General features: G+C 65.0%; 49 protein-coding genes, 1 tRNA gene and 1 pseudogene (2 of these 51 cut by a window edge). 30 read left to right on the top strand and 21 right to left on the bottom strand.

The features are described 5' to 3' along the window. Positions 1-1,594 carry the 3' portion of a polyribonucleotide nucleotidyltransferase gene (pnp, locus tag CIT37_RS00255; RefSeq protein ID WP_038970619.1) on the top strand. Its footprint begins 563 nt before the window's first position, so 1,594 of the gene's 2,157 nt are visible here — the last part of the coding sequence; the start codon falls outside the window, past its left edge; its stop codon occupies positions 1,592-1,594. 110 nt (positions 1,595-1,704) lie between these two features. Here pnp and katG read toward each other — a convergent pair whose 3' ends face one another. Beyond that, positions 1,705-3,870, bottom strand: a complete 2,166-nt coding sequence (gene katG, locus CIT37_RS00260) for a catalase/peroxidase HPI (RefSeq protein WP_038949447.1) — start codon at positions 3,868-3,870, stop codon at positions 1,705-1,707. 114 nt (positions 3,871-3,984) lie between these two features. Here katG and CIT37_RS00265 point away from each other — a divergent pair, with 114 nt between their 5' ends. The 6 genes from CIT37_RS00265 to CIT37_RS00290 all read left to right on the top strand — a co-directional run bounded on the left by CIT37_RS00265 (position 3,985) and on the right by CIT37_RS00290 (position 9,241). After that, the gene (locus CIT37_RS00265) at positions 3,985-4,911 is read left to right on the top strand and encodes a hydrogen peroxide-inducible genes activator (RefSeq protein WP_038949448.1); all 927 of its coding nucleotides are present in this window, start codon (positions 3,985-3,987) and stop codon (positions 4,909-4,911) included. A 7-nt stretch (positions 4,912-4,918) separates the two neighbouring features. Then, entirely contained in the window at positions 4,919-5,383 is a 465-nt protein-coding gene (locus CIT37_RS00270; protein WP_095425332.1) for a GNAT family N-acetyltransferase, read from the top strand. 82 nt (positions 5,384-5,465) lie between these two features. Beyond that, positions 5,466-6,308, top strand: a complete 843-nt coding sequence (locus CIT37_RS00275) for a hypothetical protein (protein ID WP_244611345.1) — start codon at positions 5,466-5,468, stop codon at positions 6,306-6,308. 69 nt (positions 6,309-6,377) lie between these two features. After that, complete coding sequence (locus CIT37_RS00280) at positions 6,378-7,244, top strand: hypothetical protein (RefSeq protein WP_095425333.1); 867 nt, start codon at positions 6,378-6,380, stop codon at positions 7,242-7,244. A gap of 115 nt (positions 7,245-7,359) precedes the next feature. Next, entirely contained in the window at positions 7,360-7,956 is a 597-nt protein-coding gene (locus CIT37_RS00285) for a glutathione S-transferase family protein (protein ID WP_028139499.1), read from the top strand. Between the two features lie 313 nt (positions 7,957-8,269). Next, complete coding sequence (locus tag CIT37_RS00290) at positions 8,270-9,241, top strand: IS110 family RNA-guided transposase (RefSeq protein WP_049801720.1); 972 nt, start codon at positions 8,270-8,272, stop codon at positions 9,239-9,241. Positions 9,242-9,467: 226 nt separating this feature from the next. Here the strand turns inward: CIT37_RS00290 and fabI are convergent, their stop codons facing one another. The 3 genes from fabI to fabA all read right to left on the bottom strand — a co-directional run bounded on the left by fabI (position 9,468) and on the right by fabA (position 12,179). Then, positions 9,468-10,268: an enoyl-ACP reductase FabI gene (fabI, locus tag CIT37_RS00295; protein ID WP_028139498.1), complete on the bottom strand. Its 801-nt coding sequence runs from the start codon at positions 10,266-10,268 to the stop codon at positions 9,468-9,470. A gap of 126 nt (positions 10,269-10,394) precedes the next feature. Beyond that, entirely contained in the window at positions 10,395-11,618 is a 1,224-nt protein-coding gene (gene fabB, locus CIT37_RS00300; protein ID WP_038949452.1) for a beta-ketoacyl-ACP synthase I, read from the bottom strand. Between the two features lie 39 nt (positions 11,619-11,657). Beyond that, positions 11,658-12,179 carry a bifunctional 3-hydroxydecanoyl-ACP dehydratase/trans-2-decenoyl-ACP isomerase gene (gene fabA / locus CIT37_RS00305; protein WP_018323402.1) on the bottom strand — a complete coding sequence of 174 codons (522 nt, stop codon included), beginning with the start codon at positions 12,177-12,179 and terminating at the stop codon, positions 11,658-11,660. A gap of 353 nt (positions 12,180-12,532) precedes the next feature. On the opposite strand from fabA, the gene irrA reads away from it, so the two are divergent. Together irrA and CIT37_RS00315 are read left to right on the top strand one after the other, a co-directional pair. Then, positions 12,533-13,024, top strand: coding sequence for an iron response transcriptional regulator IrrA (gene irrA / locus CIT37_RS00310; protein ID WP_014490952.1), 492 nt, complete (start codon positions 12,533-12,535; stop codon positions 13,022-13,024). Positions 13,025-13,348: 324 nt separating this feature from the next. Then, on the top strand, positions 13,349-14,638 hold the full coding sequence (locus CIT37_RS00315) for an IS4 family transposase (protein ID WP_038951373.1): 1,290 nt from the start codon (positions 13,349-13,351) through the stop codon (positions 14,636-14,638). A gap of 25 nt (positions 14,639-14,663) precedes the next feature. On the opposite strand, the gene CIT37_RS00320 is transcribed toward CIT37_RS00315, so the two are convergent. After that, complete coding sequence (locus tag CIT37_RS00320; RefSeq protein ID WP_018323403.1) at positions 14,664-15,194, bottom strand: SH3 domain-containing protein; 531 nt, start codon at positions 15,192-15,194, stop codon at positions 14,664-14,666. Between the two features lie 326 nt (positions 15,195-15,520). On the opposite strand from CIT37_RS00320, the gene CIT37_RS00325 reads away from it, so the two are divergent. Next, a complete protein-coding gene (locus tag CIT37_RS00325; protein ID WP_018323404.1) occupies positions 15,521-16,522 on the top strand; it encodes a 2-hydroxyacid dehydrogenase in 1,002 nt (333 codons plus the stop codon). Positions 16,523-16,538: 16 nt separating this feature from the next. Here the strand turns inward: CIT37_RS00325 and CIT37_RS00330 are convergent, their stop codons facing one another. Then, on the bottom strand, positions 16,539-17,342 hold the full coding sequence (locus tag CIT37_RS00330) for a HesA/MoeB/ThiF family protein (RefSeq protein WP_038949454.1): 804 nt from the start codon (positions 17,340-17,342) through the stop codon (positions 16,539-16,541). A gap of 248 nt (positions 17,343-17,590) precedes the next feature. Here CIT37_RS00330 and CIT37_RS00335 point away from each other — a divergent pair, with 248 nt between their 5' ends. Next, positions 17,591-18,949, top strand: coding sequence for a peptidoglycan-binding protein (locus tag CIT37_RS00335; protein ID WP_161966300.1), 1,359 nt, complete (start codon positions 17,591-17,593; stop codon positions 18,947-18,949). Between the two features lie 382 nt (positions 18,950-19,331). Continuing rightward, positions 19,332-20,075: a nucleotide-binding protein gene (locus tag CIT37_RS00340; protein WP_028139493.1), complete on the top strand. Its 744-nt coding sequence runs from the start codon at positions 19,332-19,334 to the stop codon at positions 20,073-20,075. A gap of 247 nt (positions 20,076-20,322) precedes the next feature. Here the strand turns inward: CIT37_RS00340 and CIT37_RS00345 are convergent, their stop codons facing one another. Continuing rightward, positions 20,323-20,889 carry a GNAT family N-acetyltransferase gene (locus tag CIT37_RS00345; RefSeq protein WP_038970610.1) on the bottom strand — a complete coding sequence of 189 codons (567 nt, stop codon included), beginning with the start codon at positions 20,887-20,889 and terminating at the stop codon, positions 20,323-20,325. A gap of 6 nt (positions 20,890-20,895) precedes the next feature. Continuing rightward, a complete protein-coding gene (mutM, locus tag CIT37_RS00350; protein WP_028139491.1) occupies positions 20,896-21,795 on the bottom strand; it encodes a bifunctional DNA-formamidopyrimidine glycosylase/DNA-(apurinic or apyrimidinic site) lyase in 900 nt (299 codons plus the stop codon). 81 nt (positions 21,796-21,876) lie between these two features. Between mutM and ubiE the strand changes: the two genes are divergently transcribed. The 12 genes from ubiE (at position 21,877) to CIT37_RS00410 (ending at position 40,159) form a co-directional block, all read left to right on the top strand. After that, positions 21,877-22,638 carry a bifunctional demethylmenaquinone methyltransferase/2-methoxy-6-polyprenyl-1,4-benzoquinol methylase UbiE gene (ubiE, locus tag CIT37_RS00355; RefSeq protein WP_095424893.1) on the top strand — a complete coding sequence of 254 codons (762 nt, stop codon included), beginning with the start codon at positions 21,877-21,879 and terminating at the stop codon, positions 22,636-22,638. Next, the gene (gene ubiB / locus CIT37_RS00360; protein WP_028139489.1) at positions 22,635-24,209 is read left to right on the top strand and encodes a 2-polyprenylphenol 6-hydroxylase; all 1,575 of its coding nucleotides are present in this window, start codon (positions 22,635-22,637) and stop codon (positions 24,207-24,209) included. The genes ubiE and ubiB overlap by 4 nt, the downstream gene beginning before the upstream one ends. Before the next feature lie 71 nt (positions 24,210-24,280). After that, positions 24,281-25,732: a bifunctional phosphopantothenoylcysteine decarboxylase/phosphopantothenate--cysteine ligase CoaBC gene (gene coaBC, locus CIT37_RS00365; protein WP_095424898.1), complete on the top strand. Its 1,452-nt coding sequence runs from the start codon at positions 24,281-24,283 to the stop codon at positions 25,730-25,732. After that, complete coding sequence (gene dut / locus CIT37_RS00370; RefSeq protein WP_095424892.1) at positions 25,729-26,187, top strand: dUTP diphosphatase; 459 nt, start codon at positions 25,729-25,731, stop codon at positions 26,185-26,187. Before coaBC ends, dut begins: the two co-directional genes overlap by 4 nt. 294 nt (positions 26,188-26,481) lie before the next feature. Then, the gene (locus CIT37_RS00375; RefSeq protein ID WP_018323415.1) at positions 26,482-28,986 is read left to right on the top strand and encodes a sensor histidine kinase; all 2,505 of its coding nucleotides are present in this window, start codon (positions 26,482-26,484) and stop codon (positions 28,984-28,986) included. Then, positions 28,983-30,509 carry a tRNA (adenosine(37)-N6)-threonylcarbamoyltransferase complex ATPase subunit type 1 TsaE gene (gene tsaE, locus CIT37_RS00380; protein WP_095424891.1) on the top strand — a complete coding sequence of 509 codons (1,527 nt, stop codon included), beginning with the start codon at positions 28,983-28,985 and terminating at the stop codon, positions 30,507-30,509. Before CIT37_RS00375 ends, tsaE begins: the two co-directional genes overlap by 4 nt. A gap of 86 nt (positions 30,510-30,595) precedes the next feature. After that, on the top strand, positions 30,596-30,913 hold the full coding sequence (locus CIT37_RS00385) for a PilZ domain-containing protein (RefSeq protein WP_095424890.1): 318 nt from the start codon (positions 30,596-30,598) through the stop codon (positions 30,911-30,913). A 118-nt stretch (positions 30,914-31,031) separates the two neighbouring features. Further along, complete coding sequence (locus tag CIT37_RS00390) at positions 31,032-31,754, top strand: nucleotidyltransferase family protein (protein WP_095424889.1); 723 nt, start codon at positions 31,032-31,034, stop codon at positions 31,752-31,754. Between the two features lie 214 nt (positions 31,755-31,968). After that, positions 31,969-35,115 (top strand): double-strand break repair protein AddB, encoded by a 3,147-nt coding sequence (addB, locus tag CIT37_RS00395; RefSeq protein WP_095424888.1) that lies wholly within the window; start codon positions 31,969-31,971, stop codon positions 35,113-35,115. After that, complete coding sequence (addA, locus tag CIT37_RS00400; protein ID WP_161966301.1) at positions 35,109-38,618, top strand: double-strand break repair helicase AddA; 3,510 nt, start codon at positions 35,109-35,111, stop codon at positions 38,616-38,618. Before addB ends, addA begins: the two co-directional genes overlap by 7 nt. A 67-nt stretch (positions 38,619-38,685) precedes the next feature. Next, the gene (trxA, locus tag CIT37_RS00405) at positions 38,686-39,006 is read left to right on the top strand and encodes a thioredoxin (protein ID WP_007598398.1); all 321 of its coding nucleotides are present in this window, start codon (positions 38,686-38,688) and stop codon (positions 39,004-39,006) included. A 145-nt stretch (positions 39,007-39,151) separates the two neighbouring features. Then, a complete protein-coding gene (locus CIT37_RS00410; RefSeq protein WP_095424886.1) occupies positions 39,152-40,159 on the top strand; it encodes an ATP-dependent DNA ligase in 1,008 nt (335 codons plus the stop codon). A 100-nt stretch (positions 40,160-40,259) separates the two neighbouring features. On the opposite strand, the gene CIT37_RS00415 is transcribed toward CIT37_RS00410, so the two are convergent. The 12 genes from CIT37_RS00415 to aroA form a co-directional block, all read right to left on the bottom strand. Further along, positions 40,260-41,000, bottom strand: coding sequence for a metallophosphoesterase family protein (locus CIT37_RS00415; RefSeq protein ID WP_161966518.1), 741 nt, complete (start codon positions 40,998-41,000; stop codon positions 40,260-40,262). 139 nt (positions 41,001-41,139) lie between these two features. Beyond that, positions 41,140-42,483 (bottom strand): bifunctional folylpolyglutamate synthase/dihydrofolate synthase, encoded by a 1,344-nt coding sequence (locus CIT37_RS00420; protein ID WP_095424884.1) that lies wholly within the window; start codon positions 42,481-42,483, stop codon positions 41,140-41,142. Further along, positions 42,480-43,421: an acetyl-CoA carboxylase, carboxyltransferase subunit beta gene (accD, locus tag CIT37_RS00425; RefSeq protein WP_038950995.1), complete on the bottom strand. Its 942-nt coding sequence runs from the start codon at positions 43,419-43,421 to the stop codon at positions 42,480-42,482. The genes CIT37_RS00420 and accD overlap by 4 nt, the downstream gene beginning before the upstream one ends. A gap of 119 nt (positions 43,422-43,540) precedes the next feature. Further along, positions 43,541-44,377, bottom strand: coding sequence for a tryptophan synthase subunit alpha (gene trpA, locus CIT37_RS00430; protein ID WP_028139478.1), 837 nt, complete (start codon positions 44,375-44,377; stop codon positions 43,541-43,543). Next, the gene (trpB, locus tag CIT37_RS00435; protein ID WP_038950994.1) at positions 44,374-45,588 is read right to left on the bottom strand and encodes a tryptophan synthase subunit beta; all 1,215 of its coding nucleotides are present in this window, start codon (positions 45,586-45,588) and stop codon (positions 44,374-44,376) included. The genes trpA and trpB overlap by 4 nt, the downstream gene beginning before the upstream one ends. Continuing rightward, entirely contained in the window at positions 45,585-46,256 is a 672-nt protein-coding gene (locus CIT37_RS00440; RefSeq protein WP_095424883.1) for a phosphoribosylanthranilate isomerase, read from the bottom strand. Before CIT37_RS00440 ends, trpB begins: the two co-directional genes overlap by 4 nt. 65 nt (positions 46,257-46,321) lie before the next feature. Then, a complete protein-coding gene (locus CIT37_RS00445; protein WP_038950992.1) occupies positions 46,322-46,714 on the bottom strand; it encodes a lipopolysaccharide assembly protein LapA domain-containing protein in 393 nt (130 codons plus the stop codon). A 74-nt stretch (positions 46,715-46,788) separates the two neighbouring features. After that, on the bottom strand, positions 46,789-47,094 hold the full coding sequence (locus tag CIT37_RS00450) for an integration host factor subunit beta (RefSeq protein WP_007598410.1): 306 nt from the start codon (positions 47,092-47,094) through the stop codon (positions 46,789-46,791). A gap of 171 nt (positions 47,095-47,265) precedes the next feature. Then, entirely contained in the window at positions 47,266-48,246 is a 981-nt protein-coding gene (sppA, locus tag CIT37_RS00455) for a signal peptide peptidase SppA (protein ID WP_028139474.1), read from the bottom strand. A 362-nt stretch (positions 48,247-48,608) separates the two neighbouring features. Then, positions 48,609-50,315, bottom strand: coding sequence for a 30S ribosomal protein S1 (gene rpsA / locus CIT37_RS00460; protein ID WP_028139473.1), 1,707 nt, complete (start codon positions 50,313-50,315; stop codon positions 48,609-48,611). 267 nt (positions 50,316-50,582) lie between these two features. Next, complete coding sequence (gene cmk / locus CIT37_RS00465) at positions 50,583-51,221, bottom strand: (d)CMP kinase (protein WP_028139472.1); 639 nt, start codon at positions 51,219-51,221, stop codon at positions 50,583-50,585. Continuing rightward, entirely contained in the window at positions 51,218-52,555 is a 1,338-nt protein-coding gene (gene aroA / locus CIT37_RS00470; RefSeq protein WP_095424882.1) for a 3-phosphoshikimate 1-carboxyvinyltransferase, read from the bottom strand. The genes cmk and aroA overlap by 4 nt, the downstream gene beginning before the upstream one ends. 160 nt (positions 52,556-52,715) lie before the next feature. On the opposite strand from aroA, the gene CIT37_RS00475 reads away from it, so the two are divergent. From CIT37_RS00475 to CIT37_RS00485, 3 genes are all read left to right on the top strand, one after another. After that, positions 52,716-53,123 (top strand): TIGR02300 family protein, encoded by a 408-nt coding sequence (locus CIT37_RS00475; protein ID WP_018323433.1) that lies wholly within the window; start codon positions 52,716-52,718, stop codon positions 53,121-53,123. A 91-nt stretch (positions 53,124-53,214) separates the two neighbouring features. Beyond that, positions 53,215-53,290 (top strand) — tRNA-Ala (locus CIT37_RS00480). 207 nt (positions 53,291-53,497) lie between these two features. After that, a complete protein-coding gene (locus CIT37_RS00485; protein WP_018645072.1) occupies positions 53,498-53,734 on the top strand; it encodes a GIY-YIG nuclease family protein in 237 nt (78 codons plus the stop codon). Between the two features lie 18 nt (positions 53,735-53,752). Here CIT37_RS00485 and CIT37_RS00490 read toward each other — a convergent pair whose 3' ends face one another. Then, entirely contained in the window at positions 53,753-54,211 is a 459-nt protein-coding gene (locus tag CIT37_RS00490) for a MarR family winged helix-turn-helix transcriptional regulator (RefSeq protein ID WP_028139469.1), read from the bottom strand. A 155-nt stretch (positions 54,212-54,366) separates the two neighbouring features. Between CIT37_RS00490 and CIT37_RS00495 the strand changes: the two genes are divergently transcribed. The 3 genes and pseudogenes from CIT37_RS00495 to ugpB all read left to right on the top strand — a co-directional run. Further along, positions 54,367-54,792, top strand: coding sequence for an organic hydroperoxide resistance protein (locus CIT37_RS00495; RefSeq protein WP_018323436.1), 426 nt, complete (start codon positions 54,367-54,369; stop codon positions 54,790-54,792). A 230-nt stretch (positions 54,793-55,022) separates the two neighbouring features. Beyond that, positions 55,023-56,221: pseudogene (locus CIT37_RS00500) on the top strand (CaiB/BaiF CoA transferase family protein). A gap of 217 nt (positions 56,222-56,438) precedes the next feature. Next, positions 56,439-57,671: the 5' portion of a sn-glycerol-3-phosphate ABC transporter substrate-binding protein UgpB gene (ugpB, locus tag CIT37_RS00505; protein WP_028139467.1), read on the top strand. 84 nt of this gene lie beyond the right edge of the window; 1,233 of the gene's 1,317 nt are visible here — the first part of the coding sequence; the start codon lies at positions 56,439-56,441; its stop codon lies beyond the right edge, outside the window.

Consider the following 57,671-nt stretch of genomic DNA (forward strand, 5'->3'; position numbering starts at 1 on the left):
GGTCGAATCGGAAGCCAAGGAGCTGAACGAAGACATCATGCTCGGCGCGGTGATGTTCGGTCACCGCCACTTCCAGCCGGTGATCAACGCGATCATCGAGCTCGCCGAGAAGGCTGCGAAGGAGCCGCGCGAAGTCACCGTGATCGACAATTCGGCGCTCGAGAAGGAAATGCTCGGCCTCGTCGAGCAGGAGCTGCGCGCCGCCTACGCCATTCCGGTCAAGCAGGATCGCTACGCCGCGGTCGGCAAGGTCAAGGAAAAGGTGATCGCCCACTACTTCCCGGAAGGGCAGGAGCCGAAATACGACAAGCTGCGCATCGCCGGCGTGTTCAAGGAGCTCGAAGCCAAGATCGTTCGCTGGAACATCCTCGACACCGGCAAGCGCATCGACGGCCGCGACAGCAAGACCGTCCGCAACATCGTCGCCGAAGTCGGCGTGCTGCCCCGCGCCCACGGCTCGGCGCTGTTCACCCGCGGCGAGACCCAGGCGATGGTCGTGACCACGCTCGGCACCGGCGAGGACGAGCAGTACATCGACGCGCTGTCGGGAACGTACAAAGAGACGTTCCTGCTGCACTACAACTTCCCTCCCTACTCGGTCGGTGAGACCGGCCGCCTCGGCGGCACCAAGCGTCGCGAGATCGGCCACGGCAAGCTGGCCTGGCGCGCGATCCACCCGGTCTTGCCGCCACATCACGAATTCCCCTACACCACGCGCGTGGTGTCGGAGATCACCGAGTCGAACGGCTCGTCCTCAATGGCTTCGGTCTGCGGCGCTTCGCTGGCGCTGATGGATGCCGGCGTGCCGTTGAAGCGGCCGACCGCGGGCATCGCGATGGGCCTGATCCTCGAAGACAAGCGCTTTGCGGTTCTCTCGGACATCCTCGGTGACGAGGACCATCTCGGCGACATGGACTTCAAGGTCGCCGGTACCGAGCAGGGCATCACCTCGCTCCAGATGGACATCAAGATCGAGGGCATCACCGAAGAGATCATGAAGGTCGCGCTCGCCCAAGCCAAGGATGGACGTATCCACATCCTCGGCGAGATGGCCAAGGCGCTCACCAACGCCCGTGCCGAGCTCGGCGAATACGCGCCGCGCATCGAGACCTTCAAGATCGCCACCGACAAGATCCGCGAAGTGATCGGCACCGGCGGCAAGGTGATCCGCGAGATCGTCGAGAAGACCGGCGCCAAGGTCAATATCGAGGACGACGGCACCGTGAAGGTCGCCTCCAGCGACGGCGAGGCCATGAAGGCCGCGATCAAGTGGATCAAGTCGATCGCCTCCGATCCGGAAGTCGGCCAGATCTATGACGGCACCGTCGTCAAGGTGATGGAGTTCGGCGCCTTCGTAAACTTCTTCGGCTCCAAGGACGGCCTCGTCCACATCAGCCAGCTCGCCTCGGCGCGCGTGCAGAAGACCTCCGACGTCGTCAAGGAAGGCGACAAGGTCAAGGTCAAGCTGCTCGGCTTCGACGACCGCGGCAAGACCCGCCTGTCGATGAAGGTGGTCGATCAGACCACCGGCGAAGACCTCGAAGGCAAGGGCGGCGAGGGCGAGAAGGCCCCGCGCGAAGCCGCCGGCGAGTAAGCGCTCGGCAACATCAGAAACACGAAGGGCGGCCGAAAGGCCGCCCTTTTTGTTTGTGTCCGCCCCGGGGTGACTTGCACCTCTCCCGCAAGCAGGAGAGGTGCAGCGACTTACGCCGCGATGTCGTAACGGTCGAGGTTCATCACCTTGGTCCAGGCCTTGGCGAAGTCCTTCACGAACTTCTCCTTGGCGTCCGAGGTGGCATAGACCTCGGCGTAGGCGCGGAGCTGCGAGTGCGCGCCGAAGATCAGATCGACGCGCGTGCCGGTCCACTTGACCGCATTGGTCTTGCGGTCGCGCCCCTCGTAGGTGCCGTCGGCCGCCGGCGTCCATTGCGTGCTCATGTCGAGCAGGTTGACGAAGAAGTCGTTGGTCAGCGTTCCCACCTTGGAGGTGAAGACGCCGTTCTTCGAATTGCCCGCGTTGGCACCGAGCACGCGCAGGCCGCCGAGGAGCGCCGTCATCTCGGGCCCGGTTAGCCGCAGAAGCTGCGCGCGGTCGACAAGCGCCTCTTCCTGCTGCATGAACTGATGCCGCTTGCCGATGAAGTTGCGGAAGCCATCGGCCCGCGGCTCCAGCGGAGCGAAGGACTCCGCATCGGTCTGCTCCTGCGAGGCGTCCATCCGGCCCGGCGTGAAGCCGACCTTGACGTCGACGCCGGCATCCTTGGCGGCCTTCTCGACCGCGGCAGAACCGCCGAGCACGATGAGGTCCGCGAGCGAGACCTTCTTCGCGCCTGAAGACGCGTTGAAGTCCTTCTGGATCGCTTCGAGCTTGCCCAGAACCTTGGAGAGCTGAGCCGGCTGGTTCACCTCCCAATCCTTCTGCGGGGCAAGACGGATGCGCGCGCCGTTGGCGCCGCCGCGCTTGTCGGAGCCGCGGAACGTCGAGGCGGACGCCCAGGCGGTCGAGACCAGCTCGGAGACCGACAGACCCGAGGCCAGGATCTTGCTCTTCAGCGCCGCGATGTCCTGCTCGCTGGCCAGCTCGTGATTCACGGCCGGAATCGGATCCTGCCAGATCAGCGTCTCCTTCGGCACCAGCGGGCCGAGATAACGCTGAATCGGACCCATGTCGCGATGGGTGAGCTTGAACCAGGCGCGGGCAAAGGCGTCCGCGAACTGAGCCGGGTTCTCCAGGAAGCGACGCGAGATCTTCTCGTAGGCCGGGTCGAAACGCAGCGAGAGGTCGGTGGTCAGCATGGTCGGCCGATGCTTCTTCGACTTGTCGAAGGCATCGGGAATGATCGCGTCGGCGCCCTTGGCGGTCCACTGGTTCGCACCGCCCGGGCTCTTCGTAAGCTCCCACTCGTAGTTGAACAGGTTCTCGAAGAAGTTGTTGCTCCACTTGGTCGGCGTCGCCGTCCAGGTCACTTCGAGACCGCTGGTGATGGAATCACCGGCGAGGCCCGAAGCGTGCTTGCTCTTCCAGCCGAGGCCTTGATCCTCGAGCGCGCCCGCTTCCGGCTCCGGACCGACCAGCGACGGATCGCCGGCGCCGTGTGTCTTGCCGAAGGAGTGGCCGCCGGCGATCAGCGCGACGGTCTCTTCGTCGTTCATCGCCATGCGGGCGAAGGTCTCGCGGATGTCCTTGGCCGCGGCAACCGGGTCCGGCTTGCCGTTCGGGCCTTCCGGATTGACGTAGATGAGGCCCATCTGCACCGCGCCGAGCGGCTCGGCGAGCTGGCGTTCGCCGCTGTAGCGCTCATCACCCAGCCACGTGCCTTCGGGACCCCAATAGAGCTCTTCCGGCTCCCAGACGTCGGCGCGGCCGCCGGCGAAGCCGAAGGTCTTGAAGCCCATCGATTCCAGCGCGACGTTGCCGGCGAGAACCATCAGGTCGGCCCAGGAGAGCTTGCGGCCGTATTTCTGCTTGATCGGCCACAGCAGCCGGCGCGCCTTGTCGAGGTTGGCGTTGTCGGGCCAGCTGTTGAGTGGTGCGAAACGCTGCTGGCCGGCTCCGGCGCCGCCACGGCCGTCGGTGATGCGGTAGGTGCCCGCGCTGTGCCAGGCCATACGGATCATGAGACCGCCATAGTGACCGAAGTCGGCGGGCCACCACTCCTGCGAGTCCGTCATCAGCGCGGTCAGGTCCTTGACGACCGCGTTAAGGTCGAGCGTCTTGAATTCCTTGGCATAGTCGAATTCGTCGCCCATCGGATCGGACAGGCCGGAATTCTTGTGCAGCATCTCGATGCTGAGCTGAGTTGGCCACCAATCGCGGTTCGCTGGCACGCGTTTTCCACCCGAAAACGGGCACTTCGAAGTGTCGTCCATGAATACCTCCTCTGGTGGCGTCGAACTCGCGCCTTTGACCAGGTAGAACCACTCTAAGCGTCGCGTCCTATCAGGTAAAGTTGACTTTAATGATCGCTGCGATAGGATTTTCTGATGATAAACCTGACGCTGCGCCAGCTCCGGTATTTCGACGCCCTGGCGCGTCACGGCCATTTCGGCCGCGCGGCTGAGTCCTGCTCCATCTCGCAACCGGCCTTGTCGATGCAGATCAAGGAGTTGGAGGAGACGCTCGGCGGCCTGCTGCTGGAGCGCAGCGCCCGGCAGGTGGCGCTGACCCGGTTCGGCGAGGAGCTCGCGCAACGCGTTCGCGACATTTTGCGCTCGGTCGATGAGCTCGGCGATTTCGCCCGCGCCTCGCAGGATCGCTTCGCCGGTCGCCTGCGCATCGGCATGATCCCGACGATCGCGCCGTATCTGCTGCCCACCATCACCAAGAATCTCACGCGCATGCATCCGGAGCTCGACATCCGCGTGCGCGAGACCATGACGCCGCGATTGATCCAGGAGCTGGTGGAAGGGCGGCTCGACACCGCCATCGTGGCCCTGCCGGTGTCCGAGCCTTCGCTCACCGAGGTCGCACTGTTCGAGGAGAAATTCCTGCTGGTCCGGCCGAGCGCGGATGAGGGGACCCCGGCGCCGTCGCGCGAGATGATGCGCGAGATGCGGCTGTTGCTGCTCGAAGAGGGACACTGCTTCCGCGATCAGGCGCTGTCGTTTTGCAACATGCAGTCGGCGCCGCCGCGCGAGATGCTGGATGCCAATTCGCTGTCGACGCTGGTCCAGATGGTCAGCGCCGGCATCGGGGTCACGCTGATCCCGGAGATGGCCGTGCCGGTGGAGACGCGATCGGCGTCGGTCTCGCTCGCGCGCTTCCTCGATCCGCAGCCATCCCGCACCATCGGCATGGTCTGGCGCAAGACCAGCCCGTTGGCGCGGCAGCTGCTGCAAATCTCCGAAGTGGTGTGCCTGTCGGCCGGCAAGGTGCGCGCACGCCCATCTGCGCGCAGCCAGCGGGCCTGAGGCTCCAATGTCGCACCCGATCATCCGTTCCGCCCGCGCCGACGAATACGACGAGGTCGGCCGCGTCTGGATGGAGAGCTGGGTCTCGACCGGCCTCGGCGAGGCCAGCGACTTTCTGCTCGCCAATCTCCGCGCGCGCATCCGACGCGAGATCGAGAACGGCTGGAGCCTGTTCGTCGCCGATGATCGCGGCACCATCGCCGCCATGCTGGCGCTGCATGTGCCAAAACTCTATCTCGACATGCTGTTCGTCGCGCCCGACTATCAGGGTCAATCGCTCGGGCGAAAGCTGCTCGCCTTCACGCGCACGCAAATGCCCGACGAGATGCACCTGCGCTGCGTGCGCGAGAACGAAAAAGCCTGGCGCTGGTACGAGCGCGAAGGTTTCGTGTTCGAGAAGCAAGAGATCGAGCCAGCGAACGGGTTCATGATGAAATATTACCGGTGGAAGCGGCAGCGACCAACCGGATAGACCACGACCTCCGGGTGCAGCTTGCGGTTGTCACCGTCCTAATCTAGGGTGGCGTGATCGATATTCTCCCGCTGCTGATGCCATGGAATCCATGATTCGATTTGCTGCTTCCGCGATCGTTTTGCTGTCTTCTCTAGCTCTGGCAGCAGCTCAAACTCCTCCTGCAACCACCGCGCCACCCACGCCTCCCTCAAAGCCGACCGTCAAGAAAGCGGCGACGAAGCCGAAAGCTGCGGCAGTCAAACCAGCCGAGCAGATGAACAGCGGTCCGTGCCGTCTCGGCGTAATCTCGGTAATCGGCGAGCATTACTCCGTACAGAAGTTCGGCGTGACAATCTTCGAGGCGGAAGCAAAGGAGGTCCCGATCGACTGGGGCCTCGATGATCTCGTTTTCGCGCGCGTGCGGGCGGCAACGAACAACGATTCCTCGATACGCAGGATCGCTTATCCCAAGGGCGCCTTCGATCCCTTCTATCATGCGAAGGCGATCTTCATCCCGGACCCCAAAGAGACTCTGCCGGTGATCGTGAAGGGGTTCACCGGGAATGCGAATTGCGATCGCTATCTCGTCGCAACCACTTTCAAGACGAAGCTGCCGAACTCAAACATGACGCTGAACGGGATCGGCACCTACAACCAGGGGCTCGGCAGCTTGATTCGGCACTCACACCTTTTCGCCAATGTTGCGATCACGCTGATTGACGGCCGCAGCTACGAACAGATCAAGCGCCCCCTTACGGATATCGGCGCGAATCTCGCCACAAGCATGCGTCTGTTTGAAGACCCGATCACGAAGCTCGACAATTCACTGTTCCCAGATCCGCCCGAGACAGCTTCGACCAACGCGGCGTTGCGCGAGAGAACGCGTGCGCTCGTCGTAGAAAGGCTCGACCGGAACCTCCCCGGCTATCTAAAGGAAGAGTAAGCGCCTTTGTCGACACGACGCGCCAAAGGATCAAGTTTGGCTGCGCCTGCGAACACAGTCGCATTCAGCATGATCGCCCGGCTGCTCGTCATTACGCTCATCCTGTGGTGTTTTTCAACTCAGGCGCCGGCACAAGCCCAATGGGAGACGGCACAACCAACCGTCAAACAAGCCAATGGCAAGCTGACCACGCGGCGTGAAGCGACGGGCAAGCCCGCTCCCGTGGCCGGCGGCTCGTGCGACTTCGGTGTCGTCATCACCACCGGCGATGAGTTCACCGTGCAGACGACCGGCCTGACCATATTTCAGAACAAGAAGACGGTGGTCCCGATCCCAGGCTGGGGACTGAGCGATCTGATCTTCGCGCGGACTCGCGCCGCGATCCCTGCCGGCGCGTCCGTTCTTCCGGCGAAATTTCCTCCCCACGATGAGTCAAAGGACACGTTGAAAGATAGGTTGGTCCGCGATCCCAACGCGGAGCTGGCCGGATACATGCGCGAGGCCGTGAAAGGAACGAATTGCCGGCACTACATCCAGATCCTCAATGCAATCAGTCCGATCGGGTCATCAAGCTATACGGTCCGCGGCTTCGGCATCCTCAACCAGGATGTGGTGCTCGGGCGTCGCATCTTTCTCCACGCCCTGGCGTTTATCCGTATCTTTGACGGGCGCGCCTTTGCCATCGTCAGACAGAGCTCTGCGCTGATCAACCTGGATCATTCGCTGGCGGTGCAGAGGTTTTTGGGCAAGCTCGTCGGCGGCCCTTATCGCGAGTTGCCCGCAGAATCGTTTCCAACGCGCCCTGAAGATGCCGCCGACAATCCCGCACTGCGCGACGGCGTGCGCGCCATGCTGGCGGAAAGCCTCGACAAGACGTTGCCGCTTTTGCTTGGACGTCGACCAGCAGCACGCCAAAGCGACACTGAACAACGTTGACCCACATGTCGTTTACGCTGGTTGGCATCGACCCAGGCGTAGTGCGTTGCGGATACGCGGCAAACGCGGCATGAATTGCACGCTGCTAGCCTTCCGCCGATGAAAGGTTCCCGCCATGATCAAGCTCTATTGGTCGCCCCGCTCGCGCTCGTTCACGACGCTCTGGCTGATGGAAGAGAGCGGCCTGCCCTATGAGCGCGTGCTGACCGACATCTCGACCGGCGCGCAAAAGGCGCCGGATTTCCTCAGGGTCAATCCGATGGGGAAAGTGCCGGCGCTCAGCGACGGCGATGCAGCCCTTGGCGAGGCCGCGGCCATTTGCGCCTACATCGCCGACCGCTACCCCGAGACGAAGCTCGCACCCGCCGTGACCGACCCGCGCCGCGCGCGCTATCTGCAATGGCTGTTCTTCTCCCCGGGCTGCATCGAACCTGCCATCATCCAGATCTTCACCAAGATCGAGATCCCGACCTCGACCGCGGCCTGGGGCAGCGCGACGCAGGTGTTCGACGTTCTGGACGCTGCGCTCGCCGAGGGGCCGTGGATTCTCGGCGAAGAATTTTCGGCCGCCGACGTCACGATCGGCTCGGGCCTGAATTTCGCGGTGCGCCTGTTCAAGATGGTGCCGTCGCGCCCCGCGTTCGATGCCTATCTCGCACGCTGCATGGCACGTCCCGCTTTCCAGCGCGCGGAGAAGATCGCCGCGGGTTAGACGAACTCTCGTAGGGTGGGCAAAGCGAAGCGTGCCCACGTCATGTATCTATTGCGATCACGCAGAGATGGTGGGCACGTCGCTTGCGCTCCTTTGCCCACCCTTGTATTAGCGCGCCGGATTAGAATGGCCTGGTTCCGTGAGGAATGGCCCAGCCCGGGTGGCCGCCCGAGCTGGGCCGCCGATCGATCGGATCGATGCCCACCGAAGCCTTGAGGGCTGCGTTTTGTAGCAAGATCGCGGTCGGCACTTCATCGGGACCCGCATGGTTGAACGAACTTCAGGTTCGCATCACAAGGGAGGGTCGAGGAAGATGGCCAAACGTAACACGATCTGTGCTGGAATCGATACCAGCAAAGATAAGCTCGACGTGGCGCTCGATGGCAGTTCGGAGGAGCTGCAGGTCAAGAACACGGCGGAAGGCCACCAGGAGCTGGTGGAGTGGCTGAAGCGCCACAAGGTCAAGCGGGTTGGGATCGAGGCAAGCGGTGGTTACGAGCAGGCGGCGGTCGCCGAACTGCGACGCCAGCGGTTTGTCGTCATCGTGTTTCAGCCGATCCAGGTCCGCGCCTATGCCACGTTCCATTTGCAACGGGCCAAGAACGACAAAATGGATGCCGCATTGATTGCGGCCTGCACCGCCGCGGTCAAGAAGATCCATCCCGCTCCAGACCCCCGGCTGCAGCCTTTTGCCGTGCATCTGACGATGATCGACCAGATCAAGGAGGACATCGCAAAGCTCAAGAATCGGCTGGAGAGCTGCCCTGACGAACGTATCCAGAAGTTCTGGAAGGAGCAGATCGCTCTGTTGGCCAAGCACAGACGAGCCGAGTTCAAGGCCCTGGTGGCAGCGATCCGCAAGCATCGCGATCTCGCCGCACGGCTCGATCTGATCTACAGCGTTGGCGGCAGCGGCTTGCCGACCGCGGTTGCCATCTTGATCAGGATGCCCGAGATCGGTCAGATCACCCGCGAGCAAGCCGCAGCCCTCACCGGGCTTGCGCCGTACGATGACGACAGCGGCAAGCATGTCGGCGCCCGCAGGATTGACGGCGGACGCCAGCGCTTGCGTCAGGCGCTCTACACCGCAGCTCTTCCGGCATCCTTCCGCTGGAATCCGCAGCTCATGGCCCTGTACAGCCGGCTGATCGCCGCCGGCAAGGGCCACAAGCGCGCGCTGGTCGCCTGTGCCAGGAAGCTGATCGTCATCATCAACGCCGTCGTCGCCCGCGGAACACCGTGGGTCGCCGAACCGCCCAGAACCGCGAGTGTGTCCGTCACCTGATCTCGTTTCTTTGTTCGATCAGGCGACCGTTTCTTCGTCCCGACCTGCCGTCAAGACGACGCCGCGCGCCGCGGCCGTCAAGGATGGCCGTCGCGCTCGTCTCACCTCACGTCGACTGCCGCCAGGCCACGCCTTGACGGCCGCAAGCACGGCGTCATGCTCGCGGAAATCGGGCGTGCTTTAATGGTTGCTACGGCGTCGTCATATCAGGCTACTCGCGGACGCCTCAGTCGGGCGTCTTCAAATCGTCAGGCCTCGGCATCAGGACGATGTTGTAGCCGGAATCGACATAGTGGATCTCGCCGGTCACGCCGCCGGAGAGATCCGACAGCAGATACAGCGCCGAGCCGCCGAGCTCGTCGAGCGTGACGCCGCGGCGAAGCGGCGAATGCTTCTGCATGAAGGCGAACATCGCGCGCGCCTCGCCGATGCCGGAGCCGGCGAGCGTCCGGATGGGGCCCGCCGAGATCGCGTTGACGCGGATGCCGCGCGGTCCGAAATCGGAGGCGAGATAGCGCACGGAGGCTTCCAGCGCCGCCTTGGCCACGCCCATCACGTTGTAGTTCGGCATCGCGCGCTCGGAGGCGCCGAAGGTCAGCGTGATCATGCTGCCGCCCTCCGTCATCAGTTCGGCGGCGCGCTTCGCCACTTCCGTGAACGAGAAGCACGAGATCACCATGGTGCGTGAAAAGTTCTCGCGGCTGGTGTCGGCGTAGCGGCCCTTCAGCTCGTTCTTGTCGGCAAAGCCGATGGCGTGGATGACGAAATCGAGCTTGCCCCATTTTTCACGGAGCACATCGAAGGTCGCATCGACGCTGGCGATGTCCTCGACGTCGCACGGCAGCACCAGATCGACGCCGAGCTGCTCCGCCAGCGGCTTGACGCGCTTGCCGAGGGCCTCGCCCTGGAAGGTGAAGGCAAGCTCGGCGCCGTGGGCATGCAGCGTCTTCGCCATGCCCCAGGCGATCGAATGATCATTGGCGATGCCCATGATCAAACCGCGCTTACCTTTCATCAGACCTTCCATCTCGCGATTACCTTCCGCTTAGGTCATGCTCGGGCTTCCACGCCCTTCCAAACCTAGTCCCAATACGTGGATGGCCGGGACAAGCCCGGCCATGACGAGAAAATCAACAGTACGCCAACAACGACGTCACGCATCCAACCGGCTGAACACCAGCGTGGCGTTGGTGCCGCCGAAGCCGAAGGAGTTCGACAGCACGGTGCCGATCTTGACGTTGTCGATGCGCTTGCGCACGATCGGCATGTCGGCGAAGACAGGGTCGAGCTCCTGGATATGCGCGCTCTCGCAGATGAAGCCGTTATTCATCATCAGCAGCGAGTAGATCGCCTCCTGCACGCCGGTGGCGCCCAGCGAGTGGCCGGTCAGCGCCTTGGTCGCCGAGATCGGCGGGCACTTCTCTCCACTTCCGAACACGCGGCGGAGCGCGTCGATCTCCGGCGGATCGCCGGCCGGGGTCGAGGTCGCGTGCGGATTGATGTAGTCGACCTTGGTCTTCACCGTCGACATCGCCATGCGCATGCAGCGCTCGGCGCCTTCGCCTGAAGGTGCGACCATATCGTAGCCGTCCGAGGTCGCGCCGTAGCCGACGATCTCGCCGTAGATGCGGGCGCCGCGCGCCTTGGCATGTTCGAGCTCTTCCAGCACCAGCACGCCGGCGCCGCCGGCGATGACGAAGCCGTCGCGGTTGACGTCGTAGGGACGCGAGGCCGTGGCCGGCGTGTCGTTGTATTTCGAGGACATCGCGCCCATGGCGTCGAACAGCACGGAGAGCGACCAGTCCAGTTCCTCGCAGCCGCCGGCGAAGATGACGTCCTGCTTGCCGATCTGGATCGTCTCATAGGCGTTGCCGACGCAATGGTTCGACGTCGCGCAGGCCGAGGAGATCGAATAGTTCACGCCCTTGATCTTGAACCAGGTCGCAAGCGTCGCGGAGGCCGTGGACGACATCGCCTTCGGCACTGCGAAAGGTCCGACGCGCTTCGGTCCCTTGGTGCGGGTGATGTCGGCGGATTCGACGATGGTACGGGCGGACGGGCCGCCGGAGCCCATGATGATGCCGGTGCGAATGTTGGAGACTTCGTCAGGCGACAGACCGGAATCCTGGATCGCCTGCTCCATCGCGACGTGATTCCACGCCGCGCCCTGGCCGAGGAAACGCATCGCGCGGCGGTCGACCACCGTGGCAGGATCGAGCGTCGGCGCGCCCTGTACCTGCGAACGGAAGCCGAGCTCGGCATATTTCTCAGCCCGCGAAATGCCCGACTTCGCCTCGTGAAGGCTCGCAAGCACTTCCTGGGTGTTGTTTCCGATCGACGAGACGATGCCCATCCCGGTGACCACAACCCGCCTCATGACAGCCTCGCCTCAATCGTTGTTGTCTTGGTGATGCGCTCAGCCCAGGCTCGTGCCCTGCTTGAACAGGCCGACCTTCAAGTCCTTGGCGCGATAAATAATCTGGTCATCGACCGAAAGCCACCCGTCGGCGATACCGAGCACCAGCTTTGAACGCATCACGCGTTTGATATCGACGTTGTACACAACCTTGCGCGCCTCGGGCAGCACCTGGCCGCTGAACTTCAGCTCGTTCAGGCCAAGCGCGCGACCACGACCTTCGCCCCCGGTCCAGCCCAGGTAAAAGCCGACCATTTGCCACAGCGCGTCGAGGCCGAGGCAGCCGGGCATCACCGGATCGTTCTTGAAGTGGCAGCCGAAGAACCAGAGGTCGGGCTTCACGTCGAGTTCGGCGCGCACCAGCCCCTTGCCGAACTCGCCGCCATTGTCGTTGATGTCAGTGATGCGGTCGAACATCAGCATCGGCGGCAACGGCAGCTGGGCATTGCCCGGGCCGAACATCTCGCCGCGGCCACAGGCCAGCAGATCTTCATATTCGTAACCGTTGCGCCTGTTCAGCATGCACGAGCCTCTGTTTGAATTCCGATTGAGCGGCGCTTTTTGGCGAAAATGGGCCCCGTCTCGGTCGGAGAGCAACGCCAATTGCCACTGTCAGGCGCTGCGCCCGCATGCCCCGGATGGACTGCGGACCGGGCTTCGATGCCCGGCTGCGCCAAAATCGGCTAAGCGGAACCGCGCGCTCTCTAACACAGGCTATTTCGGGTAGCAAAGCGCATCCATGAAGGTAAAATGACGCGATCCCGCTCCGGTTCCAAGCCTGATTAGAACCCCTCTAGTTGCGAGAAACTTGCATCTGCATCTTTCTGTTCTTATATTGCTGAGAGATATTGTTCACGCGTGCCCGAAATCTGGAAATGAGCGAGAATACTGCGCCCCATCACGACGACGACGTCCACTCCGCGGCCCTGCTGTCCGGCCGCCAGCCGGCTCTCACCGGCTGCCCCTGGCACGACGTCAACGAAATGCTCCAGTCCGCCGGGCTCCGTCCGACGCGTCAGCGCATGGCACTGGGCTGGCTGTTGTTCGGCAAAGGTGCTCGCCACCTCACGGCTGAAATGCTTTATGAGGAAGCCACACTGGCCAAGGTTCCGGTGTCGCTGGCGACCGTGTACAACACGCTGAACCAGCTCACCGATGCCGGCCTGCTCCGCCAAGTCAGCGTCGACGGCACCAAGACCTATTTCGACACCAACGTCACCACCCACCATCACTACTACCTCGAGAACAGCCATGAGCTGGTCGACATCGAGGATCCGCATCTGGCGCTGTCCAAGATGCCGGAGGTGCCGGAGGGTTACGAGATCGCGCGCATCGACATGGTCGTGCGCCTGCGCAAGAAGCGCTGAACCTCACAACTCTATCGTCGTCCCGGCGAACGCCGGGACCCATACCGCGTGATCCCTCAATGAGGCACGCTGGCTGACGCCTTCCAAAACAATTTAACCCTGTGGTTATGGGTCCCGGCGTTCGCCCTAGGGCATGCACATATCTGGTGCGGCGGATTGACTCGGGTTCGCCCTGGGGGTTCCAGAATCGGAGATCTATGTGATTCCTATTGCGGCACTCCATGGTTTGGACGGGGGTGCTGCGATGTTGTCACGGATTGACTGGACGCTGGGCCGGTTCGGGGATCGTCGTCTCGATAAAGGGGGGCGGCGCTCGCTGAACGCATGGTTGCGGGCAAAACTGTCTGCCTTCGGCAGCTCTCCAGGGGGAACCGCGCGCTGGAAGTGCGGTTCAACCGCTTTCTTGGCCATGACAAGGTGACGGTGGATCGGATCATCGAAAGCTGGAGCAATAGCACGGGCCCTGCCGTGGAAGGCCGCCACGTGCTGGCCATCCAGGACACCAGCGAGATCCACTTCAACACCACGCCGCAACGCCGGCGCGGGCTCGGAGAAATCGGCAAAGGCAATAACCACGGCGTGCTGCTGCACCCGCTGCTGGCTGTGGACGCCGACGACGGCAGCTGTCTTGGGCTTTTGAGCGGGCAGATATGGACGCGCGCAGGTCGCCGCACGACCTCGCATGATGATCGGGAATTATCGGACAAGGAATCGCAACGCTGGATATCGACTGCCGTGGCGGCAAGGCCGCTGCTCACCAAGGCCGCGGCGGTGACGGTGCTGGGTGACCGCGAGAGCGATATTTTTGCCCTTTATGCCAGCTCGGCCAAGCAACATTTCCACGTCATCGCGCGCAGCATGCATGATCGCAAGCTTGCCGACCGCAGCAGCCTGTATGAGGCCAGCGATGCCATGGCCGCGGTGGACCAGCGTATGATCCAACTGCCTGCGCGCGCCGCGCGGCCGGCTCGCCTGGCCCACCTCGAACTTCGCTTTGGCGCAATCGAGCTCGCCCGCCCGCAGAATAAGTTCTTGCACCATCTGCCGAAAAGCTTGCCGCTGGCGGTGGTCGATGTGCGCGAGATTAACGCCGAAACCGGCATAGAGCCGCTGCACTGGCGGCTTCTCACCTCTCACGAGGTCACCAGCATCGAGGACGCCTGGCGCATCGTCCAATGGTACAAGCAGCGCTGGATCATCGAGCAGTTCTTCCGCATCCTGAAGACACAAGGCCTCAAGCTCGAAGACAGTCAGATCGGATCCGCCGATCGGCTTCTCAAGCTGGTTGCGATCGCCGCCAAGGCGGCCGTCATCACCATCCAGCTTCTGCAGGCCCGCAATGGTGGTCGCCAGCCCATTCTCGCGGCCTTCGACAACGGCCAAATTGGCGCGCTCACAGCCCTCAACCGGCAACTCGAAGCCGCGAGCAAGCGACTAAAGAACCCACATCCGCCCGATAGTCTCGCTTGGGCCGCCTGGATCATCGGCCGTCTCGGCGGGTGGGATGGCTACCCATCGTCCAAGCCGCCGGGCCCGATCACCTTCAAAAACGGCCTCGAATACTTCAACGCCGTCGCAGCAGGATGGAGCCTCAGAGATATGTGCATGCCCTAGGGCGTTCGCCGGGACGACGGCAGCGTCAATTCACCTGCTCGTCCGAATACACGCCCCAGAGGCGCTCCTGCTGGATCCAGCCGTCAAAACCGTTGCCGGTGACGCGGCACCAGTTTGCAGCGCACTTCTTTACCTGCGTGACGACGCCGGCCTGGAGTCTTGCTGCAACCGCGCTGTCGAGGTCGGCGCGATCGTAGATCGGGGCGAGGTCGTCCTTGTGCTTCATGGTGACGACCGCGGTGCGGCGGCCCGACAGCAACGAGTGATAGACCCAGCCCTCGGCGCCTTCGGAATCGCGCACCCGGCGCCAATTCTCGAACTCGGCGGTGATTTCCACCGGCAGGCCCGAACGGGTGTAGACCCAGGCCACGTCATTGTCCTTGGTCGGGCCGGCGCGGACGTTCACATGATCCGATTTGAGGCTGACATAGCGCGGCACCGGCAGGCCGCTGGCGGTCTGGGGCGTCGTATCCTTGGCCGAATGCGAGGGGCCGACCGAAGCGCTCAACCAGGTGCAAACGAGCGCCATCACCGAACAAAAACGCCCCAACGCCATCAACCCGTCTCCTGTCGAAGACCCGGCCCGAGCCGGGTCCTCACCCCAAATTCCAAAACCTGCCGCGCAACCCCCTGACCCGCCCCACGCGGGTGTTCCCAAGCCTTGACCCGTGGTTCTTGTCTTGGCCCGGCCTTCTGCTAGAGAGGACGGGCACTTGAACAACCAGTTTGCCCCGATTTTTCCGGCCGGAAATATCGGGAGAGCTTGAAGGAAACGCCGGGGACGGACACGGCAAGGGCAGTGTCGAACAACCGGGTTAATGAGACCTCAACGACCGGCCTTTGGCGACAGAGGCGGCTTGCGACGCCTCATGAGAGCAGGACATGTCGGTGAAGAAAAAGCCCCTCGTCGTGGTGACGCGCAAGCTGCCGGATTCGATCGAGACGCGGATGCGCGAATTGTTCGACGCGCGGATCAATCTCGAGGACACGCCGATGTCCGCCGACCAGATCGCGGAAGCCGCACGCACCGCCGACGTGCTGGTTCCGACCGTCACCGACCATATCAGCGCCGACATCATCAACCAGCCCGACTGCAAGCTGCGGCTGATCGCCAATTTCGGCAACGGCGTCGATAATATCGACGTCGAGGCCGCGCATGCTCGCGGCATCACCGTCACCAACACGCCGAAGGTCCTGACCGAGGACACCGCCGACATGACCATGGCGTTGATCCTCGCCGTGCCCAGGCGGATGATCGAAGGCGCCTCGATCCTGACCGAAGGAAAACCCTGGCCGGGCTGGTCGCCGACCTGGATGCTCGGCCACCGCATCGGCGGCAAGCGGCTCGGCATCATCGGCATGGGCCGCATCGGCCAGGCGGTGGCGCGCCGCGCCCGCGCCTTCGGCCTGCAGATCCACTATCACAACCGCCGTCCCGTCGCGCCGAAGATCGCCGAGGAGTTAGGGGCGACCTATTGGGAAAGCCTCGACCAGATGCTGGCGCGGATGGACATCATCTCGGTGAACTGTCCGCACACGCCGGCGACCTATCATTTGCTCTCGGCGCGGCGGCTGAAGCTGATCCGCAAGGACGCCTACATCGTCAACACCGCGCGCGGCGAGGTGACCGACGAGGACACGCTGATCAAGCTGATCGAAGGCGGCGAGATCGGGGGCGCCGGGCTCGACGTCTACGAGCACGAGCCCGCGGTCAACCCGAAGCTGGTGCGGCTTGCCAAGGCCGGCAAGGTGACGCTGTTGCCGCATATGGGCTCGGCCACGATCGAAGGCCGCGTCGAGATGGGCGAGAAGGTGATCATCAACATCCGCACCTTCCTCGACGCCCACAAGCCGCCGGATCGCGTGCTGCCGAGCATGCTCTGAGGTTTCACTGCCACCTCTACTCGCGGTGGATGCTCAAATCGTCGAACACCGGCCCGTCGCCATTGAGCGGGTTGGCCGGATCGCGCTCGTAGCGCAGCGTCTCGAAGCGCATCGCGCGCGCATCGATCATCAGGAGGCGGCCGACCAGGCCGTCGCCGAAACCGACGATCTCGCGGATCGCCTCCATCGCCATCATCGATCCCAGCACGCCCGCCAGCGCACCCATGACGCCGGCTTCCGCGCAGGCCGGAACGGTACCCGGCGGCGGCGCCTCCGGAAACAGGCAGCGATAGGTCGGATTGAATTCGCCCTGCTCGTTGGTCTCGTGCGCGCGGATGGTGGTGAGCGAGCCGTCGAAGGTGCCGAGCGCCGCCGTGATCAGCGGCCGCTTCGCGAAGAAGCAGGCGTCCGAGACCAGATAGCGCGTCGAGAAATTATCGGAGCCGTCGAGCACGAGGTCGTAGTCGCCGATCAGGCTGAGCGCATTGTCGGCATTCAGCCAGGTGGCGTGGCCGACGAAACGTACATGCGGATTGAGCGCCGCAATCCGCTCGGCCGCGCTCTCGACCTTGTGCCGGCCGATATCGGGCGTGGTGTGGATCACCTGGCGCTGCAGGTTGGACAGCGACACCACGTCGTCATCGACCACGCCGAGTGTGCCGATACCGGCGGCGGCCAGATACATCAGCGCCGGCGCGCCGAGCCCGCCGGCACCGACCACCAGCGCGGAGGCCCGCTTCAGCGCGGCCTGGCCCGGGCCGCCGACGTCGCGCAGCACGATATGACGGGCATAGCGTTCGAGTTCGTCCGGGCTCAGCATCGTCGTACGCCTCTCCTACCAAGCCGTCGCTTTCACTCCTCATGGTGAGGAGGCGCAAAGCGCCGTCTCGAACCATGCAGGCCCCGATCTCGCCGCGGCCATCCTTCGAGACGCGGCCTTGAGGCCGCTCCTCAGGATGAGGACCTGAGTACGCGGCTCGACCTTAGGCCTGAACCACTGCTACATTGTTCGCGACCAACGAGATGTGCTTGAATGACATTGCGTTCAATGGGCTGGCTGGATTTGTCATGAGATCGATGCTTGCGGCAACACTGATGTTTGCGTCTGCCACAGGCGCGAACGCCCAGATGACGACGCCGCAGATCCCCGGTACCAAGCCGAAGCCGGTCCAGATCGTGCCGATCCGGCCACCCGCAATGCAGACGCCGTCGGCGACGGCGGATGCGATGGCGCAGGCGGAGCGGCTGTCGCTGCAATCCGACCTCGCCTGGGTCGGCCAATACAACGGCGCCATCACCGGCGACGCCAGCGCGCGGCTGGTCACCGCCATCAAGGAATACCAGAAGGCCAAGGGCGGCAAGCCGACCGGCGTGCTCAATCCGCTGGAGCGCGCCGCGCTGGCCGAGACGGCGCGAAAGAAGCAGGACGGCGTCGGCTGGAAGATCGTGACGGAGCCGACCAGCGGCGCCCGGCTCGGCATCCCCTCGAAACTGGTGCCGCAGCAGGCGAGCGACGCCAACGGCTCGAAATGGACCTCGCCGACTGGAACCGTGCAGGTGCTGCTCAGCCGCCGCAAGGAGGCGAACCCGACCACGGCAAAACTCGCGGAGCTTGAGAAGGAGCCGTCCGGGCGCAAGGTCGATTACACCGTGGTGAAGCCGGATTTCTTCGTGCTGTCGGGTTTGCAGGGCCTGAAGAAATTTTACGTCCGCGGCACCTTTAGAGGCGACGAGGTCCGCACCATGACAATCCTCTACGACCAGGCGACCGAGAACACGGTCGAGCCGGTCGTGATCGCGATGTCGAGCGCGTTCAATGCATTTCCGCCAGGCCCGCAGGCCGGGCCGCCGCCCCGCAAGACCGTCGAGTACGGCACCGGCCTCGTCGTCAGCGACGACGGCGCGATCGTCACCGACCGGCTCGTCACCGACAACTGTCTTGCCATCACGATCGCCGGCTATGGCAGCGCCGATCGCCTCGCCGAGGACAAGGAGCGCGGTCTCGCACTCCTGCATATCTACGGCGCGCGCGGCCTGAAGCCGTTCAGCCTCGCTGGCGGCGCGGCAAGGACGAACGTGGATGTCGTCGGCATCGCCGATCCGCAGAGCCAGGGTGGCGCGGCCGGCGTGTCGAGCATCAAGGCCGCGCTGGCGCCGGTCCCGAGCAGCGATTCCGTGCTGTCCCCACCGCCGGCGGTCGGGGTATCCGGGGGTCCGGCGATCGATGGCGACGGCAAGTTCGCCGGCATTGCGCTGTTGAAGCCGGCGATGGTCGCGGGGCCCGCGACATCGGTGCCGGCGTCACAGGCGGTGATGGTGTCCGCGGAAACGGTGCGCGATTTCCTGAAGGCGAACGAGGTCACAGCGAACGGCACCTCGACGGATGCAAAAGCTGCCGTCGTGCGCGTGATCTGCGTCCGGAAGTAGGTCTAACGCCAACTCTCGTGTCCCGGACGCGGTGCGGCGCGTAGTGCCGCGCCGCTGAGCCGGGACCCATGCTTCCTCAAATTCCGTGCAAGTGGCTTTCTGGGCCCCGGCTCAGCAGCGCATCACTAGCGTGCTGCGCTTTGTCCGGGGCACGAGCTCAACCGAGCCGCGAGCATCATCACACGTACGACTACTGGTCCAGTAATGGTACGGATTAGCTGGCTATCCCTATTCCGCCATCATCGTTGCTGCTGATTCGGACCTCCGCGATCCCCCTTTGGATCGGGCCGGCACGTCCTGAGCTAGAAGGCTCAGCATCGAGATCGATGCACGTTCGCGTGGCGTATTCCTGACCCAAGCATTCCAAAGGATTGATCTTCAAATGCACACGATCGTACTGGCCACCCAAAAGGGTGGCAGCGGCAAGAGCACGCTCGCCATCGGCCTCGCGCTCGCGGCCAAGCAGGCCGGCTTCACCGTCCGCCTGATCGAGACCGACCCGCAGGGCACCCTGTCGAACTGGCAGCGCCGCCGCACCGCCGATGATCTCGTCGTCGAGCCGATCTATCACGCCGCCGACATCGAGCCGCGCCTGAAGATGCTGGCTGACAGCGGCCTGCAGCTTGCGATCGTCGACACCGCCGCCGGCCTCAGCGCCGCGACCACCGCTGCAATCCGCCATTCCGATCTCTGCCTGATCCCGGCCCGCCCGAGCGTCGCCGACATCGAGGCGACCGTCTCGACGCTCAGCGTCGCACGCGCCTGGAAGCGGCCCTACAGCTTCGTGTTGAACCAGACGCCGATCCGCGGCCAGCGCATCGACAACGCCGCCAACACCCTCGCCGAGGAAGCGGCGCTCGATCTTTCTGACGTGCTCGCGCGCCCGCTGATCGTGATGCGCAACGATCACCAGGACTCGCTCGCGAACGGCCGTGCGGTGAGCGAATTCGCGCCGAACGGCAAGTCGGCGGACGAGATCCGCGGCCTCTGGCGCTGGATCGAAACCCGGCTCGAGCTAAGTGCCACGACCAATGTCCAGATCGACCAGGTGATATCGGCTGCGGGCGGCATGCTGCATGTCGCTGCCGAGCTTTCGGCGGACGAGACCACGACACTGGCGTCCTGAGCGGGGCGATCGCTCAGACGGCAGCCGGCCCTTCACCATCCCGAAGGGCCCCAGCGACGAAGCAATCCGGCCACCAGCCCGGCCGGATTGCTTCGCTTCGCGTTTTTTGACCCCCATCCATCCGTCGCGCCCCGGGCAAAAGCGCGAAGCGCGGCTTCGCGCAGGTGTCCCGGGCATCCACGTCTTGGCAACAGGGAAGAAGAACGTAGATGGCCGGGACAAGCCCGACCATGACGTTGGGCATGCATTAGCCTTCAATCGCAGATCTGTTGCCCAACCAGGCCTCCCGCCGCACGATCCATTTCTCGGACTTCGATTGCCCGTCGTGATGGGCGAGCTCGATGAAGCCGACGAATTCCGCGCCGGTCTTCTGCTTGACCCGACGCGAGGCTTCGTTGGTCGCGGCGTTGCAGACGTAGAAATGATCGAGGCCGAGCGTGAGGAAGGCAAAATCGTTCACCGCGGCGATGGCTTCCGTCATCAGTCCGCGCCGCCAGTAAGGCTCCGCCAGCCAGAAGCCGCGATTGCCTTTCGGGCCTTCTGCACGGGGCCGCAGATGAATGTTTCCAATCGCCTCGCCGTCCCCCTCCTTGAGCACCAGAACCCAGAGATGGATGTCGTCGCCGGCTGAGATCTTGTCGAACTGCATCCTGACAAACGTCTCCGCTCCGTCGGCGGGATACGGCCACGGCACGACCATCGAGAGATGCCGGATGATATTCCAATTGTCGAAATGGCGCTGGATCGCCGGCACGTCTGACAGCGCCAGCGGACGCAGGATCAGCCGTTCGGTTTCAAGCTGCGGCGTCGGCATGGATTTCTACTTCTGACATTTCTGACACCAGAAGGTGGACCGGCCATTCTGCGTAAACCGCTTGACCGTGCCACCGCACCCCGGCGTCGTGCATTTCTCGCCTTCGCGGTCGTAGACCTTGAACGAGTGCTGGAAATAGCCGAGCTCGCCCGAGGTCTGGCGATGGTCGCGCAAGGACGAGCCGCCGGCCTTGATGGCGTCGTTCAGCACGGTGTGGATCGCACTTACCAATCGCTTCGCATGATCGGTCGGCTCGCCGCCGCCAACGCCCTTGCGACCCTTGGTCGCGAGCGTCGCCGCGATCCGGCGCGGCGACAGATGCGAGCGATGCAGGGCTTCGCAGACATAGATGTTGCCGAGCCCCGCCACCACGCGCTGGTCGAGCAGCGCGGCCTTCAGGCTGGTGGCCTTGCCTTCGCAGGACCGCGCCAGCATCGCGGCGTCGAATTCGTTGCCGAGCGGCTCGGGGCCGAGGCCGCGCAGCAGCGGCTCCTCGTCGAGTGCGTTACGCGCGATCACTTTCATGTAACCGAAACGGCGCGGGTCGTTGAAGACGATGTCGGCGCCGGAAGACATCCGAAACAGCACGTGGTCGTGCGTGGAGTCCTTACCCCTAGGATAGTGAAACTCGCCGGGAGCTGCCTCGTTGTCCGGCTTGATGACGCGGAACGAGCCCGACATGCCCAGATGCATCAGGAGCACATCGCCGGAGGCGAGATCGGCCAAGAGATATTTTGCACGGCGGCCGAGCCCCGTGACGACCTGCCCCTGAAGCCGGGCCACGAAATCCGGCTGGAACGGAAAGCGCAGGTCCGGCCGGCGGGCCTCCGCCACCAGGATTTTCGCACCCTCCATCACGGGCTGAAGGCCGCGGCGGACGGTCTCGACTTCGGGCAATTCAGGCATGGTCAGGCATTCACCTTATGAGGGCGGTGTGATAGCGCCATTGCGGCGGGCGCGCTATGGTTCGCCCAGTGGAGTAGAGTAATGGATCGGCCGGGCGAAACCACGCATTTTGGCTTCAGGGACGTCCCCCTCGGGGACAAGCAGACGCTGGTGAACGATGTGTTTCACAGCGTGGCATCGCGCTATGATTTGATGAACGATTTGATGTCCGGTGGCCTGCACCGGGTCTGGAAGGACATCATGATCACCGCGCTCGACCCGCCCAGGAGCGACCGGTCGTTCGCCTTGCTCGACGTGGCCGGCGGCACCGGTGACATCTCGTTCCGCGCCGCCAAGGCCGCGGGCCCCGGCTTCCATGCCACCGTCTGCGACATCAACACCGACATGCTGGCGGTGGGCCGCGAGCGCGCCGCGAAGCGCCATCTCGAAACCCGGGTCGATTTCGTCGAAGGCAATGCCGAAGCGCTCGCCTTCGCCGACCGCAGCTTCGACGCATATACGATCGCTTTCGGCATTCGCAACGTGCCCCGGATCGATCTGGCGCTGCGCGAGGCCTATCGCGTGCTGAAGCCCGGCAGCCGCTTTCTGTGCCTGGAATTCTCCACCGTCGAGATGCCCGGGCTCGACCGGATCTACGACCTGTTCTCGTTCAAGGTGATCCCGCCGCTCGGCCGCATGATCACGGGCGACGCCGAGTCGTACCAATATCTCGTCGAGTCCATCCGCAAGTTTCCAAAACCCAACGCCTTCGCCGACATGATCCGCGACGCCGGCTTCGCCCGCGTCAGCTGGCAGACCCTGTCCGGCGGCATCGTCGCACTGCATTCGGGCTGGCGTTTGTGATCTCTGCCTTCACCCACATTGCGCGCCTGATCCGCGCCGCGTTCGTGTTTGCGCGCGAGGGCGTGTTCGGCTCGGTCGATCCGAGCCTGGTGCCGCCGCCGGGACAGCTCGCTCTGAAGCTGGCGCGCCTCGTCGAACGGCGTGGCGTCAAGCACGGCCCGCGGATATCGCGCGCGCTGACGCGGATGGGCCCCGCCTATCTCAAGCTCGGACAATTCCTGGCCACACGCCCCGACGTCGTCGGCGTCATCATGGCGCGCGACCTCGAAAGTCTCCAGGACCGCCTGCCGCCGTTTCCGCAGGACGAAGCCGAAGCCGCGATCGCGACCTCGCTGGAGCGGCCGCTGAAGGACGTGTTTGTGAGCTTCGGCCCTCCCGTCGCGGCGGCCTCGATCGCGCAGGTGCATCGCGGCGAGGTCTTGCACGCCGGCATCCGCAAGTCGGTCGCGGTCAAGGTGCTCAGGCCCAACGTGGCCTCACGCTTCCGCCGCGACCTCTCCGATTTCTTCTTCGTCGCAAACAAAGCCGAGACCTACTCGGCCGAAGCGCGGCGGCTGCGCCTCATCGAGGTCATCAACACCATGTCGCGCTCGGTCGCCATGGAGATGGATCTGCGGCTGGAAGCTGCGGCGCTGTCAGAGATGGCGGAGAACACGCAGGGCGATCCTGATTTCCGCGTGCCGTCCGTGGACTGGGACCGCACCACGCACAACGTGCTGACGATGGAGTGGATCGACGGCATCGCGCTGAACGATCACAAGCGTCTGGCAGAATCGCAGGTCGACCTCCCCGATCTCGGCCGCAAGGTGATCCAGAGCTTCCTGCGGCACGCGCTGCGCGACGGCTTCTTCCACGCCGACATGCATCCGGGCAATCTGTTCCTCGATGACGCGGGACGACTCGTCGCAGTCGATTTCGGCATCATGGGCCGGCTCGGCATGAAGGAGCGGCGTTTTCTCGCGGAAATCCTGCTCGGCTTCATTACTCGCGATTATCGCCGCGTCGCCGAGGTGCATTTCGAGGCGGGCTACGTGCCCGCGCATCACTCGGTCGAGAACTTTGCGCAGGCGATCCGCGCCATCGGCGAGCCGATCCACAACCGCACGGCGGAAGAGATCTCGATGGCGCGGCTCTTGACGCTGCTGCTCGAGGTCACCGGCCTGTTCGACATGACGACGCGGCCCGAGCTGATCCTGCTGCAGAAGACCATGGTGGTGGTCGAGGGCGTGGCGCGCGGCTTCGATCCCAAGCTCGACATCTGGAAGATCGCCGACCCCGTGGTACGCGAATGGATCGAGCGCAATCTCGGACCCATCGGCCGGGTGCAAGGCGCGCTCGCCGGGACCGGAGACATCGCGCGCGTGCTGATGCGCCTGCCGGAGATCGCCGAGCGGTCGGTGAAGGTGCTGGAGCAGCTCGAGACCATGACGCGGGAGGGCATCAGGCTGTCGCCGGAGAGCATCGCCGCGATGGGTCGCAGCGAGGGCCGCAAGAACCGCTGGCGCACCGTCGCGCTCTGGATCATCGCCGCGACCTTCATCGGGATCCTGATCGCCGTCCGGAATCTATGATTGCCAAAAGCTTGATTGCATTGCAATCACGCAAATGATATCATCGCCATCATTCCGTGCTGGAGGGCGTCATGGCAAGCCTGACCATCCGCAAGCTCGACGACGGCGTCAAAACCTATTTGCGGCTGCGCTCGGCCAAGAACCGCAGATCGGTCGAGGAAGAGGTCCGGGTCATCCTGCGGGAGCTGATCGAGGGCCGCGAGGAGCCGCTGACGCCGTTTTCGGCGCCGCCGGCAGCCTCCGTCGTCCCCACCCCTCAGCGCACCGGCGCCGTCCCTGAGGCCAGCGTCACCCTGATCATCGGCGGCGGGATCGCAGCCTATAAATCGCTCGACCTGATCCGAAGGCTGAAGGAGCGCCGCGTCGAGGTCCGCTGTGTCCTGACCAAAGCGGCGCAGCAATTCGTCACGCCGCTGGCGGTCAGCGCCCTCTCCCATGAGCGCGTCTATACCGACCTGTTCGACCCCCAGAGCGAGTTCGACGCCGGCCATATCAGGCTTGCGCGCGACTGCGACCTGATCGTGGTGGCGCCCGCGACCGCCGACTTGATGGCGAAGATGGCCAACGGCCACGCCGACGATCTCGCCAGCGCGATCCTGCTCGCGACCAACCGCAAGGTGCTGCTGGCACCGGCAATGAACCCGCTGATGTGGAACAATGCGGCGACGCGTCGCAACGTCGCGCAGCTGCAGCGCGACGGCGGGGTGCTGATCGGGCCCAATTCCGGCGAGATGGCCGAAGCGGGCGAAGCTGGTGTCGGCCGCATGTCCGAAGCGATCGAGATCGCCGCCGCCGCCGAGCGTCTGCTGCGGCCGCCGGTGCCGCGCCCGCTCGCCGGCAAGCGCGTGTTGATCACCGCAGGTCCCACCCACGAGCCGATCGATCCGGTGCGCTACATCGCCAACCGCTCTTCCGGCAAGCAGGGGTTTGCCATCGCCGCCGCCGCACAGGCCGCCGGTGCCGAGGTCATTTTGGTGAGCGGTCCGGTCGACCTCAGCGATCCCCAGGGCGTGACGGTGAAGCATGTGGAATCGGCGCGGCAGATGCTGGAGCAGGTGCAGGCCGCGCTCCCCGCCGACATCGCGATCTTTGCCGCCGCCGTCGCCGACTGGCGCGTCGCCAACGAAGGCGAGCAGAAGCTGAAGAAGACCGCGGCCGGCATGCCGCCGCTTCAGCTCATCGAGAACCCCGATATCCTCGCCACGATCTCGAAGCTGACCGACAAGCGCCCGCCGCTGGTGATCGGCTTTGCCGCCGAGACCGAGCACCTCATCGACAACGCCAAGTCAAAACTTGCCCGCAAGGGCTGCGACTGGATCGTCGCCAACGACGTCTCGCCCGCCACGGGCGTGATGGGCGGCGACCGCAACACCGTGCATCTGATCAGTCGCAAGAATGGTGAGAAGGACGGCGAGATTGCAGTTGATTCCTGGCCGGTGATGACCAAGGAACAGGTCGCCATCGAACTGGTCGCGCATGTCGCACGAAGCGTGACCGACAAATCCCTGGAGCCGGCATCTTGAGCACGAAGGTCACTGTCGAACTGCAACGCCTGGCCCATGCGGAAGGCCTGCCAATGCCGGCCTATCAAACCACCGAGGCGGCCGGCCTCGACCTGATGGCGGCGGTGCCGGACGGCGAGCCGATGACGCTCGCACCAGGCCAATATGCGCTGGTGCCGACCGGCCTTGCGATCGCATTGCCGGCCGGGCACGAGGCGCAGGTGCGGCCGCGCTCGGGACTTGCCGCCAAGCACGGTGTCACCGTGCTGAACGCGCCGGGCACGATCGACGCGGACTATCGCGGCGAGATCAAGGTGATCCTGATCAACCACGGCGCGGCGCCGTTCGTGATCAAGCGCGGCGAGCGCATCGCCCAGATGGTGATCGCGCCCGTGGTGCAGGCCGCGCTGGTTCCGGTGGCCACAATATCGGCCACGGATCGCGGCGCCGGCGGCTTCGGCTCGACCGGCCGCTAGTTTCTTACCTCTCCCGCTTGCGGGAGAGGTCGACGCGCAGAGCAGGGGAGGGAGCGCACCTGCTCCGCGGCGGCCATGTCGCCCAAATAATCAGCCCCGCTAACGCACGGCAATTTCAGCCGAATCATCCCGAAGAACTACGTGGGCGGGAACCCCTCCCCCGGCATTTTTTTGGGGCCGCCTTTGCGTTCACGATCTGGACTCTTACCGGCGGAGTCGCGGTGAGGGTATTGTCGTTTGATTCGCGCGCGACGGGGGTCGCCGCGCGTAAATTCGTGCGGTCTTGGGGCAACTATGTCAGGCGTGATCGTGTCGATGCGTCGGACGCTGCTGTCGTGCACATCGCTCGTGCGCAACGGCTTGTTGGGAGGCGCTCTTGCAGCGCTGCTGCCGGCTGCGCCGGCCGAGGCGGCCGACCTCATCGACACCCTCTCCATCATGCTGGATTTCAACCGGCAGGAACTCGCGGTGCTCGCCACCGCGCTGGCCTTGCTCGGCTTCTCGGTGGTGGCTGCGATCCTCTTGATGCGCACGCGCGTGCGCACCGCGAAGAACGAGGCGCGGCTGCGCGCACGAATCGGGGAACTCCAGCTCCAGGCCGACCGCTTCGGCGCGCTGCTGTTCGCCGAGCCGCAGATCCTGATCTCCTGGCCGGCCGGCGACAATCGCGCGCAGATCTCCGGCGACATCTCCATGGTGCTGCCGCGCGACTCCTCGCCGCAACGGGTGCTCGCATTCGGAACCTGGCTGCCGCCCGAGCCCGCGCTCCAGATGGATCACGCCGTCGATGCGCTGCGTGACCGCGGCGACGGGTTCCAGCTGACGCTGACGACCGCGCATGGCCACACGCTCGAGGCCATCGGCCGCGCCATCGGCGGCCAGGCCATTGTCCGGATTCGCGAACTCTCGGGTCTCCGCCGCGATCTGGCCGAGACCAATCTGCGCTACAACGCGCTCTCCGACGAGACCGAGATGCTGCGCGGCTTTGCCGCGAACGCACCTTGGCCGATCTGGGCCAAGGGCGAGAACGGCGCGCTGACCTACGCCAACCCCGCCTATGTTCGTGCCACCGAGGCGAACAACGTCACCGACGCGCAGGAGCGCAAGCTCGAGCTGCTGGACAGCGCCGACCGCACCGCGATGGAACGGGGACTGAAGGACACCGCCAATTTCAACGCCCGGCTGCCGATTGTGATCAGCGGCGAGCGCCGCATCTACGATGTGCGCGCGGTCAATGTCGGCAGCGGCAGCGTCGGCGTCGCCATCGATGCCAGCGAGGCGGACGCGCTCAGCTCGGCGCTGGTGCGGATGGCGGAGGCGCATCGCCGCACGCTCGACCAGCTCTCCTCCGGCGTTGCCGTGTTCGATGGCCAGCGCCGGCTCGCCTTCTACAACGATTCCTACCGCCGGCTGTGGGACCTCGACCGCACCTTCCTCGACGCCAATCCCGATGATTCCAGCGTGCTGGATCAGCTCCGTGCCGCGCGAAAACTGCCGGAACAGCCGGACTTCCGTGCCTGGAAATCCAAGCTGCACGAGGCCTATCGCGCGGTCGAGACCACCAAGGACACCTGGTACCTGCCCGACGGCCGCGCGCTCTCGGTCGTCACCACGCCGAACCCGGAAGGCGGCGTCACCTATCTGTTCGACGACGTCACCGAGAGCCTCGAGCTCGCCCGCCGCTTCGACGGCATGATCCGTGTCCAGCGCGAGACGCTGGACAGCCTCGCCGAGGGCGTCGCGGTGTTCGGCAGCAACGGCAAGGCGCAGCTGTTCAACCCGGCCTTCGTCCGGATGTGGAAACTGTCGAGCGATGCCATGCGCGACGAGCCGCATATCCAGACGGTGGAAGGCTGGTGCCATCAGCTGTTCGACGACCCCACGGTCTGGCGCCAGATCCGCGAGGCCGTCACCTCGATCGAGAGCCGCGCCGACGTGCCGCTGAAGCTGGAGCGCAAGGACGGCAGCGTGCTCGACGGCATGATCCGCCCGCTGCATGACGGCGCGACCATGCTGACGTTCCAGGACATCACCGACACCGAGAACGTCGAGCGCGCGCTGCGCGAGCGCAACGAGGCTCTGGAGGCCGCCGACCAGATGAAGGTGGATTTCGTCCACCACGTCTCCTACGAGCTGCGCTCGCCGCTCACCACCATCATCGGCTTCGCGCATTTCCTCAGCGATCCCTCGACCGGGCCGCTGACGCCGAAACAGGCCGAATATCTCGACTACGTCACCAAATCGACCAATGCGCTGCTGGCGCTGACCAACAACATCCTCGATCTGGCCACCATCGACGCGGGCGCCATGAAGCTGGAACTCGGGCCGGTCGACGTCAGCAAGACCATCGAGCTCGCGGCCGAAGGCATCCAGGACCGGCTCGCGACCGACCGCATCCGCCTAAAAGTCGAGATCGCGCCCGATGTCGGCAGCTTCGTCGGCGACGAGAAGCGCGTGGTGCAGGTGCTCTATAACCTCCTCGCCAACGCCGTCGGATTTTCTCCACAGGATTCCACCGTCGGCATCAGCGCGCGGCGCACCGAACGCAGCGTGGTCTTCACTGTGACAGATTCCGGGCCTGGAATACCTGCCGACATGAAGGACAAGGTGTTCAACTGGTTCGAAAGCCGCTCGCAGGGCTCGCGTCACCGCGGCGCCGGGCTCGGCCTGTCGCTGGTGCGCTCCTTCGTCGAGCTGCATGGCGGCAAGGTGCGGGTGGACTCGATCGTCGGCCGCGGCACGGTCGTGATCTGTGACTTCCCGACCGACCAGGCGGCGCATCGCGACGCCGCCGAATGAGCGCGCCCACCACATTCTCCGTCGCGCTTCACAACGAGACGGCCACCGCGCAACTGATGGCCGACCTCGCGCTGCTGGTCGGTCCCGGCGATGTCATCACCCTCACCGGCGATCTCGGCGCAGGAAAGACCGCGGCCGCCCGCGCGCTCATCCGCTACCTCGCCGGCGACGAGGCGCTGGAAGTGCCGAGCCCGACCTTCACCCTGGTGCAGGGCTATGAGCTGCCGCCCTTTCCGGTGATGCACGCCGATCTCTACCGCGTCGAGGACGAGAGCGAGCTCGAGGAGATCGGGCTGTCGCCGCTGCCCGATGCCACACTCGTCCTGATCGAATGGCCGGAGCGCGCGCCGTCGGCGATGCCACAGGATCGCATCGACATCGCGCTGACGCATCGGCCGGCGCTGGGCTCGAATGCGCGCGCCGCCGACATCACCGGTTACGGCAAGGCGGCCGCCGCTGTCGCGCGGCTGCAGGCGCTGCGCGAATTCCTCGATGCCTCCGGCTACATGGATGCGACTCGCAAGCGCATGGCCGGCGATGCCTCGACGCGCTCCTATGCGCGGCTGCTGCGCGACGACGAGATCGTCATCCTCATGAACTTTCCGCAGCGCCCTGATGGTGCTGCGACGTACAACGGAAAATCGTACAGCGCCGCAGTGCATCTCGCCGAGAACGTCAAGCCGTTCGTCGCGATCGACGAAGGCCTGCGCGCGCAGGGCATCTCGGCGCCCGCGATCCACCATTCCGACCTCGACCATGGCTTCCTGATCACCGAGGATTTCGGCAACGAAGGCGTGATCGAAGGCGATCCGCCACGCCCGATTGCCGAGCGCTACGAGGCCGCGGCCGATGTGCTGGCCGTGCTCCACGGCAAGACGCTGCCGGAAACATTGCCGCTGGCGGATCAGACCTACGCTATACCCCTCTTCGATGCTGAGGCGCTGCTGATCGAGATCAGCTTGATGCCGGAATGGTACCTGCCCGATCGCAACGCGCCGCTGAGCGAGGCGGCGCGCTCGGAATTCTTCGCGATGTGGCGCGAGCTGCTGAGGAAGCCGCTGGCCGCGCCGAGGACGTGGATCATCCGCGACTATCACTCGCCCAATCTGATCTGGCTTCCGGATCGCGCCGGCATCGCGCGCGTCGGCGTGATCGATTTCCAGGACACCGTGCTCGGTCCGCAATCCTACGACGTGGTGTCGCTGCTTCAGGACGCCCGCATCGACGTGCCCGAAAGTCTCGAGCTGACGCTGCTGTCGCGCTACATCAAGGCGCGGCGCGCTGGCGATGCCGGCTTCGATCCGGCCGGGTTCGCCGAGCTCTACGCCATCATGTCGGCACAGCGGAATACGCGGCTGCTCGGCACCTTCGCCCGCCTCAACCGCCGCGATGGTAAGCCGCATTATTTGCGTCACCAGCCGCGGATCTGGACCTATCTCCAGCGCTCGCTGGCACATCCCGCGCTGAGCTCTTTGCGCGACTGGTATCTCGCCAACGTCCCTCCGCCCCAAAGTCCGGCCTGATTCGGAGGCCGATTTACCAGCTGTTAGCCAAGACGCCGGTATTCTGGCGGCGAGGCAGCCGGATCATTACGGGCTGGAGCGGGCAGATGGCGGTAAAGACGGACCAGCGCGGCAACAGCCGGGTTGTCTTCGAGCGCGGGATCTCGGCCCAGATGATGGGGATCGACGGCACCTGGCGGCGCGACTGCACCATGGAGGACGTCTCCGAGACCGGCGCCAAGCTGACCATCGACGGCTCGGTGGAGGGCCTCCATCTGAAGGAGTTCTTTCTGCTGCTGTCGTCCACCGGACTTGCGTACCGGCGTTGCGAGCCGGCCTGGGTCAATGGCGACCAGATCGGGGTCAATTTCCTCAAGCTCGGCGACAAGAAGAAAAAGGCGCGTTCCACAGCCGTCGGGGCATGATGGCAACACCCGTCGTACAACCGTCACGGCGGGTGGTTAAGGCGGTTGAGATGCGGTGCGGCTGATCGAACCTCGTGTTAGGATTGCTGCGAACGCGAAAGGTCTGAGAAAGCGAAGGATGTCCGTCAAACCGACCAAAGCCATGGTGCTCGCCGCAGGGTTTGGCCTGCGCATGCGTCCCCTGACGGACAAGATGCCGAAGCCGATGGTGCCGGTGGCCGGCCAGCCACTGCTCGACCACGTGCTCGACAAGCTCGGCCAGGCGGGCGTGACCGAGGCCGTGGTCAACGTGCATTACCTGCCGGACCAGATCATCGATCACGTCGCATCGCGCCAGCTTCCGCGCGTGACAATTTCTGACGAGCGCGACCAGGTGCTCGGCACCGGCGGCGGCGTGGTCAAGGCGCTGCCGTTGCTCGGCCACGCACCGTTCTTCCACGTCAATTCCGACACGCTCTGGATCGACGGCGTGCGCTCCAATTTGACGCAGCTCGCCGAGAATTTCGACCCCGCGCGCATGGATATCCTGCTGCTGATGGCGCCGACTGCGACCAGCATCGGCTATAGCGGTCGCGGCGATTACGGCATGCTGCCCGACGGCGCCCTGCGCAAGCGCAAGGAAAAGGAGGTCGTTCCGTTCGTCTATGCCGGCGCGGCGATCCTGTCGCCGTCGATCTTCGAAGGCGCGCCGCAGGGCGAGTTCTCGCTGACGAAAATGTTCGACCGCGCGGGCGAGCAGGAGCGGCTGTTCGGCCTCCGCCTCGACGGCGTCTGGATGCATGTCGGCACGCCCGACGCCGTGCACGCCGCGGAAGAGGCGTTCCTGGAGAGTGTGGCGTAGGGACCGGCCCCGAACGCGGTGCCGTAGGGTGGGCAAAGGCGCCCTTGCGCCGTGCCCACCATCTCTCTCGATGGCAAAATGGGTGGGCACGCTTCGCTTTGCCCACCCTACAAGACCTGTCAGGCCTCGCGAAGAGCGGGGACGACTTCCCCCCGCCCCATGACCATTCGACCTCGCCTCCCTATATTGCCTGATCCTTCGAATCAGGCGATCCATGCGCGTCTTCAGCGTTCCCCTCTCAGTTCCATTCCTGCGCACGATCGTCGCGAGCCTGCTCGACGGACGGCTGGTCGAGGGATTCGAGGCGCGCAAGGAACCGGCGCGGCTGGCGGATGCCACGCTGTATCTGCCGACAAGGCGCGCGATGCGCGTGGTCCGCGAGATCTTCCTCGACGAGATGAAAGCGGACGCCGTGGTGCTGCCGCGCATCGTCGCGCTCGGCGACATCGACGAGGATGAGCTCGCCTTCGCCGACGAGGGCGAGCAGTTCTCCGGCGCAACGCCGCTCGACATTCCGCCGCGGCTTGGCGAGCTCGAACGACGGCTGACGCTGGCGCAACTGGTCGCGGCCTGGGCCAAGGGCCCGGTGCTGTCGCCGCTGGTGGTCGGCGGGCCCGCCTCGACGCTGGCGCTCGCCGGCGACCTCGCGCGCCTGATCGACGACATGGTGACGCGCGGCGTCGACTGGAGCGCGCTCGACGGTCTCGTACCTGACAACCTCGACCGTTACTGGCAGCACTCGCTCGAATTTTTGCGGATCGCGCGGATCGCCTGGCCCGGTCATCTCGCCGAGATCAACCGGATCGAGCCCGCGGCGCGGCGCGATCTCCTGATCGCGGCGGAGGCCAGACGGCTGACCGCGCATCCGAACGGGCCGGTCATCGCGGCGGGTTCGACCGGCTCGATGCCGGCCACAGCAAAATTTCTGCACGCAGTCGCATCGCTGCCGCATGGCGCAGTGGTGCTGCCGGGCCTCGACACCGATCTCGACGACGGCGCCTGGCGGAGCATCGGCGGCGTGCGCGACTCGCTGGGCAAGTTCGCAGAGCATCCGGCGTCGAACCATCCGCAATATGCCATGCACGCGCTGCTGGATCGTTTTGGCATCAAGCGCAGCGACGTCGAGATTCTCCAGCCGCCAGCGGACGGCGGCCGCGATCTGCTCGCCTCCGAATCGATGCGGCCGTCGGCCAAGACGGAAGTCTGGCACGACCGGCTGAAGCAGCCGGATGTCGCAGCGAAGATCTTGGGCGGCATGAAAAGCCTCGCCGTCGTCGAAGCCCCCAATCCGGAGATGGAAGCGCTCGCCATTGCCATCGCCATGCGCGAAGCACGGCATCTCGACAAATCGGCAGCGCTGGTGACGCCGGACCGCGCGCTGGCGCGGCGGGTGATGGCTGCGCTGACCCGATGGGATCTCGCCTTCGACGATTCCGGCGGTGACGTGCTGATGGAAACATCCGCCGGCGTCTTTGCCCGGCTCACTGCGGAAGCGGCGACCAAGGGACTGGAGCCGCCAACGCTGCTGGCCATGCTGAAGCATCCGCTGTGCCGGCTCGGCCGGCTGCCTGGCGCGTGGAAGGCGGCGATCGAAGATCTCGAGCTTGCAGTCCTACGCGGCACGCGTCCGCCTGCCGGCACCGGCGGCCTGCTGCGCGAATTCAACCGCTTTCGCAACGAGCTGACAAAGCTGTGGCGCAGCGAGGTCTCCGCGCTTCACAAGGCCGAGCCCCGTGCGCATCTCAAGGCCGAAAACATCGACCGCATCCAGACGCTGATCGACACCTTGCAGAAGGCGCTGGCACCGATCGAGAGTCTGGCGTCGGCAAAGCCGTTCGACTTCGCCGAGCTTGCCCACCGGCATCGCGAGATCATCATCGAGCTGTCGCGCGACGAGCAGGGCATCCCGCTCGCCTTCGAGGAGCGCGAAGGCCTCGCGCTCGCCGGCGCCTTCGACGATCTCCTGCGCGGCGGCACGATCAGCGGACTGATGGTGACGCTGCCTGATTATGCCGACGTCTTCCAGACCGCTCTCAGCGATCGCGCCGTGAGGCGGCGAGACAAGCCGGGCGCGCGGCTGCAGATCTACGGCCCGCTGGAATCGCGCCTGATGCAAGCCGACCGCGTCATAGTCGGCGGACTGATCGAGGGGGTTTGGCCACCGGCGCCGCGCATCGACCCCTGGCTGAGCCGGCCGATGCGGCACGAGCTCGGTCTCGATCTGCCGGAGCGCCGCATCGGCCTCTCCGCCCACGATTTTGCCCAGCTGCTCGGTGGCGACGAGGTGATCCTCACCCATTCCGCCAAGGCCGGCGGCGCGCCGGCGGTGGCTTCGCGCTTCCTGCATCGGTTGGAGGCGGTTGCGGGCGACGATCATTGGAAGGCGGCCGTTCGCGCCGGCGAGAAATACCTGCAGTTCGCGGGCGCGCTCGACCAGCCGGACGAGGTCAGGCCAATCAAGCAGCCCGAGCCGCGGCCGCCGCGCGCGACGCGGCCGCTCAGGATGTCGGTGACCGCGATCGAAGACTGGCTGCGCGATCCCTACACGATCTACGCCAAACACATTTTGCGGCTCGATGCGCTCGATCCCGTCGACATGCCGCTGTCGGCCGCCGACCGCGGCTCGGCGATTCATGATGCGATCGGCGAGTTCACCGAGAGCTATGCCGCGCGTCTGCCCGACGATCCCGCGCGCGTGCTGCGCACGATCGGCGAGAAATATTTCGCGCCGCTGATGGAGCGACCCGAAGCGCGGGCGCTGTGGTGGCCGCGCTTCCAGCGCATCGCGCGCTGGTTCGGCGAATGGGAGACCGCCCGCCGCGACGCGATCGAGGCCATCGTCGCGGAGACGCGCGGCGAGATTTCAATCATGCTCGACAGCGCGCGCAGCTTCCGCCTTTCGGCACGCGCCGACCGCATCGAGCGGCGCCAGGGCGGCGGCTACGCCATCCTCGACTACAAGACCGGACAGCCGCCGACCGGCAAGCAGGTCCGCATGGGCCTGTCGCCGCAGCTCACACTGGAGGCCGCGATCCTGCGCGAGGGTGGCTTTCCCGATATCGACGCCGGCGCGTCGGTGAGCCAGCTCGTCTATGTGCGCTTGAGCGGCAACAATCCGCCGGGCGAGGAGCGCATCCTCGAGCTCAAGTACAAACCCGGCGACGAGCCGCAGCCGCCGGACACAGCGGCCGCCGAAGCGCGCGCCAAGCTGGAGGCGCTGATCCGTGCCTTCGACGACGAGAACCAGCCCTACACCTCGCTGAACCTGCCGATGTGGTCCAATCGCTACGGTACCTATGACGATCTCGCCCGGATCAAGGAATGGTCCGCGGCCGGCGGTTTGGGGATCGAGGAATGGTGAAGGCACCGCGCCCCATCCCCGACGAGGTCCGCGCGCGGCAGGCGCGTGCGTCCGACCCAACTGCGTCGGCCTTCGTGTCGGCCAATGCCGGCTCGGGCAAGACGCATGTGCTGGTGCAGCGCGTGATCCGCCTGCTGCTGTCGGGCGTGCCGCCGGAGAAGATCCTCTGCATCACTTTCACAAAGGCCGCCGCCGCCAACATGGCCGAACGCGTGTTCACCACGCTTGGTCACTGGGTGACGCTGGATGATACCGGGCTCGACGCAGCGATCCGCGCTGTCGGCATCCCGCATCCCAGCGCAAAAATTCGGCGCGAAGCGAGAAAACTGTTCGCCTGCGCGCTGGAGACGCCGGGCGGGCTGAAGGTGCAGACTATCCACGCGCTGTGCACGCGCCTTCTCCAGCAGTTTCCGTTCGAGGCCAACGTTCCCGCGCGCTTCGCCGTGATCGACGAGCGCGACCAGACCGACATGATGGAGCGCGCCAATCTGAAGGTGCTGCTGGAGGCCGCGCGCGATCCGGAGAGCGTCACCGGTCGCGCATTGCTGACCGCGATGGCGAGCGCGGCCGACGTCACCTTCAAGGAGGTCGTGCGCGAAGCGTGCCTGAGCCGCGATCACTTCATGGCCTGGACGGATGAGGCCGGCAACGCCGAAGCCGCTGCTGCGCAGATGGCGGCGGCGCTGGGCGTCGATGCGAGCGATCGCATCGAGGACGTCGAGACCGAGATTCTCGATGGACCCTATCTGCCGCGATCGCGCTGGGACGACATCGCCTTTGCGCTGGAAGACGGCAGCAAGTCCGACAACGACCAGGCCGGTCGGCTCCGCGAGGCCAAGGCGTTCTCCGGCAGCGCGCAGGTCGATGCCTATCTCTGCGTCTTCCTCACCGACGAAAAGCTGCCGCGCAAGGCGGTGCTGACCAAGAAGTTTGGCGAGCACAACCCGTCGGTCGCGCGCCTGTTCGAGAACGAGGCGCAGCGGGTCAGTGCATTGATCGAGAAGCGCCGGGCGGTCGCCATGCGTGACCGCACCGCGGCCCTGCTGCATATCGCCACCGCGGCCGCCGCCAACTACCGCCGCGAGAAGCAGGAGCGCGGGCTGCTCGACTACGACGACCTCATCGACAAGACGCTGGCGATGCTGAACCGTGTGTCTTCAGGCTGGGTGCACTACAAGCTCGACCGCGGCGTGGACCATGTGCTGATCGACGAAGCGCAGGACACCAGCCCGCGGCAATGGGACATCGTCGCGCACATCATCTCCGAATTCACCGCCGGCGAAGGCGCGCGCGAAGGATTGAACCGCACGGTCTTCGCGGTCGGCGATGAGAAGCAGTCGATCTTCTCGTTCCAGGGTGCGGCGCCGCACGAGTTCGACGCGCGCCGGCGCGAGCTGCACCGCAAGTTCACCTCGGCGGGGCTGAAGTTCGATCCGGTCGCCTTCACCTATTCGTTCCGCTCGGGCGCTGCGATCCTGCACTCGGTCGACCACGTCTTCCGCGACCAGGAGATCTACAAGAGCATCCATTCGGTCGAGATCGGCCATCCCCTGCACAACGCGCTCGCCGATGCCGGTCCGAGCGTGATCGAGCTGTGGGATCTGGCTGTCGCCGACGACCGCCAGGAGATCGAGGGCTGGCGCGCGCCGTTCGACGGCGTCGCTGTCACCAGCCCAGAAGTCAAGCTGGCGCGCCGCATCCAGGCCGAAATCAAGCGGCTGGTCGAGAGTGGCACGCTGACCGGGCACGAAGGCGAGCGCCGACCGCTGCGCTATGGCGACATGCTGATCCTGGTGCGCCGCCGCGGCAATGCCTTCGATGCCGTGATCCAGGCGCTGAAGCACGCTGGCGTTCCGGTGGCCGGCGCCGACAGGCTCAAGCTGACCGAGCACATCGCGATCATCGACCTGATGAACCTCGCTGATGCCCTGCTGCTGCCGCAGGACGATCTCGCGCTGGCGGTGGCGCTGAAGAGCCCGCTGTTCGGTCTCGATGACGACGATCTGTTCCAGCTTGCCCCCGACCGCAAGGGATCGCTGCGCTGCGCACTCGGCGAGCATGCGAAGGGAAGCGAGAAGTTTGCGGCCGTGCTGCGGCGTCTGGAAGCCTGTGAGACGCGCGCGCGCGAGGAAACGCCGTTTGCCTTCTACGCCTGGCTGTTAGGGGGCGACGGCGGCCGTGCGCGCATCCTGCGCCGGCTCGGGCATGAGGCCAACGACGCGCTCGACGAATTCCTGGAGCTCGCGCTGAGCTGTGAGCGCAAGGCGCCGGCATCGCTGCAGGGCTTCATGGCCTGGCTGCGCTCGGCCGACACCGAGGTGAAGCGCGACATGGAGATCTCGCGCGACGAGGTGCGGGTGATGACGGTGCATGGCGCCAAGGGCCTGGAGGCCTCGGTCGTATTCATGGTCGACACCACGTCGTCGCCCGCGGACTCGCAGCGGGTTCGGCTGATCCACGTGCCGCGCGGCAATGGCGGCGAGGTCGTGGTCTGGGCCGGCCGCAAGGCCGACGACCCCAAGCCCGTCGCCGACGCGCGCAAGGCGATGCTCGAGGAGACCGAGGACGAATATCGCCGCCTGCTCTATGTTGCGATGACGCGCGCGGCCGATCGGCTGATCGTCGGCGGCTGCATGCCCGGCAATATGAGGACAGTCCGCAAGCTGAGCTGGTATGACCTGGTCGACACCGGGCTCAAAGGCTCGGGCCTAGACAAGCAGACGATCGAGACGCCGCTCGGCAAGGTGACGCGATTCGCCCGGCCGGAGGACGTCGCCGCGCTGGGTATCCCGGCGGCGACCGTGGACCAGACGGTCGCGCTGCCGGCCTGGCTGCGAACGCCGGCGCCGCGCGAGATCGTTGACGACGACATGGTGCGTCCGTCCGGCCAGTCGGCTGAGGAAGGCCGCAGCGTGCGGACCGGCGAATCGGTGCGGTCCCGCGCGCTCGCACTGCAGCGCGGCACGCTGGTTCACCGTCTCCTGCAATCCCTGCCTGATATCGCCGCGGAGCGCCGGCGCGAGGCCGCGCTCGGCTTCATGGCGCGCAATGCCGCGGACTGGACGGAGGCCGACCGCGCCGCTTTGGCCGACAAGGTACTCGCCCTGCTCACTGAACCGCGCTTCGCGCCGGTCTTTGCCGCCGGCAGCCGGGCGGAAGTCGCCATCGCCGGCAGGCTGGAGCGGCCGGGCCGCGCCCCGGCATTGGTGTCGGGACAGATCGACCGGCTGATCGTTCGTCCGGATGAGGTTTTGATCGTCGATTTCAAGACCAACCAGGCGGCGCCCAAGAACGCGGCCGCAGCGCCCGCCGCCTATGTCCGGCAGCTTGCGCTGTACCGGGCGGTGCTGGCGCGGCTTTATCCCCAAAAGCCCATCCGCGCCGTCCTGCTCTGGACCGAGGCCCTTGAATATATGGAGATTTCAGCCCCCGCGCTGGACGCGGCGCTGGCATCCCTTCATCTCGGTGTGAGCGTCCTTGACCCGGCAAGGGGCCGTTCATAGGTTGACGGCATGATCCCAGGCGCGATTCCCATCCGCGCCGATTCTTTCAACCGAACGAGGTACTCCCATGGCCGTTGGCAAGGTTTCTGACACCGATTTCGAAGCCGAAGTGCTCAAGGCGAACGGTCCTGTGGTCGTCGATTTCTGGGCTGAGTGGTGCGGCCCCTGCCGCATGATCGCGCCCGCCCTCGACGAGATCGCTGGCGCGATGGGCGACAAGGTCAAGATCGTGAAGCTCAACGTCGACGAGAGCCCCAAGACCGCGTCCAAGTATGGCGTGATGTCGATCCCGACGCTGATGATCTTCAAGGGCGGCGAGATGGCCTCCCGCCAGGTCGGCGCGGCGCCGAAGGCGAAGCTGCAGCAGTGGATCACCTCCGCGGTCTGATCCGCCTGGCGCAAGTTTATTTTCGACAACGGCCGGCGAAATGCCGGCCGTTTGCGTTGACGGGACATGTCCAGCGTATGACGAGTCCCGACCCTTGCCTGCCCCTCCTGCAAAGCGCGCGCGAAAATCGACCTCTCTCGTTGCCATGGAGGCGCGGTCGGTCGACGAAATTCCACGCGGCAAGGAATGGCAATACGAGCCGAAATGGGATGGCTTTCGCTGCCTGCTGTCGCGCGACGGCAGTCATGTCGAACTGCGCTCGAAATCGGGCGAGGACCTCGCGCGCTATTTCCCGGAAGTCGTCGCCGCGGCGCTGAAGCTGAAAGCCGACCGTTTCACGCTCGACGGCGAGATCGTCGTACCGCACGGCAAGAGCTTCTCGTTCGACGCACTGCTGCAACGGATTCATCCCGCCGCAAGCCGTGTGAAAAAGCTCTCGCAGGACACGCCGGCGCTCTATCTCACCTTCGATCTGCTCGCGACGGTAAAACAGAAGCAGCTTGCCGGAAGGCCGCTGAGCGAACGGCGGCCGGCGCTGGAGGCTTTTGCGAAGGCCCATCTGAAGGGCGGCCTCTTCCGCCTGTCGCCGGCGACGACGAGCTTCGCCACGGCGAAAAAGTGGCTGGCGCAATCCGGTGGCGGCTCGGACGGCGTCATCGCCAAGCGCGTCGACCTGCCTTATCAGGCCGGAAATCGCGACGGCATGCAGAAGATCAAGAAATTTCGCAGCGCCGATTGCGTGGTCGGCGGCTTCCGCTACGCCACCAACAAGATCGCCGGGCGAAAGGTGGTCGGCTCGTTGCTGCTCGGGCTCTACGACGATGGTGGCTTGCTGCATCATGTCGGCTTCACATCCGCGATCAAGGCAGAGCAGAAGCCCGCGCTGACCGACCGGGTGGAGGCGCTGACCGCAGAACCCGGCTTCACCGGCAACGCGCCGGGCGGACAGAGCCGCTGGTCCACCGAGCGCTCGGCAAAATGGTGTCCGCTGAGACCGAAGCTGGTGATCGAAGTCTGCTACGACCATTTCAGCGGCGAACGCTTCCGCCACGGCACCTCGATCCTGCGCTGGCGCCCCGACAAGGCGCCGCGGCAATGCAGCTTCGAGCAACTGAAGCAGAAGGTGGCCGATCCGATGAAGCTGCTGAGGTGAGTCGGTCTAGTGCAGAGCCGGGGCCCAGAAGCCGCGAGTCTGGGTCCCGGCTCTGCGGAGCAGCGCTTTGCGCTGCACCGCGTCCGGGACACGGGAGGATTTACCTGAGCCATCCGGTCGCGATCGCCTGCGCCAGTTCGGGCTGCCCATTGCGCCGCGCCAGCGCCGCCATCGCCTCGTGATCATACGCGACGTGGCGGAATGTCACCTGCCAGGCACCATCAGCCAGCTCGAGGATCGCGTAGCGCGCATGCGGCGTGCCAGCTTCGACTACATGCGGATAGGGATGCTTGTCGCGATACCCAGGACTGCCGACGCTGCCGGGATTGACGATCAGCCGGCCGTCACGCAAGCGCACGGCGCGGGCGAGATGAGTGTGGGCGCAGAGGATCAGGGATTGCGTGAGCCCAAGCGCGAATTGCTCGATGCGGTCGAGCGGCGACAGCGCCACCGCGCCCTCCGGGTGCACCATGTCGAGCCAATAAACTTCGTCGTTATCGGGCGTCGCGTGGCAGAGGAACACCTGCTCACGAAATACCCGCGTCATCGGCTGCGCCCGCAGCCAGTCCAGTTGCGCCGTATCAAGCGCTGCGTGCGCGGGACGATCCCACGAGCCCATTTTCTCCGGCGGACGATCCAGCAGATAGCGGTCGTGATTGCCGAGCACGTGCACGGCGTCGAGCTGCATCAGGATCTCGATGGTGCGGCGCGCATCAAGCGGGCCGCTCAGCATGTCGCCGAGATTGACGATGTCGGTGATGTCATGCGCGCGTATGTCGGCGAGCACCGCCTCCAGCGCGAGATAGTTTCCGTGAACGTCGGCAATCGCGGCGAAACGCATTGGCATTTCTCACTCTCGTGCCCCGGACGCAGCGCAGCGCTGCTTCAGCGATGCGCTGCAGAGCCGGGGCCCATGCGGCCCTGGGTCCCGGCTCTGCGCAGCAGCGTTGCACGCTGCACCGCGTCCGGGACAAGAGAAATCATGCAGGAGGCGTGCCGTTGATCGCCAGCACGTGGCCGGCCAGATACAACGAGCCAGTGATCAGGATGCGCGGAGGCACCTCGTAGGCGAGCTTCGAGAGGGCGCGCAGCGCGGCTTCGACGCCGGAGACGGTCTCGACGCGCATGCCGAGGCTGCGGGCGGCGTCGGCGAGGCGATCGACCGGCATCGCGTTCTCGGTGTCGGGGATCGGCACCGCGATGATGTGACGGGTGAGACCGGCGAAATTGGCAAGGAAGCCCTGCGCATCCTTGTTGGCCATCATGCCGGCGATGACGACCAGCGGTCGCGACACCCGCTCTTCGAGATCTCCGAGCGCCGCCGCCGCGACACGGCCGCCTTCGGCATTGTGCCCGCCATCGAGCCAGATCTCCGAGCCCTGCGGACCGAGAGCGAGCAGCTCGCCCGAGGTGATGCGCTGCATCCGCGCCGGCCATTCGGCACCGACGATGCCGGCCTCGAACGCCGCCTGATTGATCCTGAAGTTCGGAATCGCGCGCAGCGTCGCGATCGCAAGGCCGGCATTGTCGAACTGGTGGCGGCCGAACAGCCGCGGCGCCGTGAGATCCATCAGGCCGCGATCGTCGGAGTAGACGAGGCGACCGTGCTCGACATTGACGTGCCAGCTCTCGTTCGCCGCAAAAAGCGGCGCGCGCATGCGCTTGGCCTGCGCCTCGATCACCGCCATGGCTTCGCCCGCCTGCTCCGCGGAGATCACGGGCACGCCGCGCTTGATGATCGCCGCTTTCTCGCCGGCGATCGACGTCAGGGTGTCCCCGAGGAAATCCATGTGGTCCATGCTGACGGGCGTGATCACGCAGGCCGCCGGCGCATCGATCACGTTGGTCGAATCGAGCCGGCCGCCGAGGCCGACTTCGAGCAGCACCACGTCGGCCGGGTTCTGCGCAAACAGATGGAAGGCGGCCGCCGTCTTCAGCTCGAACAATGTCGCGGCTTCGCCGGCATTGACGCGCTCGACCTCTTCCAGTGCCGCACGCAATTCGTCATCGCCGACCAGCTGACCACCACTGAGGCGGCCGAGCCGGAAGCACTCGTTGATCCTGACAAGATAGGGCGAGGTGTAGGCGTGCACCCGCAGGCCTGCTGCCTCCAGCGTCGCGCGCAGATAAGCGAGCGTCGAGCCCTTGCCATTGGTGCCGGCGATGTGGATCACCGGCGGCAGCTTGAGCTCGGGGTGGCCGAGCCGTTCGAGCAGGCGGTGCATCCGCTCCAGCCCGAGATCGATGCGCTTCTGATGCAGGACCGACAGCCGCCCGATCAATTCACCGAGCGGCGTCTTCGCGCTGTCAGAGGACGCGTTCACGCGTGCGGCGCAGCCGGCGCCGTCTCGGCGGCCGATACGATCTGTGCCGGGCTGAGCACCGGCTGCATCGGCTTCGACGCGGTCTCCGGCGCCGGCGCCTTGGTCAGCAGACGGCAGAGCCGCGCCAGAGTCGGACGCAGCTCGTGGCGATGCACGACCATGTCGACCATGCCGTGCTCCTTCAGATACTCGGCGCGCTGGAAACCTTCAGGCAGCTTCTCGCGGATGGTCTGCTCGATCACGCGGGCGCCGGCAAAGCCGATCAGCGCGCCGGGTTCGGCGATCTGAACGTCGCCGAGCATCGCATAGGAGGCGGTAACGCCGCCGGTGGTCGGGTTGGTCAGCACGACGATATAGGGCTGCTTGGCCTCGCGCAGCATCTGCACAGCGACCGTCGTGCGCGGCATCTGCATCAGCGACAAGATGCCTTCCTGCATGCGCGCGCCGCCTGATGCGGCGAACACGATGAACGGCGACTTCTTTTCAACGGCGAGTTCGAGCCCGCGGACGATGGCTTCGCCTGCGGCCATGCCGAGCGAGCCACCCATGAAGTCGAAATCCTGCACGGCGACGACGACGGCGGAGCCTTCGAGTTTGCCGTAACCGACCTTGATCGCATCGTTCAGATTGGTTCGGGCGCGCGCGTCCTTGATGCGGTCGACGTATTTCTTCTCGTCGCGGAACTTGAGCGGATCTGGCGTGACGTCAGGCAGCGCGACGTCGAACCAGGTCTCGTTGTCGAAGATCGACTTCAAGCGCGCCACCGCCCCCATGCGCATGTGATAGTTCGAGCCGGGGATGACGAACTGGTTGGCCTCGACGTCCTTGTAGAACACGAGCTGCCCGGAGTCCGGGCACTTGATCCACAGATTCTCCGGCGTCTCCCGCCGCAGCATGTTGCGGATCTTCGGCCGGACCACGTTGGTAAGCCAGTTCATGGTTTGCTCCGATGTGCGGCCCGCCTTGCGGATCGCCTGAAGGGATATATGGCGACCGGGCCGTTGCCCGGCAAGCCGCCGTGTCGCCGTGTCGCCCGCCCCAAAAGCGGAATTATGGCCTATTCCGCCGCCTGTTGCGCGCCCTTGACGCCCTGGGCCAGGGCCGCCGTCAGCTCAGCCACGGCGTTAACGGTTTTGCCGGTCGCCCGTCCCTCGGCGTCGAGGCTGTTCTTGAGCGCGTCGACCAGCGCGGTGCCGACGACCGCACCATTGGCATGGGAGGCAATGGCACGCGCCGTCTCCGGCGTGCGGATACCGAAGCCGACGCACACCGGCAGCTTGGTGTGCCGCTTGATGCGGGCCACCGCTTCGCTCACGGCCGAGGAGTCCGCCGCCGCCGCACCGGTGATGCCGGTGATCGAGACGTAGTAGACGAAGCCCGAGGTGTTGGCGAGCACGGCCGGCAGCCGCTTGTCGTCGGTCGTCGGTGTCGCCAGACGAATGAAATTGAGGCCGGCCTTCATCGCGGGCAGGCAGAGCTCGTCGTCCTCCTCCGGCGGCAGGTCGACGATGATCAGACCATCGACGCCCGCGCTCTTGGCATCGACCAGGAACTTGTCGACGCCGTAAATGTAGATCGGATTGTAATAGCCCATTAACACGATCGGCGTCGCATTGTCGTCCTTGCGGAAGCCGCGCACCAGCTCCAGCGTCTTCTTCAGCGTCATGCCGGCCTTGAGCGCACGCAGCCCGGCGGCCTGGATCGAGGGACCGTCGGCCATCGGATCGGTGAAGGGCATGCCGATCTCGATGACGTCGGCGCCTGATTTCGGCAGCGCCTTGATGATCTCGAGCGAGGTCGCCGGATCGGGATCGCCGGCCATCAAGAAGGTGACGAAGGCCGAGCGGCCCTGCTTCGCAAGCTCGGCAAAACGGGTGTCGATACGCGTGGTCACTTCTTGCCCCTCAGGATGTCGCCGACCTGCGGGACGTCCTTGTCGCCGCGGCCGGAGAGGTTGACGACCATCAGGTGATCCCGAGGCCGCTTCGGCGCGAGCTCCATCACCTTGGCGATGGCGTGCGCGGGCTCAAGCGCGGGGATGATACCTTCGAGGCGCGACAGCAGCTGGAACGCGGCGAGCGCTTCGTCATCGGTCGCGGAGAGATAGTTCACGCGGCCGATCTCGTGCAGCCAGGAATGCTCGGGGCCGATGCCGGGATAATCGAGGCCGGCCGAGATCGAATGCGCGTCCTGGATCTGGCCGTCCGCGTCCATCAAGAGATAGGTGCGGTTGCCGTGCAGCACGCCGGGACGGCCGCCCGCGATCGACGCCGCATGCAGCTGCGTCAGCCCATGGCCCGCAGCTTCGACGCCGAAGATTTCGACGGAGGGATCGTCGAGGAACGGATGAAACAGGCCCATCGCGTTCGAGCCGCCACCGATGCAGGCGACCAGCGAATCCGGCAGGCGGCCTTCGACCTCCTGCATCTGCGTCTTGGTCTCGTTGCCGATGATCGACTGGAAGTCGCGCACCAGCGTCGGATAGGGATGCGGGCCGGCCACCGTGCCGATGCAGTAGAAGGTGTTGTGCACGTTGGTGACCCAGTCGCGCAGGGCCTCATTCATGGCGTCCTTCAGCGTGCGCGTGCCCGACTGCACCGGGACCACCGTCGCACCCAGCATCTCCATGCGGATCACGTTGGGCTGCTGCCGCTCGACGTCGACGGCGCCCATATAGACCACGCATTCGAGCCCGAAGCGCGCGCACAGCGTCGCGGTGGCGACACCGTGCTGGCCGGCGCCGGTCTCGGCGATGATGCGCTTCTTGCCCATGCGCCGCGCCAGCATGATCTGGCCGAGCACGTTGTTCACCTTGTGCGAGCCGGTGTGGTTGAGCTCTTCGCGCTTCAAATAGATCTTGGCGCCGCCGAGATGCTCGGTGAGGCGCTCGGCGAAATAGAGTGGCGAGGGCCGGCCGACATAATGCGTGAGATAGCCGTTCATCTCGGCCTGGAAGGCCGGATCGGCTTTGGCCTCGGTGTAGGCCTTCTCGAGATCGAGGATCAGCGGCATCAGGGTTTCGGCGACGAAGCGGCCGCCGAAGATGCCGAAATGGCCGCGATCGTCGGGACCGCTGCGATAGGAATTGGGTTTGGCGACGTTCATCGAACACTCAACTCTTGGCTGGATTCTTGGCTGGCGCGCGCAGCGCGAATGAAGGCCTTGATCATCTCAGGATCTTTCACGCCGGGGGCGCTCTCGACACCGGAGGAGACGTCGACACCGCCGGCGCGGGTGACGCGGAGTGCCTCGGCGAGATTGTCGGCATGAAGCCCGCCCGAGACCATGTAGGGCAGCTTCAGATCGAGGTTTTCGAGCAGGTGCCAGTCGAAGGGCTCCCCGAGGCCGCCCGGCCGGGTCGCATCCTTCGGCGCGCGGGCATCGAACAGGATGCGGTCGGCGATCGCGGCATAGCCGGGCAACACGGCGAGATCGGCCGCGGTCGCGATCGGGACCGCCTTCATCACCGGGCGGCCGAACCGCTGCTTGATGTCGCGCAGCCGCGCCACGCTCTCCTTGCCGTGCAGCTGGAAAATGTCCGGCGACAGCGCGTCCATGATGTTGTCGAGCGTCGCATCGTCGGCGTCGACGGTGAGGGCGACCTTGAGCGCGCGCCCCTTCACCTGGCGGCCGAGGTCGCGGCCGAGCTCCAGGGACAGATGCCGCGGCGAAGGGGGGAAGAACACGAACCCCACCATATCCGCACCCGCCTCGAGCGCCGTTTGAAGCGTCTCGCGCGTGGACAGGCCGCAGATTTTGACGAGCAGGGACATGGTCTCAAAGCAAATGGAGGCCGCAACGTGCGGCCGGAAAACAGCGTTTTCGGTCGGGGCCGCTTCTACAACGTCGCGCGCTGCTTGTCTCGCCCGATGGGCCCGTAAAGCCCGACCCCGGAGGGTACGGGAAGGCGCTGCGAGCCGGGCTTTGCCGCGGCCGCCTGGGCCCGCAAATCGGCCAGTTCGGCCCTGGCGACCCGTGAATCCGTCTCGTGCCGGCGCGCCGCGCGGCGCCAGCGCCGCTGACCGAGCCAGACGGCGGAGCCGCCGGCGAAGACGCCGAGGGCGGCGACCAGGATCAGGAGCAGGAACAGCGGCAGCGTGACCGACAATGACGGGTCGTTCGCAATGAACGGATCGAACGAGACCGTGACGAAGTGCCGGTTGGCAACGGCGAATGCCACCAGGATCAGGCCCAGCGGGATCACGATCAGCGCGGTCAGGAACTTTCGCATCGCGATCGCTCGTCTTGAATCAAGCTTGCGGCCGCATCATGCGGCCGTTCGGTTAAACCCCGACGACGACAGCCTCAGTCGGGCGCGCCGGGATCCGGATGGTCGCGGTTCAGCCGCTCGCGCATTTCCTTGCCGGTCTTGAAGAACGGAACGCTCTTCTGATCGACGGGCACATGGGCGCCGGTGCGTGGATTGCGCCCGGCGCGTGCAGGGCGATGCTTGACCGAGAAGGCACCGAAGCCGCGCAACTCGACGCGGTCACCGCGCGCGAGGGCCGCTACGATCTCTTCGAGAATCGCATTCACAATGTTCTCGACATCCCGCTGGTACAGATGCGGGTTGTGCTCGGCGATACGCTGAACAAGTTCGGATTTGATCATCGAGAGATAGGACCCGGAAGCGTGCGGATGACCATTTCCGTGAAAATACCTTGATCTGTCAAGACGCTAAATCAAGGCTGAGCGTCGCGAAATTACGTGACAAATGCCGAAAAAGCGGGCTGACCCGACGCCCGCCAAACGGGAAAACCCTCAGCCGCTCGCCCAACCCCCTCAATTTGAGGCGGCCGGTTGCCACAGGGCCAGCATTCCATCCATTCCGAACCGATCGACCGCCTGCGCGACGCCGGTTTGCCCGATTTGATGCGCAATCGAGCCCAAACCGAGCGCTTCCAGCGTAACGGCGGCGGCCGTCTTGAGGAATGGCAGATCGCCGAAGCGCGGCTGGAGCTTGTAGTCGCGCACGGAGAGCCCCTTCTTGACGCCCTTCTGCTCGACCAGCCAGGTCACCGCCGTCTTCTCGTCGCCGATCTGATCGATCAGCTTGAGATCGATCGCCTGGCGCCCGGTGAAGACGCGGCCATCAGCCACTTTCTCGAGCTGCGTGTCATCCATGCCACGCCGCTCCTTCACCAATCCCCTGAACCAGGCATAGGAATCCTTCACCAGCGCATCGAGCGCGGCCCGTGCTTCCGGGCTGGTCGGCTCAAAACCGTTGGGCGCGGCCTTCAGCGGTGACGACTTCACCTCCTCGACCTTGACGCCGATGGTCTTCAGGAGCTCGCTGACGTTGGGATATTGGAACAGCACGCCGATCGACCCGACCAGCGAACTCTGCTGGGCGATGATGTGATCGCTGGCAATCGCCGTGATGTAGCCCCCGGAGGCAGCCAGGCCCTCGACCACCACGACGAGCGGCTTCTTCGCCTTCAGCCGGACGAGTGAATCGTAGAGCTGCTCGGAGCCGGCGGTGGTGCCTCCCGGCGAGTTGATGTGAATGATGACGGCGGCGGCCTGCGAATTCTCCAGCCGCTCCAGCGCCTGCGTACGATCGGAATCGCTGCGGATCAGGCCCTCGATCTGGACCCGCGCGATCGAGCCGGCGGATGCGAACGTGCCCCGCGTACCCGGTGTCACGACCAGCGCAAAGCCCGCAATCGCCGCAATCGCGATCAGCGCAGCCATCACGCGCCAGAACGTCAGCTTGCGGCGGATCCTGCGGCGATCGACGATGATGTCCGAATCGAGCGACATCTAGATATCTCCAAATGAAAGGCCGGACGCGTTGTGCCCTCACAGCGTGACCAACGGCTTATCTGGATACATCAATTGCGGCGCAATTAGAAGAAAACAAGGCTGTGACAGCGTAGGCCGAGATGCTGCCATACACTCACATGTCGTCCCGGCGAAGGCCGGGACCCATACCCGCAGGGCGGAGTGTGACGCGAGACGCCCACTCCGAGTCTTCGTCAAACCACTCCCTGTGGGTATGGGTCCCGGATCTACGCGCGCTTTGAGCGCGCTTGTCCGGGACGACAGCGGAGTTTGTGGAGGCGGCAACAAAAAAGCCCCGGCTCGCGCCGGGGCTTCGATGTCTGGCGAACCGAAAGGTTCGCTTACTTGCTGTCGCGGTTCTTGAGCGCGGTGCCGAGGATGTCGCCGAGCGTTGCTCCCGAATCGGAGGAGCCGTACTGCGCGATGGCTTCCTTTTCTTCGGCGACTTCGAGCGCCTTGATCGACACCTGGACCTTGCGGGCCTTCTTGTCGAACTGGATCACGCGGGCATCGACCTTCTCACCGACGGCAAAGCGTTCGGCGCGCTGGTCGTTGCGGTCACGGGCGAGTTCGGAGCGCTTGATGAAGGTCGAGAAGTCGGTACCGGTGATCTTCACCTCGATGCCGCTTTCCTTCACTTCGAGCACTTCGCAGGTCACGACCGCGCCCTTCTTGACATCGCCCGGCTCGGCGAAGGGGTCGCCTTCGAGCTGCTTGATGCCGAGCGAGATGCGCTCCTTCTCGACGTCCACATCGAGCACCACGGCCTTCACCATGTCGCCCTTCTTGTAGTTGTCGATCACCTGCTCGCCCGGAAGCTTCCAGTCGAGGTCGGAGAGATGGACCATGCCGTCGACGTCGCCCTCGAGACCCAGGAACAGACCGAACTCGGTCTTGTTCTTGACCTCGCCCTCGACCGTCGAACCGGTCGGGTGACCTTCGACGAAGACCTCCCAGGGGTTGCGCATGGTCTGCTTGAGGCCGAGCGAGATGCGGCGCTTGACGGAATCGACTTCCAGCACCTGCACTTCGACTTCCTGCGAGGTCGAAACGATCTTGCCGGGGTGCATGTTCTTCTTGGTCCACGACATCTCGGAGACGTGGATCAGGCCTTCGATGCCCGGCTCGAGCTCGACGAACGCACCGTAGTCGGTGATGTTGGTGACGCGGCCGGTGAAGCGGGCACCCAGCGGGTACTTGGCTTCGATGCCCTGCCACGGATCGTCCAGCAGCTGCTTCATGCCCAGCGAGATGCGGTGCGTCTCGTGGTTGATCTTGATGATCTTGACCTTCACGGTCTGGCCGATCGAGAGCACCTCGGTCGGGTGGTTGACTCGGCGCCACGCGATGTCGGTGACGTGCAGCAGGCCGTCGATGCCGCCGAGATCAACGAACGCACCGTAATCGGTGATGTTCTTGACCACGCCGTCGATGACCTGACCCTCTTCGAGGTTCTGCACCAGCTCCTGACGCTGCTCGGCGCGGGTCTCTTCGAGAACCGTGCGGCGGGACACGACGATGTTGCCGCGACGGCGATCCATCTTGAGGATCTGGAACGGCTGCGAATTGTTCATCAGCGGCGCAACGTCGCGGATCGGACGGATGTCGACCTGCGAGCGCGGCAGGAAGGCCACGGCACCGTCGAGGTCGACGGTGAAGCCACCCTTGACCTGATTGAAGATGACGCCGTTGACCTTCTCGTTGTTCTGGAACGCCTTCTCGAGCTTGCCCCAGCTCTCTTCGCGGCGCGCCTTGTCGCGCGACAGCACGGCTTCGCCGAGCGCGTTCTCGATGCGATCGAGGAACACTTCAACCTCGTCGCCGACCTTCAGTTCGCTGTCACGGCCGGGGCCGGAAAATTCGCGCAGGGCGACACGGCCCTCGGTCTTCAGGCCGACGTCGATGACGGCCATGTCCTTTTCAATTGCAACAACCTTGCCCTTGACGACGGAGCTCTCCTGCAGGTTGCCACCTGCGAAGGACTCGTCGAGCATCGCGGCGAAATCGTCGCGCGACGGGCTATAGGTATCAGCAGAAGTCGAAGCCATTTGTTCTCCAGTTGCGGATGTCGTGCCGGCCGTTGGGTTCATGGGCGCATCGCACGCGCAGTGTCGGAAGGTCCGCAAGACCTTCGAGCGACCGCTCGCTGCTCCGGCCTGAAAGGCGGAACAGCGGAAGCGGGCCGGCTGAGGCCCGCGCGTTCGATACGTGGAAATCTTGTGTCCGGAGCCTGGATCGCGTCGGCCCCAAACAAAGGACCGAGGTATCGACCTCAAAGAGCGGGAGCGGGCACTTCCTCCAATGACGGCGGCGGCTTAACCCCGCGACCGGCCCGCTCGGACGGCCTCGATAATGTCGATGGCGGCCCGGACGCCGCCTTCTATATCCAGTTGGGAGTTATCTAGCAAGTAAGCATCGGCGGCCGGTTTCAGGGGCGCAATAGGCCGGTTCTTGTCGCGTTCGTCGCGCTGGATGATGTCGGCGAGCACGGCGGCCTCGTCGGCCTCCTCGCCCCTCGCCTTGGCCTCCATGGTCCGGCGGCGCGCTCGGACTTTTGGATCGGCGACGACGAAAATCTTCACGTCCGCATGCGGGCAGATCACGGTTCCAATGTCCCGGCCGTCCAGCACCGCTCCGGGCGGATCGGCGGCGAATTGCCGCTGAAAATTGACCAGGGCCTCGCGAACCCTGGGGATCGCCGAGACGATGGAGGCGCCCTCGCCGGCCTTCTGGGTCTTCAGGGCCGGATTGCCGAACTTTTCGGGATCGAGTTCCAGCGCCGCAGCGACCGCAGCCTCCTCGTCCCGGAGATCGTGACCGGACTGCATCAGGGCATAGGCCACCGCACGGTAGATCACGCCGGTATCGAGGTGACGGTAGCCGTAATGGTGCGCGAGACGCTTGCCGAGCGTCCCTTTGCCCGAGGCCGCGGGTCCGTCGATGGCGATGATCATGAAAACTCGGCCCCTAGCGAACGCATCATCGGAATGAAGTCCGGGAAACTGGTGGCGATGAAAGCGGTGTCGTCCACGGTCACCGGCTGGTCCGAGGCGCAGCCCATCACCAATGCGGACATCGCGATGCGGTGGTCCATGTGGGTCGCGACAGTGCCGCCGCCGGGGACGTGACCGCGACCCTCGACGATCAGATCGTCGCCGGAGACCTCGACCTTCACGCCGTTGACGCGGAGCATGGCAGCGGTGGCCTCGAGGCGATCCGATTCCTTGACGCGCAGCTCCTGCAGGCCGCGCATGATCGTGGTGCCCTCGGCGAAAGAGGCTGCCACCGCGAGCACGAGATATTCATCGATCATCGAGGGCGCGCGCTCCGGCGGCACCACGACGCCGCGCAGCTTCGAGGCCCGCACGCGCAGTTTCGCCATCGGCTCGCCGGCGTCGCCGCGGACTTCGCTCTCCTCGATCGATGCGCCCATTTCGCGCAGCGTGGTGAACAGGCCGGTGCGCAGCGGATTGGTCATGACATCCGACAGGACGACATCGGAGCCCTCGACGATCAGCGCCGCGACCACCGGGAAAGCCGCCGAAGAGGGATCGGCCGGCACCACGACATTGGCACCGTGCAGCTCGGGCTGGCCCTTGAGCGTGATACGGCGGCCGTGCACGCCCTCCTGTGCCGAGGTGATGTCGGCACCAAAATGCTTCAGCATCAATTCGGTGTGGTCGCGGCTGGCCTCGGTCTCGATGACGGTCGTGATGCCAGGCGCGGCAAGGCCCGCCAGCAGCACTGCCGATTTGATCTGGGCCGAGGCGACCGGGGTCTTGTAGGTGATCGGCAGCGGATCGCGGGCACCCTGGAGTGTCAGGGGCAGGCGGCCGCCCTCACTGCCGGAGATGACCTTGGCGCCCATCTTTTCCAGGGGATCGAGGATTCGGCGCATGGGGCGGCTGCGCAACGAGGCGTCCCCGTCGAAAACCGCCGAGATCGGGCAGCCGGCGACGGCGCCCATCACCAGCCGGCAGCCGGTGCCGGAGTTCCCGAAATCCAGCGCTTCCTTGGGCCGGGCGAAGCCCGCGACGCCGACGCCCTGCACTTTCCAGGCAAAATCGCCGGTCCGCTCCACGGTGGCGCCCAGCGCCTGCATCGATTTGGCGGTGTTGAGGACGTCTTCGCCCTCCAGCAGACCTGAAATCCTGGTCTCGCCGACCGCGAGCGCGCCCAGGATGAGGGCACGGTGGGAGATCGACTTGTCCCCGGGCACCCGTACTTTCCCGGTCAGGGGCCCGCTGGCGCGAGCCTGGAGCGGCCTCGTTTGGTCGGAATGGGTCACGATTGTGTCCTTGGATGCGCCCTCGAGGGGGCTGGGCGCAGGTACCACATGGTCAGCGCCTCGTCACGGGCATGTCGTTCTCCCGTAATGCGCTATTGACAGCGGGCCGCCAACTAGCCAAGTGAAACACCGCTTTTCAGACATTCCCAGGATTCCTGCCGTGGCCAAGTCCGAACTCGGAACCAAACGTATTTGCCCAACCACGGGCAAGAAGTTCTATGACCTCAACAAGAATCCGGTGATCTCGCCCTATACCGGTGAAGTCGTGCCGATCGCCCCGGTCGCGCCCGCGCGCATGCCCCGCGGCGCCGAAGCCCGGCACGCAGCGACGGCCGACGCCACGCCGGAGCCGGCAGAGGTCGAGGAGGTCTCGCTCGAGGAGGCCGACGCCGAGGAGAACACCGGCAAGGTCAAGGCCGCCGTGCCCGAATCCGAGGACGATATCGAGGTCGATGAGACCCTCGATGACGACGATGACGATGATTCGACCTTCATTGCCGACGAAGAAGAGGGCGATGAGGACGTGACCGACATCATTGGTGATGTCGGAGGTGATGAAGAGACTTGAGATCAGCCCTGATCTGTGAAAAAGGGTGCACCGCGCGAGTCACCAGGGCTCGCCGGTACGGGTGATCCAACAGGATCCCCACAAGGACTAAGGGGCCATAGCTCAGCTGGGAGAGCGCTTGCATGGCATGCAAGAGGTCGGCGGTTCGATCCCGCCTGGCTCCACCAGCCTTCGCTCGCTTCGCGAGCTTCGGCTGGGCAAGCCTACGGAAGTCCCTCGTAGCGAAGTGAGCGAAGGCTGTCCCGCCATAGCCCGAAGGGCGACGGCGGACTTGGGCCGGCAATCACTCTGTTTGCTCCCTTGCGACTGCAGGCTGAGGTAACACCCTAAACGTGTCTCGAAGCTGCTATCCTACCCTCCGGGGAGGGAGCGCGATGAAATACGTCTATATCCTTGAGAGTCTCGATTCCGAGCACTTCTACGTTGGAATTACCGACGACCTGAGGGCTCGTTTGGCAAAGCACAACGCCGGCGAGGTACCGCACACTTCGAAATATGGGCCATGGCGGATACGGACCTATTTCGCGTTTGACGATGCCGCACGCGCTGTCGCGTTCGAGCGTTACCTGAAATCGGGATCGGGACGCGCTTTTGCCAAGAAGCATTTCTGATCGCGCGCGCTACACCCCCTACTCCCCGATCACCGCGTTCAGCCGATCCCGCAGCGCGACGATCTCGTCCTTCATCGACACCAGTTCCGACACTGAGCAGTCCGAGGCCGCCAGGATCGACTGCGGCACGCTGCGGGCCTTTTCCTTCAGTGCATGCCCCTGCGCCGTCAACGCGATCAGGACCTGACGCTCGTCCTCGCTCGAGCGGGTGCGCCGCACGAGATGGGCGGCCTCGAGCCGCTTGAGCAGCGGCGTCAGCGTGCCCGAATCCAGGAACAGCCGCTCGCCGATGTCCTTGACCGGCACGTCGTCGCGCTCCCACAGCACCAGCATCACCAGATATTGCGGATAGGTCAGGCCGAGCCGGTCCAGCAGCGGCTTGTAGACGCGGTTGAAGGCATGCGCGGCCGAGTAGACCGCGAAGCAGATCTGGTTGTCGAGGCGTTGCGGATCGAGGGTCGATAGCTTCCGGGGCATGGAGAATCTCACGGGATTTCCTCCCATTTTGGGGCCGGCGGGCGGCACATTCAATTGCGAACAATTAAATGTGAGCCTCGCTAATTTCAATTGCGCACAATCTAATTGTTTGCGATACAGAGCGCACCCCAACCGGAAGACCCGAGGAGACGACAATGTCCGTGAACGTCCTCTACAAGACCAGCGCCAAGGCCACCGGCGGCCGTGATGGCCATGCTGCAACCCTCGACGGCGCGCTCGACGTCAAGCTCACCACGCCGAAGGAGCTCGGGGGCGGCGGCGGCGCCGGCAACAATCCCGAGCAGCTGTTCGCGGCCGGCTATGCGGCCTGCTTCATCGGCGCGATGAAGTTCGTCTCGTCGCAGGGTGGGCCGAAGGTTCCGGCCGATGCGTCCGTGACCTCGACCGTCGGCATCGGCCCGCGCTCCGAGGGCGGCTTCGGTCTCGACATCGATCTCGCCGTCTCGCTGCCGGGCCTCGCCCGCGCGGAAGCCGAGGCGCTGGTCGAGAAGGCGCACCAGGTGTGCCCGTACTCCAATGCCACGCGCGGCAATGTCGACGTTCGCCTGACGGTCGTCTGATCGAAAGTGCGGATTGGCTGGCCCGGGATCCCCCTCGGACCGGCCGCTTCCGCTGATCTGCCAATCCTGATTAGCCATGCCGCGGCATGCAGCCGGCAGTGCATACGCCCCTACGCAACAGGCCATTGCTGGCTTGTGCGAACCTCGCTAGGCCTGTGGCCAAATATCGACACAGGGGAAGCGAAGGCATGAGTTCTGAAGCCGCCAGTTCTGAAGCCGCATTGGGCGCAATGAGCGGATTGCGCGTCATCGATCTCACGCGCGTGCTCGGCGGTCCCTACTGCACCCAGATCCTCGCCGACCACGGCGCCGACGTGATCAAGGTCGAGCCGCCCGCGGGCGACGAGGTGCGCGAATGGGGCCCTCCCTTCCACGAGGAGGACGCGGCCTATTTCGTCGGAATCAACCGCAACAAGCGCTCGATCGGCCTCGACCTCGCCTCCGAGGGCGGCCGCATCGTGCTGCTCAAGATGCTGGAGACCGCCGACGTCCTGATCGAGAATTTCAAGCCGGGCACGCTGGAGAAATGGGGCATCGGCAACGACGTGCTCAGCAAGAAATTCCCGCGCCTCGTGCATTGCCGGATCTGCGGCTTCGGCGCCGACGGCCCGCGCGGCGGCAATCCCGGCTATGACGCCATCATCCCGGCTATGACGCCATCATCCAGGCCATGACCGGCATGATCGCCGCGACCGGCTCGCCCGAGAGCGGACCGATGCGGATCGGCGTGCCCTTGGTCGACATCACCACCGGACTTTATGCGGCGATCGGCATCCTGATGGCGCTGTCGGAGCGGCAGCGTTCCGGCAAGGGCCAATTCCTGGAGACGACGCTGTACGAGACCGGCCTTGCCATCATGCATCCGCACACCGCGAATTATTTCATGCATGGCAAGCCGCCGAGCCTCACCGGCAACGAGCATCCCAACCTCGTGCCTTACGCGATCTTCCCGACCAAGACCGACGACATCTTCATCGGTGTCGGCAATGACGGCACCTTCCGCAAGCTCGCCAAGGAGATCGGCAAGCCCGAGCTCGGCACCGATCCGCGCTTTGCCCGCAACAAGGACCGCATCGCCAATCGCGAGGCGCTGCGCGCCGAGCTTGCTGCCGTGTTCAGCCAGCACGAGGCCGAGCCGCTGTGCAATCGCCTGCTCGCCGCGGGCCTGCCCGCCGGGCCCGTGCAGAAGATCGACCAGGCGTTGACCAACCCGCACACGATCGCGCGCGGCGATATTATCGAGAAGGACTGGTACAAGGGCGTCGCCTCGCCGATCCGGCTCGACCGCAGCAAGCCGAGCCTGCGCCGGCTGCCGCCGAAATTCAGCCAGCACTCCCAGGAGGTGCTGGGCGAGTTTGGCTACTCCAAGGCCGAGATCGACGCGATGGTCGAGAAGGGCACCGTCTGCGGCCCCGAGCGCAAGCGGTAGAGGCCACCACCTCCGTCCGACGAATGATGCCGCAGTGCGGCGCGGGCACGATAGTGCACCGCGAACCAATGCGGCTGCCGCTCCGTCTTCGCCTATTTGCCGTCTTCCCTTTTCCAGCGCTTGCCGCTTTCGTTTCGGCCGCTTACACAGTCATGTGAACGTCATATGGCGCTGCTAGCGCAAGCGCTTCTTTTGACGGCCAAGGGAGGTTTACTTGATGGCTCTTCGACACTTTGGGGTGGCTGCCGCATTTGCACTCACGGTTGGCATGACGGCGTCGCCGGCGCTGGCCGTGACGGAAATCCAGTGGTGGCACGCGATGACCGGCGCCAACAACGACGTCATCGTCAAGCTCGCCAACGACTTCAACACGTCGCAGAGCGACTTCAAGGTCGTTCCGACCTACAAGGGCAATTACGCCGACACCATGAACGCGGGCATCGCGGCGTTTCGTGCCGGCAACGCGCCGCACATCATGCAGGTGTTCGAGGTCGGCACCGCCACCATGATGGCTGCGACCGGCGCGGTGAAGCCCGTCTACAAGCTGATGGCCGAGGCCGGCGAGAAGTTCGATCCCAAGATCTACCTGCCCGCCATCACCGGCTACTACTCGACCTCGAAGGGCGAGATGCTGTCGTTCCCCTTCAACTCGTCGTCCACCGTGATGTGGGTCAATCTCGACGAGCTGAAGAAGGCCAATGTCGCGATCCCGAAGACCTGGCCCGAGACGTTCGAGGCCGCCAAGAAGCTGAAGGCTGCCGGTCATGACACCTGCGGCTTCTCCGGCTCCTGGGTCACCTGGGTCAATCTCGAGCAGCTCTCCGCCTGGCACAACGTCCCGCTCGCCAGCAAGGCCAACGGCCTCGACGGCTTCGACACCAAGCTCGAGTTCAACGGGCCGCTCCAGGTCAAGCATCTCGAAAACCTGGTCGAGCTCCAGAAGACCAAGGTCTACGACTATGCCGGCCGTACCAACACCGGCGAAGGCCGCTTCACCTCGGGCGAATGCCCGATCTACCTGACCTCGTCGGCCTTCTTCGGCAACGTCAAGGCCCAGGCCAAGTTCAACTTCACCGCGGTGCCGATGCCGTATTATCCGGAGGCAAAGGGCGCGCCGCAGAACTCGATCATCGGCGGCGCTTCGCTCTGGGTCATGGGCGGCAAGCCGGCCGACGAATACAAGGGCGTCGCAAAATTCCTGACCTTCCTCTCCGACACCGATCGCCAGGTCTACATCCACAAGGCCTCGGGCTATCTGCCGATCACCAAGGCGGCCTATGAGAAAGCCAAGGCCGAGGGCTTCTACAAGGACCAGCCCTATCTCGAGACCCCGCTGCTGGAGCTGACCAACAAGGAGCCGACCGAGAACTCGCGCGGTCTGCGCCTCGGCAACATGGTTCAGCTGCGTGACGTCTGGTCGGAAGAGATCGAGCAGGCGCTGGCCGGCAAG

Origin of the sequence: Bradyrhizobium ottawaense, from assembly GCF_002278135.3 — a bacterium.
GTDB classification, from domain to species: domain Bacteria; phylum Pseudomonadota; class Alphaproteobacteria; order Rhizobiales; family Xanthobacteraceae; genus Bradyrhizobium; species Bradyrhizobium ottawaense.

What these genes read in the sequence shown, in the direction of transcription:
- katG (WP_038949447.1), bottom strand. Translation starts at nt 3,870, where the DNA reads ATGGACGACACTTCGAAGTGCCCGTTTTCGGGTGGAAAACGCGTGCCA.
- CIT37_RS00265 (WP_038949448.1), top strand. Translation starts at nt 3,985, where the DNA reads ATGATAAACCTGACGCTGCGCCAGCTCCGGTATTTCGACGCCCTGGCG.
- CIT37_RS00270 (WP_095425332.1), top strand. Translation starts at nt 4,919, where the DNA reads ATGTCGCACCCGATCATCCGTTCCGCCCGCGCCGACGAATACGACGAG.
- CIT37_RS00275 (WP_244611345.1), top strand. Translation starts at nt 5,466, where the DNA reads ATGGAATCCATGATTCGATTTGCTGCTTCCGCGATCGTTTTGCTGTCT.
- CIT37_RS00280 (WP_095425333.1), top strand. Translation starts at nt 6,378, where the DNA reads ATGATCGCCCGGCTGCTCGTCATTACGCTCATCCTGTGGTGTTTTTCA.
- CIT37_RS00285 (WP_028139499.1), top strand. Translation starts at nt 7,360, where the DNA reads ATGATCAAGCTCTATTGGTCGCCCCGCTCGCGCTCGTTCACGACGCTC.
- CIT37_RS00290 (WP_049801720.1), top strand. Translation starts at nt 8,270, where the DNA reads ATGGCCAAACGTAACACGATCTGTGCTGGAATCGATACCAGCAAAGAT.
- fabI (WP_028139498.1), bottom strand. Translation starts at nt 10,268, where the DNA reads ATGGAAGGTCTGATGAAAGGTAAGCGCGGTTTGATCATGGGCATCGCC.
- fabB (WP_038949452.1), bottom strand. Translation starts at nt 11,618, where the DNA reads ATGAGGCGGGTTGTGGTCACCGGGATGGGCATCGTCTCGTCGATCGGA.
- fabA (WP_018323402.1), bottom strand. Translation starts at nt 12,179, where the DNA reads ATGCTGAACAGGCGCAACGGTTACGAATATGAAGATCTGCTGGCCTGT.
- irrA (WP_014490952.1), top strand. Translation starts at nt 12,533, where the DNA reads ATGAGCGAGAATACTGCGCCCCATCACGACGACGACGTCCACTCCGCG.
- CIT37_RS00315 (WP_038951373.1), top strand. Translation starts at nt 13,349, where the DNA reads ATGGTTGCGGGCAAAACTGTCTGCCTTCGGCAGCTCTCCAGGGGGAAC.
- CIT37_RS00320 (WP_018323403.1), bottom strand. Translation starts at nt 15,194, where the DNA reads ATGGCGTTGGGGCGTTTTTGTTCGGTGATGGCGCTCGTTTGCACCTGG.
- CIT37_RS00325 (WP_018323404.1), top strand. Translation starts at nt 15,521, where the DNA reads ATGTCGGTGAAGAAAAAGCCCCTCGTCGTGGTGACGCGCAAGCTGCCG.
- CIT37_RS00330 (WP_038949454.1), bottom strand. Translation starts at nt 17,342, where the DNA reads ATGCTGAGCCCGGACGAACTCGAACGCTATGCCCGTCATATCGTGCTG.
- CIT37_RS00335 (WP_161966300.1), top strand. Translation starts at nt 17,591, where the DNA reads ATGAGATCGATGCTTGCGGCAACACTGATGTTTGCGTCTGCCACAGGC.
- CIT37_RS00340 (WP_028139493.1), top strand. Translation starts at nt 19,332, where the DNA reads ATGCACACGATCGTACTGGCCACCCAAAAGGGTGGCAGCGGCAAGAGC.
- CIT37_RS00345 (WP_038970610.1), bottom strand. Translation starts at nt 20,889, where the DNA reads ATGCCGACGCCGCAGCTTGAAACCGAACGGCTGATCCTGCGTCCGCTG.
- mutM (WP_028139491.1), bottom strand. Translation starts at nt 21,795, where the DNA reads ATGCCTGAATTGCCCGAAGTCGAGACCGTCCGCCGCGGCCTTCAGCCC.
- ubiE (WP_095424893.1), top strand. Translation starts at nt 21,877, where the DNA reads ATGGATCGGCCGGGCGAAACCACGCATTTTGGCTTCAGGGACGTCCCC.
- coaBC (WP_095424898.1), top strand. Translation starts at nt 24,281, where the DNA reads ATGGCAAGCCTGACCATCCGCAAGCTCGACGACGGCGTCAAAACCTAT.
- CIT37_RS00375 (WP_018323415.1), top strand. Translation starts at nt 26,482, where the DNA reads ATGTCAGGCGTGATCGTGTCGATGCGTCGGACGCTGCTGTCGTGCACA.
- tsaE (WP_095424891.1), top strand. Translation starts at nt 28,983, where the DNA reads ATGAGCGCGCCCACCACATTCTCCGTCGCGCTTCACAACGAGACGGCC.
- CIT37_RS00385 (WP_095424890.1), top strand. Translation starts at nt 30,596, where the DNA reads ATGGCGGTAAAGACGGACCAGCGCGGCAACAGCCGGGTTGTCTTCGAG.
- CIT37_RS00390 (WP_095424889.1), top strand. Translation starts at nt 31,032, where the DNA reads ATGTCCGTCAAACCGACCAAAGCCATGGTGCTCGCCGCAGGGTTTGGC.
- addB (WP_095424888.1), top strand. Translation starts at nt 31,969, where the DNA reads ATGCGCGTCTTCAGCGTTCCCCTCTCAGTTCCATTCCTGCGCACGATC.
- addA (WP_161966301.1), top strand. Translation starts at nt 35,109, where the DNA reads ATGGTGAAGGCACCGCGCCCCATCCCCGACGAGGTCCGCGCGCGGCAG.
- trxA (WP_007598398.1), top strand. Translation starts at nt 38,686, where the DNA reads ATGGCCGTTGGCAAGGTTTCTGACACCGATTTCGAAGCCGAAGTGCTC.
- CIT37_RS00410 (WP_095424886.1), top strand. Translation starts at nt 39,152, where the DNA reads ATGGAGGCGCGGTCGGTCGACGAAATTCCACGCGGCAAGGAATGGCAA.
- CIT37_RS00415 (WP_161966518.1), bottom strand. Translation starts at nt 41,000, where the DNA reads ATGCGTTTCGCCGCGATTGCCGACGTTCACGGAAACTATCTCGCGCTG.
- accD (WP_038950995.1), bottom strand. Translation starts at nt 43,421, where the DNA reads ATGAACTGGCTTACCAACGTGGTCCGGCCGAAGATCCGCAACATGCTG.
- trpB (WP_038950994.1), bottom strand. Translation starts at nt 45,588, where the DNA reads ATGAACGTCGCCAAACCCAATTCCTATCGCAGCGGTCCCGACGATCGC.
- CIT37_RS00440 (WP_095424883.1), bottom strand. Translation starts at nt 46,256, where the DNA reads ATGTCCCTGCTCGTCAAAATCTGCGGCCTGTCCACGCGCGAGACGCTT.
- CIT37_RS00445 (WP_038950992.1), bottom strand. Translation starts at nt 46,714, where the DNA reads ATGCGAAAGTTCCTGACCGCGCTGATCGTGATCCCGCTGGGCCTGATC.
- CIT37_RS00450 (WP_007598410.1), bottom strand. Translation starts at nt 47,094, where the DNA reads ATGATCAAATCCGAACTTGTTCAGCGTATCGCCGAGCACAACCCGCAT.
- sppA (WP_028139474.1), bottom strand. Translation starts at nt 48,246, where the DNA reads ATGTCGCTCGATTCGGACATCATCGTCGATCGCCGCAGGATCCGCCGC.
- rpsA (WP_028139473.1), bottom strand. Translation starts at nt 50,315, where the DNA reads ATGGCTTCGACTTCTGCTGATACCTATAGCCCGTCGCGCGACGATTTC.
- cmk (WP_028139472.1), bottom strand. Translation starts at nt 51,221, where the DNA reads ATGATCATCGCCATCGACGGACCCGCGGCCTCGGGCAAAGGGACGCTC.
- CIT37_RS00485 (WP_018645072.1), top strand. Translation starts at nt 53,498, where the DNA reads ATGAAATACGTCTATATCCTTGAGAGTCTCGATTCCGAGCACTTCTAC.
- CIT37_RS00490 (WP_028139469.1), bottom strand. Translation starts at nt 54,211, where the DNA reads ATGCCCCGGAAGCTATCGACCCTCGATCCGCAACGCCTCGACAACCAG.
- CIT37_RS00495 (WP_018323436.1), top strand. Translation starts at nt 54,367, where the DNA reads ATGTCCGTGAACGTCCTCTACAAGACCAGCGCCAAGGCCACCGGCGGC.